Source organism: Clostridium sp. AUH-JLR23, from assembly GCF_964238065.1.
GTDB lineage: Bacteria > Bacillota_I > Bacilli_A > Erysipelotrichales > Coprobacillaceae > Allocoprobacillus > Allocoprobacillus merdigallinarum.
The window spans coordinates 1-57671 of the sequence record NZ_CAXSKY010000008.1 but is presented as its reverse complement, the minus strand read 5'-3'; the positions used below and the strand labels follow the sequence as shown (position 1 = coordinate 57671).

The 57671-nt window shown below is 31.7% G+C and carries 62 protein-coding genes, 1 tRNA gene, 1 pseudogene and 1 other annotated feature (1 of these 65 running past the window's edge); of the genes and pseudogenes, 48 read left to right on the top strand and 16 right to left on the bottom strand.

The genetic code is table 11. The annotated features are described in order from the left end of the window. On the bottom strand, positions 1-199 hold the 5' end (the start) of the coding sequence (locus ACESR5_RS05565) for a methyltransferase domain-containing protein (protein ID WP_087304493.1). Its footprint begins 611 nt before the window's first position; the window shows 199 of its 810 coding nt (coding positions 1-199); its start codon is at positions 197-199; its stop codon lies beyond the left edge, outside the window. Positions 200-360: 161 nt separating this feature from the next. On the opposite strand from ACESR5_RS05565, the gene ACESR5_RS05560 reads away from it, so the two are divergent. Next, entirely contained in the window at positions 361-1176 is an 816-nt protein-coding gene (locus ACESR5_RS05560; RefSeq protein ID WP_373154612.1) for a MurR/RpiR family transcriptional regulator, read from the top strand. A 28-nt stretch (positions 1177-1204) separates the two neighbouring features. Here the strand turns inward: ACESR5_RS05560 and ACESR5_RS05555 are convergent, their stop codons facing one another. Genes ACESR5_RS05555 through ACESR5_RS05545 form a run of 3 tightly spaced genes read right to left on the bottom strand, consistent with a single transcriptional unit; the run spans position 1205 to position 3649 of the window. Next, positions 1205-2236: a Gfo/Idh/MocA family oxidoreductase gene (locus tag ACESR5_RS05555; RefSeq protein WP_373154611.1), complete on the bottom strand. Its 1032-nt coding sequence runs from the start codon at positions 2234-2236 to the stop codon at positions 1205-1207. After that, positions 2223-3206 (bottom strand): Gfo/Idh/MocA family protein, encoded by a 984-nt coding sequence (locus ACESR5_RS05550; protein ID WP_373154609.1) that lies wholly within the window; start codon positions 3204-3206, stop codon positions 2223-2225. The genes ACESR5_RS05555 and ACESR5_RS05550 overlap by 14 nt, the downstream gene beginning before the upstream one ends. After that, on the bottom strand, positions 3203-3649 hold the full coding sequence (locus tag ACESR5_RS05545; protein ID WP_373154607.1) for a heme-binding protein: 447 nt from the start codon (positions 3647-3649) through the stop codon (positions 3203-3205). Before ACESR5_RS05545 ends, ACESR5_RS05550 begins: the two co-directional genes overlap by 4 nt. 199 nt (positions 3650-3848) lie before the next feature. On the opposite strand from ACESR5_RS05545, the gene ACESR5_RS05540 reads away from it, so the two are divergent. The 7 genes from ACESR5_RS05540 to ACESR5_RS05510 all read left to right on the top strand — a co-directional run bounded on the left by ACESR5_RS05540 (position 3849) and on the right by ACESR5_RS05510 (position 10202). After that, positions 3849-4121: a hypothetical protein gene (locus tag ACESR5_RS05540; RefSeq protein ID WP_087244150.1), complete on the top strand. Its 273-nt coding sequence runs from the start codon at positions 3849-3851 to the stop codon at positions 4119-4121. Then, entirely contained in the window at positions 4122-5231 is a 1110-nt protein-coding gene (locus tag ACESR5_RS05535; protein ID WP_373154605.1) for a tetratricopeptide repeat protein, read from the top strand. Further along, complete coding sequence (locus ACESR5_RS05530) at positions 5218-5958, top strand: TrmH family RNA methyltransferase (protein WP_087244152.1); 741 nt, start codon at positions 5218-5220, stop codon at positions 5956-5958. The genes ACESR5_RS05535 and ACESR5_RS05530 overlap by 14 nt, the downstream gene beginning before the upstream one ends. Further along, entirely contained in the window at positions 5951-7114 is a 1164-nt protein-coding gene (locus ACESR5_RS05525; protein WP_373154603.1) for a MalY/PatB family protein, read from the top strand. The genes ACESR5_RS05530 and ACESR5_RS05525 overlap by 8 nt, the downstream gene beginning before the upstream one ends. Before the next feature lie 82 nt (positions 7115-7196). Then, positions 7197-8063 (top strand): class II fructose-1,6-bisphosphate aldolase, encoded by an 867-nt coding sequence (gene fba / locus ACESR5_RS05520; protein ID WP_087245053.1) that lies wholly within the window; start codon positions 7197-7199, stop codon positions 8061-8063. Between the two features lie 245 nt (positions 8064-8308). Then, entirely contained in the window at positions 8309-9490 is a 1182-nt protein-coding gene (locus ACESR5_RS05515; protein ID WP_373154602.1) for a diguanylate cyclase domain-containing protein, read from the top strand. A 148-nt stretch (positions 9491-9638) separates the two neighbouring features. Beyond that, complete coding sequence (locus ACESR5_RS05510; protein ID WP_373154600.1) at positions 9639-10202, top strand: hypothetical protein; 564 nt, start codon at positions 9639-9641, stop codon at positions 10200-10202. 39 nt (positions 10203-10241) lie between these two features. Here ACESR5_RS05510 and trpS read toward each other — a convergent pair whose 3' ends face one another. Next, on the bottom strand, positions 10242-11231 hold the full coding sequence (trpS, locus tag ACESR5_RS05505) for a tryptophan--tRNA ligase (RefSeq protein WP_087245050.1): 990 nt from the start codon (positions 11229-11231) through the stop codon (positions 10242-10244). Between the two features lie 35 nt (positions 11232-11266). Further along, positions 11267-11466, bottom strand: a binding site (T-box leader). A 103-nt stretch (positions 11467-11569) separates the two neighbouring features. On the opposite strand from trpS, the gene spx reads away from it, so the two are divergent. From spx to ACESR5_RS05485, 4 genes are all read left to right on the top strand, one after another. Continuing rightward, positions 11570-12025: a transcriptional regulator Spx gene (gene spx / locus ACESR5_RS05500; protein ID WP_087245049.1), complete on the top strand. Its 456-nt coding sequence runs from the start codon at positions 11570-11572 to the stop codon at positions 12023-12025. Positions 12026-12148: 123 nt separating this feature from the next. Then, positions 12149-14416, top strand: a complete 2268-nt coding sequence (locus tag ACESR5_RS05495; protein WP_373154598.1) for an EAL domain-containing protein — start codon at positions 12149-12151, stop codon at positions 14414-14416. Positions 14417-14418: 2 nt separating this feature from the next. Further along, on the top strand, positions 14419-15372 hold the full coding sequence (locus ACESR5_RS05490) for a N(4)-(beta-N-acetylglucosaminyl)-L-asparaginase (protein WP_373154596.1): 954 nt from the start codon (positions 14419-14421) through the stop codon (positions 15370-15372). Positions 15373-15382: 10 nt separating this feature from the next. Next, on the top strand, positions 15383-16123 hold the full coding sequence (locus ACESR5_RS05485) for a copper homeostasis protein CutC (protein WP_373154595.1): 741 nt from the start codon (positions 15383-15385) through the stop codon (positions 16121-16123). Between the two features lie 6 nt (positions 16124-16129). Here ACESR5_RS05485 and ACESR5_RS05480 read toward each other — a convergent pair whose 3' ends face one another. Beyond that, the gene (locus ACESR5_RS05480; protein WP_087296785.1) at positions 16130-16702 is read right to left on the bottom strand and encodes a CYTH domain-containing protein; all 573 of its coding nucleotides are present in this window, start codon (positions 16700-16702) and stop codon (positions 16130-16132) included. 80 nt (positions 16703-16782) lie between these two features. On the opposite strand from ACESR5_RS05480, the gene ACESR5_RS05475 reads away from it, so the two are divergent. Together ACESR5_RS05475 and ACESR5_RS05470 are read left to right on the top strand one after the other, a co-directional pair. Beyond that, complete coding sequence (locus tag ACESR5_RS05475; protein ID WP_087245042.1) at positions 16783-17559, top strand: NAD kinase; 777 nt, start codon at positions 16783-16785, stop codon at positions 17557-17559. Further along, positions 17556-18377, top strand: a complete 822-nt coding sequence (locus ACESR5_RS05470) for an RluA family pseudouridine synthase (RefSeq protein ID WP_373154593.1) — start codon at positions 17556-17558, stop codon at positions 18375-18377. Before ACESR5_RS05475 ends, ACESR5_RS05470 begins: the two co-directional genes overlap by 4 nt. Here ACESR5_RS05470 and ACESR5_RS05465 read toward each other — a convergent pair. Then, positions 18371-19579, bottom strand: coding sequence for an FtsW/RodA/SpoVE family cell cycle protein (locus ACESR5_RS05465; protein ID WP_191492406.1), 1209 nt, complete (start codon positions 19577-19579; stop codon positions 18371-18373). The two genes, ACESR5_RS05470 and ACESR5_RS05465, sit on opposite strands and share 7 nt — an antisense overlap. Before the next feature lie 80 nt (positions 19580-19659). Between ACESR5_RS05465 and ACESR5_RS05460 the strand changes: the two genes are divergently transcribed. From ACESR5_RS05460 to ACESR5_RS05385, 16 genes are all read left to right on the top strand, one after another. After that, a complete protein-coding gene (locus ACESR5_RS05460) occupies positions 19660-20007 on the top strand; it encodes a PTS transporter subunit EIIB (protein WP_087245039.1) in 348 nt (115 codons plus the stop codon). A 215-nt stretch (positions 20008-20222) separates the two neighbouring features. Beyond that, positions 20223-22295: a formate C-acetyltransferase gene (gene pflB, locus ACESR5_RS05455; protein WP_373154591.1), complete on the top strand. Its 2073-nt coding sequence runs from the start codon at positions 20223-20225 to the stop codon at positions 22293-22295. Between the two features lie 17 nt (positions 22296-22312). Further along, complete coding sequence (locus ACESR5_RS05450) at positions 22313-22519, top strand: hypothetical protein (protein WP_087245037.1); 207 nt, start codon at positions 22313-22315, stop codon at positions 22517-22519. A 14-nt stretch (positions 22520-22533) separates the two neighbouring features. Continuing rightward, a complete protein-coding gene (gene grcA3, locus ACESR5_RS05445; RefSeq protein WP_087296781.1) occupies positions 22534-22776 on the top strand; it encodes an autonomous glycyl radical cofactor GrcA3 in 243 nt (80 codons plus the stop codon). Between the two features lie 221 nt (positions 22777-22997). Further along, complete coding sequence (locus tag ACESR5_RS05440; protein ID WP_373154589.1) at positions 22998-23558, top strand: chromate transporter; 561 nt, start codon at positions 22998-23000, stop codon at positions 23556-23558. After that, a complete protein-coding gene (locus tag ACESR5_RS05435; RefSeq protein WP_087304476.1) occupies positions 23555-24115 on the top strand; it encodes a chromate transporter in 561 nt (186 codons plus the stop codon). Before ACESR5_RS05440 ends, ACESR5_RS05435 begins: the two co-directional genes overlap by 4 nt. 109 nt (positions 24116-24224) lie before the next feature. Continuing rightward, complete coding sequence (locus ACESR5_RS05430; protein ID WP_373154587.1) at positions 24225-24401, top strand: hypothetical protein; 177 nt, start codon at positions 24225-24227, stop codon at positions 24399-24401. Positions 24402-24635: 234 nt separating this feature from the next. Then, positions 24636-24851, top strand: a complete 216-nt coding sequence (locus tag ACESR5_RS05425; RefSeq protein WP_087245033.1) for a hypothetical protein — start codon at positions 24636-24638, stop codon at positions 24849-24851. A 1-nt stretch (position 24852) separates the two neighbouring features. Next, positions 24853-25125: a hypothetical protein gene (locus ACESR5_RS05420; RefSeq protein WP_087245032.1), complete on the top strand. Its 273-nt coding sequence runs from the start codon at positions 24853-24855 to the stop codon at positions 25123-25125. A gap of 226 nt (positions 25126-25351) precedes the next feature. Further along, positions 25352-26098 carry a pyruvate formate-lyase-activating protein gene (pflA, locus tag ACESR5_RS05415; protein WP_191492403.1) on the top strand — a complete coding sequence of 249 codons (747 nt, stop codon included), beginning with the start codon at positions 25352-25354 and terminating at the stop codon, positions 26096-26098. 38 nt (positions 26099-26136) lie between these two features. Further along, positions 26137-27885 (top strand): DUF4037 domain-containing protein, encoded by a 1749-nt coding sequence (locus ACESR5_RS05410; protein WP_373154585.1) that lies wholly within the window; start codon positions 26137-26139, stop codon positions 27883-27885. A gap of 3 nt (positions 27886-27888) precedes the next feature. After that, complete coding sequence (locus ACESR5_RS05405; RefSeq protein WP_168080710.1) at positions 27889-28500, top strand: DUF4125 family protein; 612 nt, start codon at positions 27889-27891, stop codon at positions 28498-28500. A gap of 59 nt (positions 28501-28559) precedes the next feature. After that, entirely contained in the window at positions 28560-28859 is a 300-nt protein-coding gene (locus ACESR5_RS05400) for a PTS sugar transporter subunit IIB (RefSeq protein WP_087245029.1), read from the top strand. A gap of 52 nt (positions 28860-28911) precedes the next feature. After that, a complete protein-coding gene (locus tag ACESR5_RS05395) occupies positions 28912-30144 on the top strand; it encodes a metallophosphoesterase (RefSeq protein WP_373154583.1) in 1233 nt (410 codons plus the stop codon). A 57-nt stretch (positions 30145-30201) separates the two neighbouring features. Then, positions 30202-31083 (top strand): ROK family protein, encoded by an 882-nt coding sequence (locus ACESR5_RS05390; protein ID WP_087935503.1) that lies wholly within the window; start codon positions 30202-30204, stop codon positions 31081-31083. Positions 31084-31171: 88 nt separating this feature from the next. Beyond that, a complete protein-coding gene (locus tag ACESR5_RS05385) occupies positions 31172-31363 on the top strand; it encodes a PspC domain-containing protein (RefSeq protein ID WP_087304472.1) in 192 nt (63 codons plus the stop codon). A gap of 114 nt (positions 31364-31477) precedes the next feature. On the opposite strand, the gene ACESR5_RS05380 is transcribed toward ACESR5_RS05385, so the two are convergent. The 3 genes from ACESR5_RS05380 to pepT are packed head-to-tail and all read right to left on the bottom strand — an operon-like array spanning position 31478 to position 34148. Continuing rightward, positions 31478-31945 carry a hypothetical protein gene (locus ACESR5_RS05380; protein ID WP_373154582.1) on the bottom strand — a complete coding sequence of 156 codons (468 nt, stop codon included), beginning with the start codon at positions 31943-31945 and terminating at the stop codon, positions 31478-31480. Continuing rightward, positions 31942-32862, bottom strand: a complete 921-nt coding sequence (locus ACESR5_RS05375) for a diacylglycerol kinase family protein (RefSeq protein WP_373154580.1) — start codon at positions 32860-32862, stop codon at positions 31942-31944. The genes ACESR5_RS05380 and ACESR5_RS05375 overlap by 4 nt, the downstream gene beginning before the upstream one ends. 50 nt (positions 32863-32912) lie before the next feature. After that, positions 32913-34148 (bottom strand): peptidase T, encoded by a 1236-nt coding sequence (gene pepT / locus ACESR5_RS05370; protein ID WP_087245023.1) that lies wholly within the window; start codon positions 34146-34148, stop codon positions 32913-32915. A gap of 104 nt (positions 34149-34252) precedes the next feature. On the opposite strand from pepT, the gene ACESR5_RS05365 reads away from it, so the two are divergent. The 9 genes from ACESR5_RS05365 to ACESR5_RS05325 all read left to right on the top strand — a co-directional run bounded on the left by ACESR5_RS05365 (position 34253) and on the right by ACESR5_RS05325 (position 40236). Then, positions 34253-34840, top strand: coding sequence for a viroplasmin family protein (locus ACESR5_RS05365; protein WP_373154578.1), 588 nt, complete (start codon positions 34253-34255; stop codon positions 34838-34840). Beyond that, positions 34837-35751 (top strand): exonuclease domain-containing protein, encoded by a 915-nt coding sequence (locus ACESR5_RS05360; RefSeq protein ID WP_191492396.1) that lies wholly within the window; start codon positions 34837-34839, stop codon positions 35749-35751. The genes ACESR5_RS05365 and ACESR5_RS05360 overlap by 4 nt, the downstream gene beginning before the upstream one ends. Further along, a complete protein-coding gene (locus tag ACESR5_RS05355) occupies positions 35742-36323 on the top strand; it encodes a GNAT family N-acetyltransferase (protein ID WP_241147171.1) in 582 nt (193 codons plus the stop codon). Before ACESR5_RS05360 ends, ACESR5_RS05355 begins: the two co-directional genes overlap by 10 nt. Positions 36324-36338: 15 nt before the next feature. Continuing rightward, complete coding sequence (gene glf, locus ACESR5_RS05350; protein ID WP_373154576.1) at positions 36339-37475, top strand: UDP-galactopyranose mutase; 1137 nt, start codon at positions 36339-36341, stop codon at positions 37473-37475. A gap of 9 nt (positions 37476-37484) precedes the next feature. Beyond that, on the top strand, positions 37485-38501 hold the full coding sequence (locus tag ACESR5_RS05345) for a glycosyltransferase family 2 protein (protein WP_087296769.1): 1017 nt from the start codon (positions 37485-37487) through the stop codon (positions 38499-38501). Then, positions 38501-39142: a phosphatase PAP2 family protein gene (locus ACESR5_RS05340; protein WP_087305365.1), complete on the top strand. Its 642-nt coding sequence runs from the start codon at positions 38501-38503 to the stop codon at positions 39140-39142. The genes ACESR5_RS05345 and ACESR5_RS05340 overlap by 1 nt, the downstream gene beginning before the upstream one ends. A gap of 135 nt (positions 39143-39277) precedes the next feature. Further along, positions 39278-39814, top strand: coding sequence for a serine O-acetyltransferase EpsC (gene epsC / locus ACESR5_RS05335; RefSeq protein ID WP_289527334.1), 537 nt, complete (start codon positions 39278-39280; stop codon positions 39812-39814). Positions 39815-39931: 117 nt separating this feature from the next. Further along, positions 39932-40108, top strand: coding sequence for a hypothetical protein (locus ACESR5_RS05330; RefSeq protein WP_164483490.1), 177 nt, complete (start codon positions 39932-39934; stop codon positions 40106-40108). 51 nt (positions 40109-40159) lie between these two features. Then, a tRNA-Arg gene (locus tag ACESR5_RS05325) sits at positions 40160-40236 on the top strand. 149 nt (positions 40237-40385) lie between these two features. On the opposite strand, the pseudogene ACESR5_RS05320 reads toward ACESR5_RS05325, so the two are convergent. From ACESR5_RS05320 to ACESR5_RS05310, 3 genes and pseudogenes are all read right to left on the bottom strand, one after another. Continuing rightward, positions 40386-40949, bottom strand: a pseudogene (locus ACESR5_RS05320) (class I SAM-dependent methyltransferase); the annotation flags it as partial. Between the two features lie 520 nt (positions 40950-41469). After that, on the bottom strand, positions 41470-42018 hold the full coding sequence (locus tag ACESR5_RS05315) for a biotin transporter BioY (protein WP_373154574.1): 549 nt from the start codon (positions 42016-42018) through the stop codon (positions 41470-41472). A gap of 170 nt (positions 42019-42188) precedes the next feature. Beyond that, positions 42189-42869 (bottom strand): response regulator transcription factor, encoded by a 681-nt coding sequence (locus ACESR5_RS05310; protein WP_087243468.1) that lies wholly within the window; start codon positions 42867-42869, stop codon positions 42189-42191. Between the two features lie 187 nt (positions 42870-43056). Between ACESR5_RS05310 and ACESR5_RS05305 the strand changes: the two genes are divergently transcribed. From ACESR5_RS05305 to ACESR5_RS05295, 3 genes are all read left to right on the top strand, one after another. Next, a complete protein-coding gene (locus ACESR5_RS05305; protein ID WP_373154657.1) occupies positions 43057-45129 on the top strand; it encodes a glutamine synthetase III in 2073 nt (690 codons plus the stop codon). 122 nt (positions 45130-45251) lie between these two features. Continuing rightward, positions 45252-45713, top strand: a complete 462-nt coding sequence (locus ACESR5_RS05300) for a GNAT family N-acetyltransferase (protein ID WP_087243466.1) — start codon at positions 45252-45254, stop codon at positions 45711-45713. Positions 45714-45826: 113 nt separating this feature from the next. Beyond that, on the top strand, positions 45827-46474 hold the full coding sequence (locus tag ACESR5_RS05295) for a YitT family protein (RefSeq protein ID WP_373154572.1): 648 nt from the start codon (positions 45827-45829) through the stop codon (positions 46472-46474). On the opposite strand, the gene ACESR5_RS05290 is transcribed toward ACESR5_RS05295, so the two are convergent. Together ACESR5_RS05290 and ACESR5_RS05285 are read right to left on the bottom strand one after the other, a co-directional pair. Beyond that, the gene (locus tag ACESR5_RS05290) at positions 46461-46913 is read right to left on the bottom strand and encodes a VanZ family protein (RefSeq protein ID WP_373154570.1); all 453 of its coding nucleotides are present in this window, start codon (positions 46911-46913) and stop codon (positions 46461-46463) included. The two genes, ACESR5_RS05295 and ACESR5_RS05290, sit on opposite strands and share 14 nt — an antisense overlap. Before the next feature lie 49 nt (positions 46914-46962). Then, a complete protein-coding gene (locus tag ACESR5_RS05285) occupies positions 46963-48381 on the bottom strand; it encodes a glycoside hydrolase family 1 protein (protein ID WP_087298080.1) in 1419 nt (472 codons plus the stop codon). Between the two features lie 274 nt (positions 48382-48655). Between ACESR5_RS05285 and ACESR5_RS05280 the strand changes: the two genes are divergently transcribed. Next, complete coding sequence (locus tag ACESR5_RS05280) at positions 48656-49774, top strand: phosphotransferase enzyme family protein (protein WP_373154568.1); 1119 nt, start codon at positions 48656-48658, stop codon at positions 49772-49774. A gap of 41 nt (positions 49775-49815) precedes the next feature. Next, positions 49816-50187 carry a DUF2500 domain-containing protein gene (locus ACESR5_RS05275; RefSeq protein ID WP_087298078.1) on the top strand — a complete coding sequence of 124 codons (372 nt, stop codon included), beginning with the start codon at positions 49816-49818 and terminating at the stop codon, positions 50185-50187. A gap of 24 nt (positions 50188-50211) precedes the next feature. On the opposite strand, the gene ACESR5_RS05270 is transcribed toward ACESR5_RS05275, so the two are convergent. After that, entirely contained in the window at positions 50212-52077 is a 1866-nt protein-coding gene (locus tag ACESR5_RS05270) for an ABC-F family ATP-binding cassette domain-containing protein (protein ID WP_373154566.1), read from the bottom strand. 119 nt (positions 52078-52196) lie between these two features. Between ACESR5_RS05270 and ACESR5_RS05265 the strand changes: the two genes are divergently transcribed. The 4 genes from ACESR5_RS05265 to ACESR5_RS05250 all read left to right on the top strand — a co-directional run bounded on the left by ACESR5_RS05265 (position 52197) and on the right by ACESR5_RS05250 (position 57421). After that, positions 52197-54116 (top strand): aconitate hydratase, encoded by a 1920-nt coding sequence (locus ACESR5_RS05265; RefSeq protein ID WP_373154564.1) that lies wholly within the window; start codon positions 52197-52199, stop codon positions 54114-54116. Then, entirely contained in the window at positions 54116-55108 is a 993-nt protein-coding gene (locus tag ACESR5_RS05260; RefSeq protein WP_373154562.1) for an isocitrate/isopropylmalate dehydrogenase family protein, read from the top strand. The genes ACESR5_RS05265 and ACESR5_RS05260 overlap by 1 nt, the downstream gene beginning before the upstream one ends. A gap of 11 nt (positions 55109-55119) precedes the next feature. Further along, the gene (locus ACESR5_RS05255; protein WP_087243457.1) at positions 55120-55818 is read left to right on the top strand and encodes a GntR family transcriptional regulator; all 699 of its coding nucleotides are present in this window, start codon (positions 55120-55122) and stop codon (positions 55816-55818) included. A 208-nt stretch (positions 55819-56026) separates the two neighbouring features. After that, on the top strand, positions 56027-57421 hold the full coding sequence (locus ACESR5_RS05250; protein WP_087243456.1) for a 6-phospho-beta-glucosidase: 1395 nt from the start codon (positions 56027-56029) through the stop codon (positions 57419-57421). Positions 57422-57671: the final 250 nt, after the last annotated feature.

Genomic DNA, 57671 nt, shown 5'->3' with positions numbered 1-57671 from the left:
AGCCTTTATTTAAATGATGTTGACGACATAGAAGACTTTCTTTATTATCACCAGGATTATTTGTGGCTTTATCTGGATTTAATAAGAGATTGATATATTTTTGTTTCGCAATATCATAACAATGACCATTTTGACAACGATAACTTTTACCATCGAGAATAAGTGGTTCATGACATTTGGGACAAGCAAGATGATGCATAAACTTCCTCCTTTTTTGTGCATTATATCATGTTTATATATATTTGAAAATACAAAGCATCCTAAGAATGTATGCGAATGAATAAAACATGTTTATTATTTTGAAAGGACTTATCAAAAAGAAAAGAGGCATGTTATAATGGGAAAAAGGGAGTGAAGGCTATGAATATCATTGATTTGTTAGACAATGAAACTTTATTTACAAAAAATGAATTAGAGATTGTCCATTACATCAAAGAAAATCCACAGGCTGTCATCCTCATGACGATTAAAGAATTAGCACAGGTAACTTTTTCTTCGAATGCAAGTATTATTAGACTATGTAGAAAACTAGGCTATAAAGGCTTTCGTGATTTTAAAATAGACTTTATGCGTTATATGGAGTCTTTAAAATATGTCAGGCAGGATATTGATTTTTCATTTCCTTTTCAAAGTGATGAACCGACCTGGCAGATTATTAATAGCTTAGCGCGTGTTTATAAGGAAAGTATTGACTTGATTAATAGTCAGTTAGATATAGATGAATTAGAGAAAATTGTGGATTTACTTGATTGTAGTCAAAGAGTCTTTATTTATGCGACTGGAGATTCCAAGATTACTGCTATGGGTTTTACCAATAAACTCATCAAAATAGGAAAATTCTTTTATATCGCAACGGAAAATAAAGAAGAAGTTTCTTTTTCTAAGGCTGCTACACCTCAAGATGTGGCCTTATTTATCACTTATTCTAAGCAGGATGTTTATCGTGAATCGCTTAGAATATTATTATATAATCATGTGCCTATCATCACAATTACCTCTAATCATGATGATATTCTATTTAAATACAGTCGTTATCATATATTGATTCCTCATAAAGAAAAAAATGAAAAAATAGCTACATTTTATTCGCAGATATCTTTTCAATATGTTTTGAGTATTCTTTATTCCTTGTTGTATAAAAAGCAGAAAAAGTCTATAGACAATAGACAATCATAAAAAGAGATTTCACAATAGGAAATCTCTTTTATTTTAAATTTTGAACTCCTTTTTCTAACATTTCCATTTGTAAAAGAGTTTGTTCATGTGTAATGATTTGCGGTTTTCCATTGACTATACAATCATAGATACCATCATAAACTCTCGCATAATCACCATCAACACTAGGAACTTTTTCTTCGTGATATTGACCTTGATCATCTACATATGTTAATACACCATAATGTGCAGGAGTATCCTTTCCAAAATCTTCATGATCAGGCATATAGAATAATTTCAGATGTTCTTCCTGACGATCTTTTGTTTGTTTGACAAACATTCCTTTTTTTCCATAAACAATAAAACTTGGTCTTTCTTTGATTCTAAAATAACTTGATTTGACAGAAACTTTTAAAGTCCCATAATAAAGATCTAAATCAAAATAATCATTCATTCTTCCTTCACCAAGCAATTGTCTGACATCATAATGAACATGATCAGGTCGACCAAAATAAGAAATCACTTGATCTAAAGTATGACATCCATGACCATATAAGTAAGAATGGGCTGGATCAAAGTGATCAACATTTTCTGGAACTTCAGGACGATAATAATCAAAATGCATTTCTAATTCTAATAAATCACCTAATTTTCCACTTTCAATGACTTTTTGAACAGTTAAAAAATCACTGTCATAACGTCTATTTTGATATGCTGAACAATAAAGTCCTTTTCGATTCGCTAAATCAAAGATTTCTCTTGCCTGTTTTGAGTTTTCCATAAATGGTTTTTCTACTAAACAGTGCTTACCTGCTTCTAGTACCATTTTGGCATAATTGTAATGAAAATGATGTGTTGTACACACAACAATCATATCAATATCAGGATTTTGTAGTAATGCATTGACATCTTCACAATATTCTACACCATCAATGGTCTTCCATATATCATGACGAACGTGAATATCAAAAATCTTTTTAATCATAAATTTGTTTTGTCTTTGTAAAACAAATGGAATATGGTAACGATTGGCACTTTTCCCATTTCCAATATAACCTAATACTAATTTATTGTTGATCATTGTCAAAAATAACTCCTTCCTGTTGCCTACCTTTTTCCATAACTTGAGCAACCTGTAAACTTAATTCTATCATAGCTTGTGCTTTTTCAAAATCTTTTTCATTAATGATTCTGATAAATTCTTCAAATTCATAGTATAAACGATGCTGATCTTGAGGGAATTCATATTTTGTCTGCTGTCCTTTATTATCAATGAATGTATATTCAGTCATCTGATTCATAGGTTTATCAATCACAATAACGCCCTGATCTCCCTGAAGAGTTGAAGTAATAGGCGCTTTACAGTCTTTAGCTCCAATAGAAATCGCTTTTAAATGAGGATACTCTAAAACCATAATACCGCTTGTATCAATACCTTTTTCAATATTAGCAAAGTAATGCTGATTTACAGGCTGTCCCATTAATCCTATAATAGCATGTAAGTTATAAACATTTAAATCCATTAAAGCACCACCAGCTTTATGATAATCAAAAGCAGGTAAAATACGACCTTCTTTAAAAGCGTCATAACGTGATGAATATTGACTATAATTAAAGTTTAAGATTTTGATTTGTCCTAATTTGGATAAATGTGTTTTTAAAGATTGATAGGCTGGTAAATAATGGATATTCATAGCTTCTAAAATGATGACATGATGTTCATGACTTAAATCAATTAAATCTTGTAATTCATGCGCATTGGCACAAATAGGCTTTTCGATAATCACATGCTTTCCTTTTAATATCGCTTTTTTCGCAAAACCATAATGCAAATGATTAGGTAATGCTATATAGACTGTATCAATATCACTGTCTAATAATTGATCATAGTCATAAAAGATTTGATCTAAGTGATACTTTTGACATAATTCTTCAGCTTCTTGTTGAGTTTGTGTCGTTGCCAGTAAATATGTTTTTTCAATATCGAACTTTGAGTAAGTTGTCATTAAATCTTTGACAATCATTCCGGTTCCTAAAATTCCTAATTTCATGATTGTTCCTTCTTTCTTTTTAGTTTTTGTAGACAATGGACGATGATTTGATGATCTTGATCATGTTCTAATCCTGAAACAATACAACATCCTATTCTTTGATTTTGGACCATTAATGGAAAACCACCACCACATATCGCAAACTGGGAATCTTGGAGATAATGGTTATATTGATGCGTTTGTTCATTCTGAGCCCAGATATAAAATGAGGAATGTCCAAATGTTTCAACTGTTTTTTGTTTACGATTCAGCCATTCATCACCTGTTTTTCCATTCATCAGGTATTGAAAAACAATATCATGATGCAAAACAATACGGATACGAATGTTTTTGAGATGATCTTGTTTCACTTTTTCAACAAGCATCTGTCCTAAAATATAGGCATCTTCATGATCGAAAGACTGAAAAGATAAGTCCTTTTCTAATTGTAATAAATCATCCATATTTTCACCTCAATGAAATTATCTCATAAAATCTAAAAAAGGGAAATTATTTATAGAATTTTGAAAATAAAGTTCATGATTTATATGGATAATGAAAAAAAGTTGAACTTTTTTATCAAAATGATGAAAATCAAAAAAGGGCTTTATTTTTTTAAGAAATCAAGTAGAATAATGTTAAGAGTGATGAAAGGAGAAGTTTATGGGATTATTTAAAAAGAAAAAAACGGTCATTGATTATGATGCCATGTTTAAAGAACAATATAAGTCTATTAATCAAATCACACAACAGGCTCATAATGAATTGGATTATGTGATTAAAGAATCTTTATATGAAGTGATTGTAGAAAAATATAATGAATTGATTGATTTTATTGATCAGGGTGCTCATTTTGATAAAGCACATTTTGAAGCATTGAGAGACAATGCGAAAAAAGAATTACAATCAATTCATCAGATTAATCAAAGTGAATAAATGAATATTCAGATTATTGAAAAGGTTATAGATGTCTTTAATCGCTATGGAGATGGATTAAGGTTTCAGATTGAACGTTTTGAGGAAGTTTTAAATGATGAAGCACCAGATATGATGGATGAATGTTATTTGGTTGTTTTAGGAATGAAATTGGGTGTTTTTGAAGCTATTATATTTGATGAGGATTTTGAAATCTCTCGATATGTTCGCTATTTATGTGAATTTGCTTCATTAAGTGAGGAAGAAGCTTTATTTATGGTGAGTGTATTTTCTCAAGTGATTGATGAAATAGGTTATTATTTTGAAATACCTGATGTTGAAGAATTTTTAAAAACAGCTTATCAACAAAATAATGATTCACATCTCTATGTTCTGGCAAGAACTTATTTTTTAGGTTTTGGAATCAAACAGGATTATGAGAAAGCTTTTGAAATCTTTTCTTATTTATATCAGCGTGGATATCATGAATGTTGTTATTATATCGGTTATATGTATGAACATGGATATGGTGTTGAACAGGATGTTGCACAGGCATTCAATTACTACAAACAAAATGTTGACAGCTTATCAGCTTTAAGGTTGGGGCTGTTTTATATGTATGGACGCTATGTGACTCAAGATGATCAAAAAGCAATCCAGTATTTATCACAAAGTCAACAAAAAGAAGCATATCTTTATAAAGGAATTTTATTAGAAAAACAGAGAGAATATTCTGAAGCTTTTCAATCTTATTTATTAGGAGCAAAGCATTTTCAAAAAGAATGTATGTATAAGGTTGGACTGTTATTGAAGTTAGGTATAGGTGTGGATTTGGATTTAAAAGAAGCCATGCATTATTTTATATATGGATATTATCTGCTGCAGGAAGATTGTGCCTATGAACTGGCTATGATTTACTTTGATGGTATTGTTGTGGATAAAAATCAAAAGAAAGCATTAGATTATTTACATCAGTCAGCACGATTAAATAGTTATGATGCTTGCTTATTGTTAAGCCAATTATATGAACTTGGACGTTATGTAGAAAAGAATCATCGCTTTGCTTTGTCTTATTATCAGCAGGCACAAATCATCAGGAAGGAAAAAGAAGGAGAATATGAAATTATATAAAAAAGGAAATGATCAGTCTTATACTTTAGGTGTTTTTCCAACGATTGAACTGTTAAAACATAGACCACAGGATGTCGTCAGAGTGGTTGTTCATTCATCCATTCATCAAAATAGGGGATATCCTATGATTCAAGAGTTATGCCAACAATATCATATTCCGATTGATGTACATGATCGTACGATTGAAAAATTAAGTCCTAAAAATAATTGTTATGCGATTGGCGTTTTTAAAATCTATACATCCCCCTTACAACAGGCTCATCATGTTGTTTTGGAACATCCCATGGATATGGGAAATATGGGAACAATTATGCGTACAATGTTAGGATTTGGATATAAAAACTTAGCTATTATTAAACCAGCTGTTGATATTTTTGATCCTAAAGTCATTAGAGCATCAATGGGAGCCATCTTTCATTTGAATGTTGCTTACTATGACTCATTTGAAGAATATTATCATGCATTTTCTGATCATGAGTTCTATCCTTTTATGTTGAAAGGGGCTAAAAATATTCATCAGGTTCATTCTCATCAATGTCATAGTTTGGTTTTTGGTAATGAAAGTCATGGTTTGGATGATACATATTTAAATTATGGTCAAAGTGTTTTTATTCCTCATCATGAGGAAATTGATTCATTAAATTTGTCAATGGCATTAGGAATAGCATTATTTCATTTTTCAAAAGCAGAATTTGAAGGAAAAGAGGTATTAAGAGAAGATGTATGATTTTGATAAAGTGATTGAAAGAAAAGGAACAAACAGTGTGAAATATGATGGTGAAAAAATGCAAGATTCACATATGATTCCAATGTGGGTAGCAGATATGGACTTTGAAACTCTTCCAGAAGTCAAAGAAGCTTTGGTTAAGCGTGCAAGTCATGGCATTTTTGGATATGCTACACCAACTGAAAGTTATTATCAGTCTGTCATTAACTGGATGAAGACACGCCATCATTTTGATATTCAAAAAGAATGGATTGTGACAACTTCAGGTGTTGTAGGTGCTTTAAAATTAGCAGTAAGAGCCTATACACAAAAAGGTGATGCCATTATGGTAATGAAACCTGTTTATTATCCTTTTGATGCATCTATCCATTTAAATGAAAGAATGGTTGTAGAATGCCCACTTGTATTTCAAGATAATCATTATGAATGTGATTTTGAAGTGTTTGAAAAACAGATCGTTGATCATGATGTCAAGATGTTTATCTTATGTAATCCACATAATCCCATTGGTAAAGTCTGGACACGTGATGAATTGTATCAGATAGGTAAAATTTGTCAGAAACATCATGTTTATGTGATTAGTGATGAAATTCATATGGACTTTATTTATGAGGGAAATGAACATGTTCCTTTCTATAATGTAGATCCATCATTTGGGGAATTCAGCATTATCTGTACAGCGCCATCTAAAACATTTAACTTGGCGGCTCTACAGACATCTAATATTATTATTAAAAATGAAGATCTACGAGAAAAATTTCAAAAAGAAAAAAATGCTTCAGGTATGAGTGATCCTAATATTTTTGGATTAGAAGCCTGTGAAGCAGCTTATACATATGGAGCTCAGTGGGTTGATGAATTGGTAGATTATTTATCTGGAAATATAGCTTATATGAAAGAATTCTTTGCTGAAAGACTACCAGAAATTAAGGTGATTGATCCACAGGGATTGTATCTGGTCTGGGTAGATATGCGAAGCTTAGGTATGAATAAAGATGAATTAGAAACATTTATGTTGGAAAAAGCACATTTATGGCTGGATGAAGGTTATATTTTTGGAACAGGTGGAGAAGGATTTGAAAGATTTAATGTCGCTTGTCCACGTTCAACATTAAAACAAGCTTTAGAACAATTAGAAAAAGCAATAAAAGAATGATAAAAAAGAGAATATTTATGGAAATTTTCATAAAATCAGTGTATGATATATGTGTAAAAAAAATGTAAAGGAGATTTGAATTATGGGATTAGTTTCAGCTAAAGAAATGCTTGATAAAGCAAAAGCAGGTCACTATGCTGTTGGTCAATTTAATATCAACAACTTAGAATGGACTAAATCAATTTTATTAACTGCGGAAGAATTAAAAGCACCAGTTATTTTAGGAGTTTCTGAAGGAGCTGCTAAATACATGACTGGATATAAAACAGTTTCTGCAATGGTGAAAGCAATGGTTGAATCTTTAAATATTACTGTACCAGTTGCTTTACACTTAGATCATGGTAGTTATGAAGGAGCTAAAGCTGCATTAGAAGCTGGTTTCTCTTCAATTATGTTTGATGGTTCTCATTATGGAATCGAAGAAAACATTGAAAAAACAAAAGAAATCGTAGCTTTATGTCATTCAAAAGGTGTATCAGTTGAAGCAGAAGTTGGTTCAATTGGTGGAGAAGAAGACGGAGTTATCGGTAAAGGTGAAGTTGCAGACCCTAAAGAATGTAAAATGATTGCTGATTTAGGTGTAGATTTCTTAGCAGCAGGTATTGGAAACATTCATGGTAAATATCCTGCTAACTGGGAAGGTTTAGATTTTGATGCATTAGATGCTATTCAACAAGAAACAGGAACTTTACCATTAGTATTACATGGTGGTACAGGAATTCCTGCTGATATGATTAAAAAAGCTATCACATTAGGAGTTTCTAAAATCAACGTTAATACTGAATGTCAATTATATTTCCAAGAAGCTACTCGTAAATATATTGAAGCTGGTAAAGATTTAGAAGGTAAAGGATTCGATCCTCGTAAATTATTAGCTCCAGGTGCTGAAGCTATTAAAACTTGTGTTAAAGAAAAAATGGAATTATTCGGATGCATTGGTAAAGCTTAATTTCATGTGAAGCAAAGTCAACTCATTGAGTTGGCTTTTTTCTGTATAAAAATACATATTCATTCATCTTTGATTATATGTAAAAAGAACATTTCATAGAAAAAATAACAAAAAAAGACATCAACTTTGTCAAATGTGTAAGCGCTTTTTTGAATTGTGTTATTATATTCTAAAATTCTTGTCAAATTTAAAGAAAACTATTAAAATAAAAATGAAAACACAGATTATATAGGGAGCGGGGTTATATGTCAATGAACGATTATGTTAATATAACAATGTTTCGTAAATTTTCGTTTTCATATCATAATTGTACAATTGATAGTGACACGATGAAATCTGAAAAACTTGTGAAATTATTTGCTTATCTCCTATCTCATTATCAGCGAACAGTGCCTTCTAATGAACTGATTGAAATGTTATGGTATTTAGATGATGTTGATAATCCTATAGGAGCATTAAAAAATTTAATATATAGATTAAGAGCCTTATTAAAAAAAGAGTTTGGATTTACAGATTTTATTATAACTGGAAAAGGATCGTATGCGATTAATCCGGCATATCATTTAAGAATAGATACAGTTGAATTTGAAAAGTATGAAAAATATTTAAGAGATTCTTCAAAACCAGAATATTTTGAAAAGTTTCTTAATGAATATACAGGGAAGTATTTGGTAGAAATTAAAGAAGATCATAATACTTTATCTAAACGTGTTTATTATCATTCACTTTATATGGATAAGGTTGTTGAGTATGCAAAGCTGTTGGAAGATAAGCAGGATTATGAGAAGATGGAAATAATAGCTAAGCGTGCTATTGAGATTGATAATTTAGAAGAGTCTATTTATGAAATCTGGATTCGTTCTTTATATTTTCAACAGCAGTATAAAAAAGCAAAAGAGATATATAAAGCAACAACTGATTTATTGTATCAGACTTTAGGTGTTAAGCCATCTGAGTCAATGCTGAAATTATATGAGATGATTAAAAAAGAAAGTCATGATGAAGATTTAGATATTATGGAAATTCAACAGGAGCTTTCACGTGATGAAGCTTATGGTGCTTTTCTTTGTGAGTATGGAACATTTAGAGAAATATATACTATGCAATCAAGAATGATGGGAAGATTAGGAATTTGTTCTCAGTTATGTTTAGTTACTATTCTTGATCATTCACAGATTGAGGATCAACATTCCCAAAAAGCTATTGAAAGAATGATGACGAAAGTTCAGGATGCTTTACTCAGTGGACTTCGTATTGGTGATGTTGTATGCAGGTTAAATGTGAATCAGTTTGTTGTTCTTTTGCCTGCATGTCATAATGACGATGCCAAAAGTGTTATGAGTAGAGTTTTACGTAAAATAAAATATTCATTGAATCATACAACATTAACGATTGATTTCATGGTTGGAGAAATCATACCAAAGTAATAAAGCGTGACAAATAAATGAAACAACATATATTGACATACCCATTTTAGACTTACTGCAACAGTGAGTCTTTTTCTTTTTATGATGATTATAGAATGGTCTTTTTAGGTATAATAAACATATGATACATTACAGGGGGTTGAATATTTTGTTAGTGAATTTTGTTTATGATGATGAAGAATTATTAGAACCATATGAGTGGCAGGATGATGATTCTTATGAAGAAATAGAAAATGCACCTCTTTATCATGTTTCAACAAAACAGTTACATGATTTTTTATATGCGAAATTTTATCAATTCAGAGGAACAGATGGTATTTTTATTGTTGGTGATGGTCATTATTGCTTTGTTGTGGATATTAAAAATCATACGATTGTACGTAGAGGAACTTTTTCATGGCAACAAAGACAACAGATTAATGACATATTAAAACAAGAACCGATGACTTTTTTTCAATATCAGATCAAAGATGAAGCTTATGATAAAGAATTTGGTTTAACAAGAAATGAGCGTTTAAAGAAAATGTGTCTAGAAGAAGTTATTGATGAGATTTTTGTGGTCCGTTATGATGTCTTCTTGGAAATATGCCAACAATTTCATATTGAGGGAGAAAATCCCAGTGAAAAATATTTAGCTTTAAAACATAAGATTGAAAAAGGATATACATCCTTGCATGAATTATTGTATAAAGAATTGGTTCAAAAAGGTTAAAAAGCAAACTTCATATTCCTAAGAAGTTTGCTTTCTGTCTTATTTCTTTTTAATTGTAATTCCAATTTTTCTTTCCACTTTGGCTAGTTTCTTTCTTGCGATGATGCGTGCTTTCTTGGCACCTTCTTCTAAAATATCATCTAAATAAGAACCGCTCATAATTTCATGATAACGATTTTGTATCTTCTCAAGTTCTTCTCCTAAAACTTCAGCTAAATCATTTTTAAATTCTCCATATCCTTTACCATTATATTGTTTTTCAAGATCTTCAATAGGACGATTTGCTAATATTGAATAAATTTCTAACAAGTTAGAAATACCTGGTTTATTTTCAGGATCATAATGAATATGACCATCGCTATCCGTCACGGCAGATTTGATTTTCTTTTTAGAAATATTGATATCGTCTAAGATATAAATAGTTCCTTTTCCTAGTTCATCGGATTTGGACATCTTCTTTGTAGGATTTTGTAAATCCATGATACGTCCACCCACTTTAGTCACTAATGGTTCTGGAAGTTTGAAAGTTTCGCTATAACGTGAATTAAATCTTTCAGCAATATCACGACATAATTCTACGTGTTGTTTCTGATCTTCACCAACCGGTACAAAATCAGGATCATACATTAAAATATCAGCATTCATTAATGAAGGATAATTAAATATACCAGCACCAATGACTTCATTTTTGGCTTTCTTATCTTTGTATTGTGTCATACGTGAAAGTTCTCCCATAGACACCATACATCCTAAATACCAACCAAGTTGAGCATGTTCTAAAACATCTGACTGTAAAAATAAAGTGACTTTTTCAGGATCTAATCCAGCAGCAATATACAATGCAATTAAATCTTTCGTATTTTTACGTAAATCTGCAGGCTTTTGATAAATAGTCATAGAATGAAGATTAGCAATAAAAATAAACATTTCATATTCATCCTGATAAGAAACAAAAGGTTTGATAGCTCCAATATAATTACCTAAAGTCACACGACCAGTTGGTTTAATTCCACTTAACATTCTTTTCATCATAACGACCTCCTTTAAAATAAAAAACGTCCTTAAAAAAGGACGTATAAATACGCGGTACCACCTTTATTCATATCATCGATATGCACTCTTGTCTTAACGCGACTCACGAAAAATGACTCATGCCATTTTTAGCTCCAGAATCCCAATTCATTATCGTTCATGGCTTGTTTGCATCACCCACAAGCTTTCTTAACATGAATAGATAACTACTCCATTCTTTCATTGCTGTAAAGTCATTATAGAACGACAAAGATGTAAAATCAATAGAATCATAAAAAATAATTTCATAATTGTTGAAAATGATGTATAATGAGTAAACAAGAGGAGATGATGTAATGATTAGAATTTATACAGCACCAAGTTGTGCTTCATGTAGAAAAGTCAAAGCATGGCTGAAAGAACATCAGATTCCTTATGTTGAAAAAAATATTTTTTCTACATTATTACGTGAAACTGAGTTAAAAGAACTTTTAGAAAGAAGTGAAAATGGAACAGATGACATTATTTCTAAAAGGTCAAAGATTATTAAAGAAAATAAAATAGATTTAGATGATATGTCTATTAATGAATTAATTCATTTTATTCAAGAAAATCCATCTATTTTAAAAAGACCTATTATTATTGATGAAAGACGTTTTCAGGTCGGTTATAATGCTGAAGAAATTCGTGCTTTTATTCCTCGTGAATTGCGTCGTTTACAAGAATGTAATAATAGTGACTTCTGTCCACAATTTACTGATATTAAGGAACAATATTATCAGGATCACAAATGTGATGATGGTTGCGAATAAAAGATAATGAGTCGTTTCTATGCTGAGATAGAAGCGATTTTTATTTTGTGAGAGAATGTTTTATAGTTGTCAAGAAAGTGATATAATATCATGGAGAAATGAGAAATAATGGAGGAAAAAATGATGATAAAAGGGGAACTTGAGAAAAAAATGAAAAAGATGATCATAATTTCTTCTGTTATTGTAGTACTGCTTTTGACTATGAGTATTTTTTTGCGTATTTATTTAAATCATATTGTCAGAAATAATATGATTGACCAAGTTGATAATACTGTTGATAAATACATTCATATAATACAAAAACAAATAGATAATGATTTTCAATTTTTAGATTCTTTTGCTAGTGTTTTACAGATGGAAAATATAACAAACAATCAAGAATTTCCACAGGTTTTAGAAGAAACTAATGAACAAAATGATTTTATAACGATGATGTATTTTGATTTGAATGAAAGGGGAGTTGTTGCCAATTTAAATCAAGAGGTATTGGTCAATAAGCCTTTGACAGATTTTCAAGAAGAAATTCAAAGTGTTGTTTATGATGCTTTAGCTGATCAACGTACTGTATCTGATATTTTTCAAAGTCAATTAACTCATGAAATGATTTATGCTTATGGAATCCCAGTTTATCAAAACAAACAGATTGTGGGAGCTTTAATCGCCACACAAACAGTAGAATTGCTGATGGATGCTGGGCAAGGAAGTGGTATTTTAGGTGGGGATACATATGCTTATCTTGTTGATGAATCTGGTCAAGTTTTAGTCAACTCTCAATATGATATTTTTCATCAGACTTCAATATTTCAACAACCTTTTTTGCAAAAACAAGATTATCAGCAAATGAAAGAACATTTAAAAGATCATCAAGATATAACATTTTCATTTGAATATGAAAATGCACAATATCATGCTCTATTAAAACCCATTGGATTAAAAGATTGGAATCTTTTATGTGTTAATATGTTGGAAAATTCTCACTTGTTTGCTGATAGGAATATGAGAATGGTAGGTTTGATATTTTTAAGTATCATATTGTTAGTTGTAGGATTATTGATTTATGGATATCGTATTATTTTAAAAAACAATCGTGAGTTACAGAAAGTCGCTTATTTTGATTATTTAACAGGAGCGTATAATTTTTCTTATTTTATGACTTTGGGTGAACGATACTTTATGGATAATAAATGTTGTAGTGTGGCTGTTTTAAATATTCATCAATTTAAGTTTTTTAATGAAATTTTTGGACATGATTTGGGAGATCAGTTGTTATGTCATGAAAAGAAAGTGATTGAAAACAATCTACATGATGGAGAATTTTTTTGCCGAGATACAGCAGATCAATTTTATGTTTTTCTATGTGAAACAGAGGAATCCGTTTTATTGACACGCCTTAATCAAATGATGGAAGAGATTATTGAATATATGGATTTATTACACACAAATTATCATTTGAAGATTCATTGTGGTGTGGCGATATCAAGTGAAGAGCTGATTGTGGATAATTGTTTTGAAGATTTAATGGTCAGAGTTATGTTTGCTTTAGCAAAATCAAAGGAAACGCTACTTTCTAATATTTGGTTTTATGATATTGAATTACATAAACAGGAAATAATGGATAATTATATTGAAAGTCATATGGAACAGGCTTTAAAAGATGGAGAATTTCAATTATATTTGCAGCCAAAAGTTGATATGGAAACGGGTCAATTACAAAGTAGTGAAGCTTTAGTTCGTTGGATCACACAAGATAACCAGCAATTGTATCCTAATCAATTTATTCCTATTTTTGAAAAAAGTGGCTTTTGTATGAAATTAGATATGTATATATTTGAACAGGCGTGTCTACAAATTAGAAAATGGATGGATCAAGGTATAGAGCCTATCGGTATTTCTGTCAATCAATCTAAATTATTGTTCTATGAATCTGATTATGTCGAACGATTAAATGCGATTGTTCAAAAGTATCAAGTACCAGCTCATTTGCTGACTTTAGAAATATTAGAAGATTTGGTCATTAATAATGTAGATGCAGTCAATGAAAAGATAGAACAGCTACATCAAATAGGATTTAAAGTTTCAATGGATGATTTTGGAAGTGGTTATTCATCTTTAAATATTTTAGGAAAGATCGATATTGATGAATTAAAGATAGACAGAATATTTTTACAAGAAATATTAGATGGAAAAAATAAGAAAGCTCAAATTATTTTGGAAGAAATTATTAAATTGACAAAAATTTTATCTATTTCTACAGTTGTTGAAGGAATAGAAACAAAAGAATATCATGATTTTGTAAAGTCACTTGGTTGTCATTATGGACAGGGTTATTATTATGATAAACCTATAAGTCAACAAGAATTTGAAATACGATATATGAAAGAAAGGAGATAAACATGTGGGGGATTATTGCAACTTGGCGTATGGCTAAGGAAGGGATTGAAAAAGCTGAAAAAATATTAGATAGTCAAGGTGATGCTGGTGACGCTATTGAAATGGCTATTAAAGAAGTGGAAGATTTTCCTTATTATAAGTCAGTGGGATATGGTGGATTACCTAATGAAGCCATGGAAGTAGAATTAGATGCAGCATACATGAATGGAGATACTTTAAGTGTTGGAGCAGTGGCTTCTCTTCAAGATTTTGCAAATCCTATATCAATTGCCAGACGTTTATCGCATGAAACAGTCAATTGCATGCTGGTTGGTCAAGGGGCTGAAAGTTTTGCCAGTCAGGAAGGTTTTGAAAGAAAGAATATGCTTACGGATCGTGCTAAGATTCATTATAAAAATCGCATCAAAGAAGAGCAATCAAAACTCCAGCCATATGCTGGTCATGATACAGTTGGGATGGTGTGTTTAGATGATTCTGGTAAGATGACAGCAGCGACATCAACGAGTGGATTGTTTATGAAGAAAAAGGGGCGAGTTGGCGATTCACCTATTATAGGTTCAGGTTTTTATGTGGATTCACAAATCGGAGGAGCTTCAGCGACAGGCTTAGGTGAAGATTTAATGAAGGGATGTATTTCTTATGAAATCGTCAGACTCATGGCACAGGGAATGCATCCACAAAAAGCTTGTGAAAAAGCTGTTTTTGAACTTGAACAAAAGTTAATCAAAAGACGAGGGCATGCAGGGGATTTATCTGTTGTGGCTATGAATAAGGATGGAGAATTTGGTGTAGCTACTAATATTGAAGCATTTTCTTTTGTCGTTTGTTTACCACATTTAAAACCAACTGTTTATCTGGTACAAAGAGAAGGAAATCATTGTACCTATCAACCTGCCAGTCAACAATGGCTTGATGAATATATGCAAACACGCATGGCCCCATTGAAAGAAAAGTAGAGGAGATTGTATGAAACCAATAGTAGAAATTTGTTGTGGGAGTTATAGTGATGCTTTAGCGGCATGGAAGGCTGGAGCAACACGCATTGAATTGAATAGTGCTTTATCATTAGGAGGTCTAACACCTTCATTGGCCACACTGAAAATGACAAAGCAAAATACAGGTTTAAAAGTCATAACAATGATTCGCCCTAGGGGTGCTGGTTTTTGTTATGATGAAGAAGAATATGAAGTGATGAAACAGGATGCAAAGATCATGTTAGAAAATGGAGCAGATGGCTTGGCATTTGGATTTTTAGATGCATCAGGACATATTGATGAAAAACGTACCCAGGAATTTGTTGAAATCATCCATGCCTATCATAAGGAAGCTGTTTTTCATCGTGCTTTTGATTGTGTAGATGATCCTTTTCAGGCTATTGAAATATTAATTCAATTAGGTGTTGATCGTCTTTTAACAAGTGGTTTAAAAGCAAAAGCGATAGATGCTCTTGAACTTTTAGAAAAGCTTCAACAGCGTTATGGACAAGATATAGAAATCTTAGTAGGTAGTGGTGTGAATGCTTCAAATGTTTTAGAAATCTTACAGAAAACAAAAGTGCAACAGGTACATAGTTCTTGTAAAGATTGGGTTGAAGATGCTTCAACGATAGCCAAAGATGTTTCTTTTGCTTATGCACCTGCTCCTCATGAAAAAGATTATGAAATCGTCAGTCAAAAATTAGTTGAAAACATACTTCAGCAATTATAAAAACAGTCACTTATGACTGTTTTTATATGCTTCAAAAGCACGTGCAACTTTACTTGGACAATTGTGTTGATAGTGTAAATGATAAGGCTCAATGATTTTTAAAAATTGTGAGAATCCTTGGGTTTCATCATTGACTTCAAATTCTAGTTCATAATCATGTTGATCTAAATAAGTATTTTCATCTAAAGATAAAACACCTTCAGGTAATTGAATATCATAGCGATGGGTTGTTAATGAAAAGGGATGTTGTAATTCATTGATCTTAATGCCATCATTTTCTAAAATATCCGTGATTTCGTTTTTTAAACGATATTGCAAAAATAAATTTTTTTCTGTTTCTGTTAAAGACAGATTGGTTTCTAAACGATGATTTTGATAAGGTCTTTTTAAAGTGAGTTCGTACTGATTGTTTTTGGTACGAATACGTAACATATATTTTTTTTGAGATAAAATAGGATGAGTGAAATAATCGTTGATTTGGATATAATCTTTTGTTATTTTATTTTGATAATCATGAAGAATTTGATGGAAGATATCTTGAGTTAAAAGAATTTTATATTCTATTTCTAATTGTTGCATTGAAATCACCTCACCTTATTTTATCTTGTATTGCATTCTATTGCAATTTTTATATAATATAAATCATAGGTGGTGAAGTTATGAAAACATATGCAATTGTATGTAAACAAGATCAGGAATCTATCACACTCAGTGAAAAATTAAAAGAACAGTTAAATACGTTTTTAACATATAATGAAAAAGAACCAGATATCGTGATTAGCGTAGGTGGCGATGGAACAATGCTTTATAGTGTGCATAAATATATAGATGCGATTGATCGTGTTGCTTTCATTGGAATTCATACAGGAACGCTGGGATTTTTAACTGATTATCAGCGTGATGAATATCTACAGCTTGTTTTGGATATTCAAAATGGACAACATCGTATTTATGAACGTCATTTGTTGGAAGTGTCTTGCTTAGAAGGAACATATTTTGCTTTAAATGAAGTGAGAATTGAAAATAATCGTCGTTCTCAGGTTATGGATGTTTATATTAATGATGAATATTTTGAAACTTTTAGGGGAAATGGTCTATGTGTATCAACCCCAGTAGGATCAACAGCCTATAATAAATCTTTAGGAGGCGCTGTTATTAATACTTGTACAGGATTGATGCAGTTAAGTGAAATTGCAGGTATTCACCATAATGCTTATCGCTCACTAGGCTCTTCTTTGATTCTTGATCAATCGCATACAATTCGTTTTCAGTCACAAAGTTATCAGGGGGCTATTCTTGGCGTTGATCATCTGGTTATTGATTTAAAAGATAAGGATTGTATCTGTGTCAAAATGTCTTCCAAAAAAGCACGTTTTTTACAATATAGAAATGTGTCTTTTACACAGCGTTTAAAAAGGGCATATCTGAATTCATGAAACAATATTGGATTATAGATGAACCTTGTGTTATTGGTGAGTTTCTTTTACGTCATGGAATCAGTCAAAAAGCAATCAAAGCTATTAAAATGAAGGGAGAAATTCTGGTAGATGGAAAACATCAGACAGTTCGATATCTATTGCAGGTTGGGGAAACCTTAACCATTATTTATCCACCAGAAGACAATCATATGGTACCAGTTGAAATACCATTAAAGATTGTCTATGAAGATGATTATTTATTGGTTGTTGATAAGCCTAAGGGATTGCCTTCGATTCCAACTCATCAGCATCCCTATTATACTTTAGCGAATGCTTTAACTTTTTATTATCAGCAAATTCATTTGAATTCAACTATTCATCTTGTTAATCGTTTAGATAAAGATACCAGCGGATTAATGATTGTTGCAAAATATCGTTATATTCATGATAAAATCATGAAAGATCTCCAGCATATTGATAGACGTTATCGTGCTCATGTTAAAGGGATAGTCAAAGCGGGTGGAACCATTCGTTTGCCTATTTATAAAGAAGAATTCCAAATGAAACGTATAATTGATAAACGTGGGAAAGAATCTTGTACGCACTATACTGTCAAAGCTATAAAACATGATAGAACCCTATTAGAAATGAAACTTGAAACAGGAAGAACACATCAGATTAGAGTTCATATGGCTGCTATTAATCATCCTTTGATTGGTGATAGTCTATATGGTGATGGTCAGGGCAATTTTGATTTAGATAGTTATATGGTTGGATTTGTACATCCAGTTACAAAACAAAAGATTGTTATAACAAAAAAACAGGTCTGTTATTGAATCACAGATCTGTTTTTCATAATATTATTTTGAGTGTTGATATCAATAAATAATGCAACTGCAATCATGTAAGATAAAAGTGAAGACCCACCATAAGAAATAAATGGCAATGTAATACCTGTAATAGGTAATAGACCTAAAATCATACCCATATTCCATATCTGCTGAAACAACAGCATGCCAATGATACCAATGGTCATGAACTTATCTTGCTGATTGGTAGAATCAAGACCAATCTTTAAAATGATGATATCAAAAGCAACAATAGCCCCAACGGTAATCAAACCACCAACAAAACCATAATTTGTTAAAATAACAGCAAAGATAAAATCAGTCTGCGCTTCTGGGAAGACTTTAATGACAGATTGGAAACCATGTCCAAACCATCCGGCACTTCCATAAGAAAGTAAAGAATTAAACAATTGATATCCTTCTTTGTTGTATGTGCCTTCAGGATCAAGCCATCCATAAAAACGATCAACTTGATGGGAACTTAAAAACTTTTCAAAAATCTCAGGTTGATAAACAAAGAGATAGGCTCCTATTAACAATATAATACCAATCAAGCCAAAACCAAAAATGAACCATTGCTTTCTAAGACCACTGGAAAAAATAACAAAAGCAGCACCAACTAATAAAATTAAAACAACACCCGTATCATTTTGAAGTAAAACAAGTAAAGCAGGGGGAATGACGACTTTCATACATTTCCAGATATATTTGATTTCTGTTTCTGTCGTATGAATGAGATAATAATCATTGTGTTCTTTTGTGATTCTCGCTAAGGCGATAACGATAGCAATTTTCATGAATTCTGATGGTTGTATACTTAAAAAAGGAAAGTTAAACCATGAGGTTGCACCCCCAGCCGTATTGACCAGAGGAATAATATGATGACCAGGCCATAATCTTGTATAAATAAAATGCTCGATAGCCAAAATAATTAAGAGAACCATCAATATCCAATAGATAATCCAGATTTTATCATAAATCTGATCTTTCCCTATTTTATATATAATAAAAACCATAACTGCAGAAATTATATAAAAAGCGCCTTGTTTTAACCATAATGTTTCAGGATTTCCAACTTTATTAGAAATCATAGGCGTAGCACTTAAAATAGCAAAACAGCTAATCAATGCCAGAATACAAATGATACAAATCAATGGTTGTTCACGACAGAGTTTTTTGATTTGTTCCATGACATTGCTCCTTTCTTTTTTTATCTTCTTATAGTATACTATAAAAAAGAAATACTTCAATTAAAAAAGGATGTGAAAATATGGATGTTGAATATATTTTTGTTGTGATTGCGATTATTTTGGCTTTGATTTTACTTTATTTTGGATTTATTCATTTTATTAAGAATAAACGTTTAGATCAGGAAATGAAATCAACATTACCGATTGAAGAATTATTACAAGCCCTTGGTGGGAAAAACAATATTAAAGAAGTACGCAGCAGTGCTTCTAAAGTTACAGTTGTATTGGATAATCAACAGCTTGTCGATATTGAAAAAATCAGATCTTTAGGAGCAAGTGGAATTGTTGAAGGAAAAGACAGTTTATCAATGATTTTTGGGAGACAGTCAGAAAATATAGAAGCTGATATGAAGAGATATATAGGATAACCTGTATATCTTTTTTTTGTAAAGATTTTGTAAAAAAATCAATTTTTGAAGCATATAAATAGCATTAAAAAAAAGAATCTGTTATATTGAAGTTGTCAAGTTCCAGCGACTCATTTTATGGCAGAAAATTGCGAAAAAAAACAAGTTATTTTATTGTTTCAATAGTATATTAGTGCTATAATGAATGAGAAATAAACAAACAGGGGGTTTAGAAAATGACATTTAAAGAAAAATGGAATGATGCTTGGGATGGTTTCCAAGCAGGGAAATGGAACAAGGAAGTGAATTTAAGAGATTTCATTCAATTAAACTACACACCATATGATGGTGATGATTCTTTCTTGGCTGGTCCTACTCAAAACACAAAAGATTTATGGGCACAAGTTATGGATTTAACTAAGCAAGAAAGAGAAGCTGGTGGAGTTTTAGATATGGATACAAAAGTTGTATCAACATTAACTTCACATGATGCTGGTTATTTAGACAGATCTAAAGAAAAAATTGTTGGTGTTCAAACTGATAAACCTTTCAAAAGATCTTTACAACCATTTGGTGGTATCCGTATTGCGGAACAAGCTTGTGAAACAAATGGATATAAAGTAGATCCAGAAGTTTCTTATATTTTCAGAGAATATAGAAAAACACATAACCAAGGTGTATTTGATGTTTATACACCAGAAATCAGAGCTTGTCGTTCAGCACATATTATCACTGGTTTACCAGATGGATATGGTCGTGGACGTATTATTGGTGACTATCGTAGAGTTGCTTTATATGGTGTAGATAAATTAATTGAAGATAAGAAAAATCAATTTGCGACAACTGAAAAGAGAATGACTTCTAAAGTTATTCAATTACGTGAAGAATTAAGTGAACAAATTAGAGCTTTAGGTGAATTGAAAGAAATGGCTGCAAAATATGGTTTTGATATTTCTAAACCAGCAACAAACTGCCAAGAAGCTATTCAATGGTTATACTTTGGATATTTAGGTGCAGTTAAAGAACAAAATGGTGCAGCAATGTCTTTAGGACGTACTTCTACATTTATTGATATTTATGTAGAAAGAGATTTAAAGAAAGGATTATTCACTGAAGAACAAATCCAAGAATTTATTGATCATTTCATTATGAAATTAAGAATTGTTAAATTCGCAAGAACTCCAGAATATAACTCAATTTTCGCAGGAGATCCAACTTGGGTAACTGAATCAATCGGTGGTGTTGGTGTTGACGGACGTCATATGGTTACTAAGACTTCATTTAGATATTTACATACATTATCTAACTTAGGAACTGCACCAGAACCAAATATGACAGTTTTATGGTCAACTCGTTTACCAGAAAACTTCAAAGCATTCTGTGCAAAAACTTCAATTGAAACTTCATCAATTCAATATGAAAACGATGACTTAATGAGAGTAACTCATGGTGACGACTATGCAATTGCATGTTGTGTATCTTCAATGAGAGTTGGAAAAGAAATGCAATTCTTTGGTGCACGTGCTAACTTAGCTAAATGTTTATTATACGCTATCAACGGTGGTGTAGATGAAAAAACTAAGAAACAAGTTGGACCAAAATATAGACCAGTTGAAGGTGATTACTTAGATTACGAAGATGTTAAAGCTAAATTTGTAGATATGATGTCTTGGTTAGCTGGTGTCTATGTTAATGCGTTAAATATCATTCATTATATGCATGATAAATATGCTTATGAAAGAATTCAAATGGCTTTACATGATAGAGAAGTAAGACGTTATTTCGCAACAGGTATTGCTGGTTTATCAGTTGTTGCTGACTCTTTATCAGCTATTAAATATGCTAAAGTTAAATGTATTAGAGATGAAGATGGCGTTGTTGTTGATTACGAAGTAGAAGGAGATTTCCCTAAATATGGTAACGATGATGACAGAGTTGATGAAATTGCAACTTGGTTAGTTGAAACTTTCATGGCAATGGTACGTTCTCATCATACTTATAGAAATTCTTATCCTACAACTTCAATCTTAACAATTACTTCTAACGTTGTATATGGTAAAGCTACAGGTAATACTCCTGATGGTAGAAAAGCTGGTCAACCATTTGCTCCAGGTGCTAACCCAATGCATGGTAGAGATTCTCATGGTGCTATTTCTTCATTATCATCAGTTGCTAAATTACCATTCAAAGATGCACAAGATGGTATTTCAAATACATTTACTGTCATCCCTGGTGCTTTAGGAAAAGACGACCAAGTTTTCGCTGGTGACTTAGATATCGAATCAATTAAAAACGGAAATCTTGATTAATAGAAAGAAGTGAAAACATGGCCACTCAAAAAGAAATTGATGAACTAGTCAAAATGTTAGATGGTCGCATGAGCTCTGGTTCAGGACATGTTAATGTTAAAGTGAATGAAGATGCTCATATTGAAATGGAAGAAGTCACTGTTGTGTCAAAGATGGATTGTGATAGTGGTGATACTGCTTGTAAAATTCCAAATTTACCAATGGATGACGATGATGAATTTTAAAGGAGGAGAAAATCATGGCTGCAAGTGAACAACAAGTTGAAAATTTAGTTGGAATGTTAGATGCATATGCTTCAAAAGGAGGACATCATTTAAATGTTAATGTTTTAAACAGAGATACATTAATTGATGCTCAAAAACATCCTGAAAAATATCCACAATTAACTATTCGTGTTTCTGGATATGCTGTTAACTTTGTTAAATTAACAAAAGAACAACAAGATGATGTTATTTCTCGTACATTCCACGAAGCAATGTAATGAGGATGAAAAAGGTGCTGAGTTAAGCACCTTTTTTGATGTTATAAAAGAACGAATGAGACTTATTTTTAGTGGGATTTTTGAATTGTCTCAATAAAACAAAAGTTATATATCATTAATGAGAGAGTCGTTTATCGTAATTAGCTGATTCTTATATATACAAAATATAGAAAATCAAACTGATCGTTTGCTTTAATGAAGTTCAAGAAAGAAGTGATGGGATGAAAAATAATAAATTAATACAATTATTTGTATCTACACTTTATTTAAGTGCCTTTACTTTTGGTGGAGGATATGTCATTGTGACATTGATGAAAAAGAAGTTTGTGGATACACTTCATTGGATTGATCAAGATGAAATGTTAGATTTAGTGGCTATAGCACAATCATCACCAGGGGCTATTGCGGTGAATGGAGCCATTGTTGTTGGATATAAAATAGCAGGTATACCAGGATTACTGGTTTCTATATTAGGAACAGTTATTCCTCCCTTTATCATTATATCTGCCATTTCTGTGTTTTATGAAATATTTCAATCGAATATTTATGTTAAATTGGTATTAGATGGAATGCAGGCAGGTGTAGGTGCAGTGATTTGTTCTGTTGTTTATGATATGTCAAAAGATGTTATCAAAACAAGGAACTGGATGAACAATGCTATTATGATGATTGCATTTGTTGTCACATGTTTCTTTAATGTCAATGTGATTTATGTGATATTGATTTGTATTGCTATAGGGATTGTCAGAACGTTTTATCATAAAGGAAGTGATCATGTATGATTTTGCTGGAACTTTTTTTGAGCTTTTTACAGGTGGGATTGTTTAGTTTTGGTGGTGGATATGCAGCCTTGCCATTGATTCAAAATCAGGTGGTGACATTACATCATTGGTTATCACTGAGTGAGTTTACTGATTTGGTCACAATTTCTCAAATGACACCTGGTCCTATTGCGATTAATTCTGCTACATTTGTTGGTCAAAAAATTGCTGGTATATGGGGAGCTATATTTGCAACCATTGGATGTATACTCCCATCATGCATCATTGTTTCTTTGTTAGCTTATTTCTATTTAAAATATAGAAAATTATCTATGTTACAAGGTATATTAGAAACGTTAAGACCAGCTGTTGTTGCGATGATTGCAACTGCTGGTGTGTCTATATTAGTCAGTGCTTTTTTTGGAGAAAATACAGTCCATACTTTATCATCTATGCGCATTGATATGATGATTATATTTGCAATTGGAATGATTTTATTACAGTATAAAAAGATGGATCCTATATATGTGATGATATTATGTGGTATGATGAAACTGATTGAATATTTGATATTGTAAAGAAAATTTTATCTTTAAGTGGACTAAAAAATGTTTTGAAGTCTTCCTTATGAAAAGGAAATGATTGATTATGAAACAATGAGGAATTTAATAGGTGGTATGATTACTTATGTTTCATATGTATGGTTTTAAAGATTATAAGTTTGAAATAATTGTTGATAATGAGTTTTTACTAAAAAGATTTTCTATCACATTTAATGTATTAGATTGGGAAAGTAATGCATTCCAAAATCCTTTAGTTGGCTCTGCCATTATCGTAAAATATGATAGCGAAGATAATACCTAAGTATTAACAAGGCTAGAAATCTTATATGTCATGATATTCTGTGTTGATCGTTTCGAAAATAATTTCTTTGTTTTATTAGATAACCAACATATTGATAGAATCAATGAGATGCTATCTATTCTGTTTGGAAATAATGGGTAGGTCATTTGACCTACCCTTATAAATATAATATATGGATAAGAATGTTTTAAATTTGGTATATAAATGGTATAATTAAAAAAAGGAGTGATTGTAATGGATTTAAATCAAAAAATAGATATAAAAGATTTTCCAAGTTTAAATGACGTTTGCATAGTTCCAAAGAATATTTTAAATGAATTAATCGATTATTATAAATCTAATGAATATATAAAAAAGCATGTAAAAGAGGCAGAAGAAATTGTATTAGATAAGAGAAAAAGTTATACTCATGAAGAAATGATTGCTATATTAAAAAAAGAAGGATTATAGTATGTATAATATCAAATATAATGAAAGTATATTTATATTTGCTCAGGAAAATCATATAGTTATATCTGATATATTGGAACATATAAAAGACAATATCGAAAAATTTCCATATATGTATCCACTATATAATCGTCATGGAGTTAGTAATAAAAATTGTAGAGTTGTAAAAATACCAAATAGAAATTTAGAAATACTATATATTATTTTTGAAGATAATAAGATTGTTGTTATTGAAGATATTGCTTATTTAAACTCATCAGTAAAATTGAAATAATATTTAATCCTATTTAATAGAATTAAATATTATTTTTTTAACTGATAATGATGAGTATATTATTTACATGTTTAAAAGTAGTTATATTATCATTGTTTAAGTTAACAAATTTTATTCTACGCTTACGATAATGTTACATTTTGTTACTTTTTGTTTGAAAAATAAAACATATGAAATGATATTTTATAGAAAATATGTTAAAATAATAAAGAAAGTTGGTGAGATAATGAAAGGATATATTCATTCTTTAGAAAGTTGTGGAACTGTTGATGGTCCTGGAATCCGTTTTGTAGTCTTTTTTCAAGGTTGTCCAATGCGTTGTTTATACTGTCATAACCCTGATACATGGAAACCAAATACGGGAACACAGATGACAGTTGATGAAATTCTCAAAGAATTTAATACAAAGAAAGAGTTTTATAAAAATGGAGGAATCACTTGTACAGGTGGAGAGCCAATGATGCAATTAGATTTCTTGATAGAATTATTTGAAAGATGTCGTGAAGAAAATATTCACACATGTCTAGATACGTCAGGGATTACTTTTCATGAAAATCCTGAATATTTAAAGAAATTAGATCGTTTGTTAGCTTCAACAAATTTAATTATGTTAGATATTAAACATATTGATCCTGAAGAACACAAAAAGTTAACTGCACAACCTAATGATATGATATTAAAATTTGCTAAATATGTAGATGATAAGGGTATTGATTTATGGATTAGACATGTTGTTGTGCCAACAATTACACAAAATGATGAATATTTATATCGTTTAGGTCAATTTATCGCAACCCTTAAACATGTCAAAGCTCTAGATGTTTTACCATATCATACTATGGGTGTTGCTAAATATAAGAACTTAGGTATTGATTATCCATTGGAAGGTATTCCACCATTAGATAAAAAAGACGCCGTCACAGCAAGAGAAGTTGTTTTAAAAGGTATGAAAGATGCACTCAATCATAAATAGACACCCATGTGTCTATTTATTTTTAAAGGAGAATATTCATGACTATACAGGAATTACAGAAACAATTAGATGAAATGTATGCCAATAATGAATTGGATGAAGCTTATGCTTTTTTAGTTGAACAAGTCAATCTTGCTGTTCAAAGACAGGATAATGCAACAATTTTGTTTTTGCTTAATGAAATGATAGGTTACTTTCGTGTTACTTCACAGTTTCAATCTGGGAATCAGATTGCTTTACAGATATTTAAAATTCTTGACATGTGTGGACTTGAAGAAACGATTGATGGTGCTACATCATATATCAATATAGCCACTTTTTATCGTGTACAGGGAAAATATCAGGAAGCTTTATCGCTTTATCAAAAGACAGAAAAGATTTATCATCATGAATTAGAACCACAGGATGAACTTTATAGTGCTTTTTATAATAATTTAAGCCTGTTATATCAGGAAATGGGTGATTATCAGCAAGCTATTGACATGCAAAAGAAAGCATTGGCGATAGTTGAACAACTGGATGATTATAGAATTGAAGAAGCTATTACTTATACAAATCTTTCACAAATGTATTTAAGTATCAATCAAAATGATAAAGCTCAAAAATGTTTACATCAGGCGATCTCTCTTTTTCAACAATATGGACCTCATGATCCACACTACTTTGCTTCATTAGCGACGCTAGCACAAAGCCATTATATGCAAAAAGATTATGTAAAAGCTTTAGATATTTATCATCGTGTCTTACATTTCATAGAGAGTGTCTATGGACAAAATAAAGATTATCAGACAATTCAAAAGAATATCGACAGAATTCAAAAAGAAACGGAGACAATCAAAGGTTTAGATTTGTGTGAAGCTTTTTATCAACAATATGGCAGAAACATGATAGAAGAAGAGTTTTCAGAAATTAAACCATATATGGCGGTTGGATTATTGGGAATGGGATCAGATTGTCTGGGCTATGATGATGAGATTTCTCATGACCATGATTTTGGACCTGGTTTTTGTATTTTGCTTCCTCATGATATTTATCAGCAGTATCATAAACAGATACAGGCCAGTTATCAAAAGCTACCACAAGAATTCATGGGTATTCAAAGATTAACCTCAGCTCATGGAAATGGAAGAGTCGGTGTTTTTGAAACTGAAAGCTTTTTTAAACAGTTTTTAAGACAAATACCACAAACTTTAGATGATTGGTTATATGCTGATGAAAATGCTCTTTTAGCTTGTACAAATGGACGTATTTTTGAGGACAATTATGGTCAAGTGACTCAAATCAGACAATATTTAAGTTATTATCCAGAAGATATCCGTATTAAAAAAATAGCCCGTTGTTTAGCTAAAATGGCACAATCTGGTCAATATAATTATGCCAGATGTATGCAAAGAGAAGATGAAGTTGCTGCGACGCTGGCATTGAATGAGTTTATAGATCAGACATTATCTCTTCTCTATTTACTGAATAAAAAATATAAGCCTTATTATAAATGGAGTTATTATGGATTAAAAGATTGTACATGTTTACAGGCAGTCACACCACTGCTTTTACAATTGGTTCAATTGCCATCTCAAAAGCAACATTGGCCTCAAAAGAACAATATTATTAATACTGATGATCAAAAAGTTGTGTTGATTGAAAAAATATGTCAGTTAGTCATTGGTGAACTTCATCGACAAGGCTTATCGACAAGTGATGATGATTTTTTAGACAATCACACAATGGAAGTCATGTCACATATTCAAGATGATTGTATACGCATGAAACATGTTATGGAGGGATAGAAAATGGTTGATGAAATTGTACAATTAGAATGGGATTTTTTTCAACAGGTTCATCATATTGATGGCCGTGCCAGTTGTCAGGATGATTTTGAAACATTTTATCTACAAAGAAAAAGTCAGTTTGAAGCTTTTTATCAAAATGTTCAAAAAGCTTGTCTACAAGATTTAAAACTAGCTCAACAAATAGGGAGAAATCCAGTCATGGAAAAATATGCCTATATGATGGAAAGTACGGATCCAGAATATTTTGATACGATTCGAGATCAGTTACCTGCTGTTGATCAACAAAAGAAAGACTTTATTAATGCTTTATGTGATATTGAAGTATCAATGCGTGAAGATATGAATGATCAATATCCTTATTTATTATCTCAAGCCCGTTTCACTCATTCTTTGGAAGATGAAAAAGATGATACCTCATTTGAAACTTATTTAAGAGGTGAATTAATGACTTATAGTGATGAAACATTATATTTATATGGTCAAATGGTTTTGGATATGGTTCAAAAGAATGAAAATTTAATTGAAAAAATATTAATGAATACAGTGAAAGCTTATGGCTATGCCTCTTTAGAAGATGCAAATAAATTTATAATGGATAGTGAAAAGAAATAGAAGTCAATATCAAAATGTGATAAAATAATAGTAGGGAACTAAAAAGGAGGAATATAATCATGAAAATCTTATTGTGTTGTTTGGCTGGTGTAACATCTACTTTGTTTGCTTCAAAATTAAAAGATGCTGCTTCAAGAAAGAGAGTTGACGCAACAGTTTGGTCTGCTTCAGAACATGCAGTAGAATATTCAAGTAATCTTGCTGATGTTATTCTTGTAGAACCTCAATTAAAAGGATCATATGAAAAAATCAAAGCAGACAACCCTGATAAACCAGTCATTTTAATTAGCGATGATGATTTTAAGAATTTCAATGCACAAAAGATTTTTGATATGGCATATGATGCTTGTCAAAAATAATAGGAATAATCAAGAATGAATAGCTTAGCTATCCATTCTTTTTAGATGTGTTATGAAAAAGATTATTTATTGTCTTATTTTTTGTCTTTGTCTGATGGGATGTCAATCAAAAACATTAAGTGAAAAAGAAGATTTAAAAATCATTGTCGCAAGTGATATACATTATTTTTTAAAGGATTATTATCAGGATTGTGAATGGTTTGAAGATTCCATGTTATATGGTGATGGCAAGATGGTCACTTATGGCGATGAGATTGTGGATGCTTTTGTACAGGCGGTTATCCAGGAAAAGCCTGATCTTGTTGTTTTGACAGGTGATTTAAGCTTTAATGGGGAAAAAGGCAGTCATCAGAAATTGGCTCAAAAACTAGAACAATTAAGAGAAAAGAATATTCAGGTTGCTGTTATACCAGGAAATCATGATATTGATAATATCTATACAAAAGGTTATGGTCAAGATGATTATTTTGATGTGGATAATATTAATGCTAAGGATTTTCAGGATATTTATCAAAATCTAGGTTATCATCTGGCAACTTCGAAACATGATGAATCTTTGAGTTATCGTATTGATTTGAATCCTGATTTTGCCTTGTTGATGATGGATTCGAATGCACATGAACAAACAGAAATGACGTTAGGAGCAAGTGGATTTTTTACAGATTCAACTATGCAATGGTTAGAAAAGCAGCTTCAGGATATTCAAAAAGATGGCAAAACGCCACTCGTTGCGATGCATCATAATTTAGCGATTCACAATGAATTGTTAAATAATGGATATACCATTAATGATCATGAGAAGATTGCAAAACTGTTTTCTCAATATCATGTTCCATTTGTATTAAGTGGACATATACATTGTCAAAATATTAAAACGATTCAGGGAATCTATGATATTGCGTCTTCATCATTATTGGATGCTCCACTTCAATATGGCATTATTGAATTGAATCAGGATCAAATGAACTATCATACCCAGTCATTATCAATTTCAGTCAATGCAGATGAGTATTTTGATACAGTTTCTGCAAATAAATTCGGTAAATCTTTACAGGGAATATCAGATACTCAAAAAAGAACAGCAATTCAAGATGTATTGGTGAAAGCCAATCGTTACTATTTTACTGGTAACATCAATCAATATGTAGATGAACTTCGCTCTAGCGATGGTTATCAATATTTACAAAATGAAGATTTAAGTTTTTATCAACAGTATTTAGAAAGTATGTTAAAGGAAACAGAGTCTTCACAGTCATTACAATTATCACTTACAATGAAGAAATAACTTTTGACTAGAAACAAGTTGTGATAAAATAAAAGAAGATAATAAGGAGGAAGAAAAATGAGATTAGGTGCAATTGAAGCCGGTGGAACAAAGTTTGTTGTTGCGATTGGAGATGAAAATGGAAATGTTTTAGAAAGAGATTCTTTTCCAACAACAACACCACAAGAAACAGTTGAAAATATTTTTAAATTTTTTGATGGAAAGGACATTGAAGCTTTAGGATTAGGATGTTTTGGACCTATTGATCCTGACTTAAAGAGTCCAACATATGGATATATTACAACAACACCTAAACCAGGATGGACAAACTATAATATTGTAGGAGCTTTACAGGAACATTACCCTAATTTGCCAATTGGTTTTGATACAGATGTGAATGGTGCAGCACTTGGTGAAGCATACTTTGGTGCAGCCAAAGGATTAGATAGTGCTTTATATTTAACAATTGGAACAGGAATTGGTGGAGGAGCCATTGTGGAAGGAAACCTTGTTCATGGTTTACTACATCCAGAAATGGGACACATGATTCTAGAACAAAGAGAAGACGATACTTATAAAGGAAAATGTCCATATCATGGAACTTGCTTTGAAGGTTTAGCAGCAGGACCAGCCATTGAAGAAAGATGGGGAATAAAGGGAAGTGAATTACCTGAAGATCACCCTGCATGGGATTTAGAAGCATGGTATATTGCTCAGGCATTAGCGATTTATGTTTTAACAATTTCACCAAAGAAGATTATTTTAGGTGGAGGAGTTATGCATCAAAAACAATTATTCCCAATGATTCATAAATATCTTCAAGAAAGATTAAATGGTTATGTTCAAAAAGATGAAATTACAACAGATGCTATTCAGGATTATGTTGTATATCCAGGATTAGGAGATAATGCAGGTGTTTGTGGTGCATTAGCACTTGCAAAAATGGCTAACGAAAGATAAGGGAGTTCATCCCTTTTTCTTGTTTTTAAGACTTGACAGCATATTTTTCCAGTTATAAAGTATAGAATAAGAAAATGGAGGAAATCAAATGAGTAAAAAATTATATAGATCAAAACGCGATGTCATGGTATGTGGTGTCTGTGGTGGAATTGCTGAATATTTTGACATTGATCCTACAATTGTCAGATTAATTGCAGTTGCGCTTATTTTAAGTTGGGGTACAGGTCTATTTGCTTATTTAATAGGTGCTGTTATTATCCCTAAAAATCCATATCAATAATAGGATTGATTTCACTTTTAACAATAAGGTATTCTATCTTATTGTTTTTTATTTGATAAAAAAAGATATCCTCAAGGATATCTATAAAAATAATATATCAGATTTGTTTTGACTTTATGATTTTTTATGAAAAGAAAACTGTGTGGGAATACATTTTCCACGAGGGTTATCCAGATGATATTGTTGTGCCCATTTTTTAAAATGACGATCTAAATATTTGGTACGTGCATAGTTATCTGGCATATCTGTATATAATTGAAGAATATGCAAAGGATCATTGATTGGAATAGGAAAAGATGAAACTGTCTTGAAAAATGAAAGAAGGGTATCATGATTCATGATTTGAAAAGCATATTCTTCTTTGGGTGTGATGATATTGATATCCACATAGTAATTCATATAGATGCTTAAAATGTTTAACATTTGCATCATAGAGCACATGGAAATATTGATTTCCTGGATATCCTGAAATGCAATGGAATAGTCTTGAAAATATATGTGACTATGATCCCAAAGTAATAATTCATAAGCACTTTTGATATCATCGTCTTGAGTGAGTTGTACCTGATAACGTGTTGTCATAATGATTCTCCTTGATAATTGAAATGATGTGGAATGATGACACATAAGGATTGTTTTTTAACACTGACATGAATTGGAAAGGTTGTTCCTTTTTCTCCATCAACATCGTATATAATATCCTTATCACATTCAATAGTTAATTCTTTAGCTTGTACATAAGTAATAAAAGGACTCTTTTCATGACTGTTTAATTTATAATCTTTAAATAAAGAAATTAAATCTGTAGTAGAACAATTTTTAATAATTAATAAATCTAATTGACCATCTTGAACATTCGCATGAGGTGTAATGTCTTTAAAGCCACCTACCTGTGAAGTGTTTGTAATAATAAACAGTTTGGCATCTTCTTCAAAAGTTTGATCATCAGCAGTGATTTTTAAATGCAATGAAGTGTGCAGTTGGGTAGGTAATTGTCTTATACCACTGATATAATAAGCTAAAGGACCAAATCTTTCTTTATCAGCTTTTGAAACTTGAAAACTAATATCACTAAACATGCCTCCAGCAATCACATTTGCAAAATAATGTTCATTCACTTTTCCAATATCTACTTTCATTGTCTGAAAATCTTCAATCATTTGAATAAAATCATCAGTATCATGAGGTAAATGTAAATGGTTGGCAAAGTCATTCACTGTTCCTCCTGGTAATATCGCAAGAGGAGTCTGTAAATGGTTTTCAATAAAACCATTAATGATTTCATTGACTGTGCCATCACCACCAACACTGACCACAAAATCATAATCATCATCTTTTAATTTTAAACAATATTGATAAGCATCATCTTTCTTTTCCGTATAGAAGACATCAATTGTAGAAACCAGCGTTTTTAAAATCATTTGACCAATGATCTGATCCAGTTTTTTTTGAATTGTCTTTGTGCCGGCACTGGGGTTAATGATAAATAAACATTTCATAATGAACACTCCTTATTTTTATTTTACCATTAATCAAAAAGAAGATAAACCTAAAATGGAATATCTTCTTTCGCATAGACATTATTACGGATTAGTCTTAATAAAAGTTCAACACCTTTTTTCATCATATGAATAGAAACAAATTCATAAGGACCATGACAATAGAAGCCACCTGTTCCAAGGTTAGGACAAGGAAGTCCTGAAAATGAAAGACGGGCACCATCTGTTCCACCACGAATAGGTGTAATACGAGGCTGTAAGCCAATATCCTGCATAGCAATTTCAACCTGTTCTACAATATGAGGATGATCTTTGATAACATCTTTCATATTGAGATATTGTTCATGCATCGTGATATGAATAGCTTCATAGCCATAAAAACTATTCAAATAAGCTTGGATACGCGAAAAATCATTAAGCTGTTGTTTCAGTTTTAAATAATCATGGTTACGTACAATATATTCTAATCGTGTCTGTTCACAATTTCCCTGCATATGTGTTAAATGATGGAATCCTTCATATCCTTCAGTGAATTGAGGTTTTTGCCCAGATGGCAACATGTGATGAAATTCCATAGCCACTTCCTGTGAATTCACCATTTTGTCTTTGGCACTGCCAGGGTGAATGCTTTTTCCAATGATTTCAACAAGTACCTGATAGGCATTGAAGTTTTCAAAGTGAAATTCATTAATATCGCCACCATCAATTGTATAGGCATAGTCAGCCTGAAAAATATCAAGATCAAAATGTTCAGTGCCACGTCCGACTTCTTCATCAGGAGTAAAGGCAATCATAATATCATTATGTTTAAATTCAGGATGTTTATACATATATTCCGCCATACTCATAATAATCGCAATTCCAGCTTTATCATCACCACCTAAAAGTGTTGTTCCATCAGTTGTAATCAGATCATGTCCAATCACTTTATTTAAATCAGGGAATTCTCTTGGGGATAATAAACGGTCATTTTGAAAAGGAATGTCTTGTCCTTTGTAATGACGAATGATTTGGGGATGAATGTGTTCACCACTGGCATCAGGGGAAGTATCCATATGGGCAATAAAGCCTATAACATCACCTTGATGATCATTGTTAGATGGAATCTTTCCATAAACAACACCATATTCACTCATTTCTACATCAACCAATCCTAAAATACGCATTTCTTCTATTAAAAATTGAGCAAATTCTTTTTGATTGGCAGAAGAAGGTGAAGTGGTTGAATATGGATCAGATTGTGTTGGGAAACTGACATATTTTAAAAATCTGTTTTCTATTTTCATTTTTCATAACCTTCTCTCTTTATCATGATTATATCATAGGAATCATATTTTTTACTAGCCAAATGTCATGAATATGATTATAATAGGGAGCGGAGGTTAAAAAGATGGCAAAATATTATGCAGTGAAAAAAGGAAGAAAAACTGGTATTTTTTCGACATGGGAAGAATGTCAGTCAATGGTGAATGGTTTCAAGGGAGCAGTATATAAATCATTTCCTACATTCAATGAAGCTCAGGCGTATTTAGATGAACAGCCTCAATCTTTTGATGGTTATGGACTGATTGCATATGTAGATGGCAGTTATAATCAAAAGACAAAAGAATATGGTTATGGCTGTATTTTAATTGAAGGCCAAAAAGTGATTTTGAAAGTCAATGGTAAAGGCAGCCATCCTGATTATGTCAGTATGCGTAATGTGGCTGGTGAAATTGCGGGTGCACATCAGGCAATCTGTTATGCGATTGAACATTGCTATTCTATGATTTGTATCTATTATGATTATGAAGGTATAGAAAAATGGGCCAATCATCAATGGCAGGCCAATCGCCCTGGAACAAAGGCTTATCAGTCATTTATTGATGCCAGTCGTCAAAAGATTGATATTCGCTTTATAAAAGTTTTGGCACATAGTGGGGACTTCTATAATGAGATGGCCGATCAGTTGGCTAAAAAAGCAGTAGGTATAGCATGAGTGAAAAAATAACTGTTTTTGATATTGAAGTTTTAAATCAGGATCCCGCGAGTTTATGTGCCATTGGTATTGTAGAAATTCAAAATCAAGAAGTCATTTCAACATATTATGCCTTAGTGAAACCTAAAAATTTAAGTTTTGATAGCTATCGCTATAAAATACATCAAATTAGACCTCAATCATTGTATAAAGAAAAAACATTTGGAGAAGTATGGAAAGACATTCATCATTATTTTGAAAATACGATTGTTGTTTCTCATGATATTCAAGGTGATATGATGAATTTAAGGGCAGCCTTGAAACAAAACCATATTCCATATCCACGACTACTTATGTCCTGTACAAATGTTTTGGCACATCTTGTTTATCCAAATCTTCAAAAATATAATCTTAAAGATCTATCTCAAATGAATGGTTTTGCATTTCAGGCTCATCATGCTTTAGAAGATGCGAAAGCTTGTGCTTATCTGTTGATTCAAATGATGGAACGTGAAGATGTAGACAGTTTATATGCTTTGCATCAGAAGTATCATTTAGAATTTGGGGAGATGAAGGAAAACTATTATCGAAATATTATGTCAGCTGAATCAGCAACGCAATTATTAGAAATGAATCAAAAAGAAGATGCTTTGTTGTATCATCAATCAATCTGTTTTACTGGTAAATTATCTATGCCTCGAGAATTATTGGAAGAAAAAACAAAAGAAGTCTGTGCCTTATCAACCAATCAGGTCAGTACCCAAACCAATTATCTGGTTATTGGTGGTAAAGGTTATCATAAAGTACGTTTTAGCAAAGACAATAAAAAAGTTCAGAAAGCTTTACAGTTAATGAAACAGGGACAAGATTTAAGAATTATTCATGAAAAAGAATATTTAAAGCTTTTAGAGGGGAGAAAAGAATGTCTATAAATATAAGAGTGGCTAAAAAAGAAGATGCTCGTGCTATTTTAGATATTTATGCTCCTTATGTTCTATCGACCAATATTACTTTTGAATATGATGTTCCTTCTTTAGAAGATATGACAAATCGTATTTGTCAAACTTTAGATTCATATCCTTATTTAGTTGCAGAAGTTCAAGGTCAGATTGTTGGTTATGCTTATGCCTCTTCTTTTCATAGTCGAGCTGCTTATCAATGGGGGAGTGAATTATCTATTTATTTAGATCAGCATTATCATGGACAGGCGATTGGAAAAAAACTTTATCAGGTTTTATTGGCACTGTTAAAGTGCATGCATATTCAAAATGTCTATGCCTGTATTACTCATCCCAATGTCAAAAGTGAAAGATTTCATGAATCATTACAGTTTCAGTATGTGGGATGTTTTCATCGTGCGGGATATAAAGCCAAACAATGGCATGATGTCATCTGGATGGAAAAAGCTATTGGAGATCCTCGTCATGTAGAATCTTTTATTCCTTTTTCGAAGCTATCCCTTCAACAAATTGAATCATGTCTAGGTTTATGTTATGATAAATAAAATGAGGTGAAAAAAATGGATACATTAATTATCGGAAGTGGTTTTGCTGGAAGTGTTGTGGCGAGAGTTTTAGCCCAGCGTGGTGAAAAAGTCAAGATTATTGAAAAAAGAGATCATATAGGTGGAAACTGTTATGATGAATATGATGAATATGGTGTTCTGGTTCATAGATATGGACCTCATATCTTTCATACAAATAATAAAGAAGTTTATGATTTTTTATCACGTTTTACAAAATGGTATGATTACCGTCATGAAGTTGTTGGAAATGTTTATGGAAAGATTATTCCAATTCCATTTAATTTGAATACATTAATGATTGTTTTTGGTCAAGAAAAAGGTGAACGTCTTAAAAAGGAATTGATTGATGCTTATGGTGAAAATGCAAGAGTTCCTATTTTAGAATTACAGAAGAATCCATCACAGGGAATTCAGGAAGTGGCTCAATATGTTTATGAAAATATATTTTTAAAGTATACAATGAAACAATGGAATCAAAAACCTGAAGAAGTTGATCAAAGCGTCACTGCCAGAGTACCGGTTTTGATTTCTAATGATAATCGTTATTTTCAAGATCAATATCAGGGAATGCCATTAGAAGGATATACAAAGTTATTTGAAAATATGTTGAATCATGAAAACATAGAAATTGAATTAAATAAGGATGCCAAGGAAGATTTATCTTTTGATATGCAAACACATCAGGTTTATTATCAGGGACAATTGTGGCAGGGAAAAATTATTTTTACAGGTGCTATTGATGATTTCTTTGATCATTGTTTAGGAAGATTGCCATATCGTTCATTACGCTTTGAGTATGAACATTATCCTGAAGATCACTATCAAAGTCATGGTGTTGTCAATTATACCGTCAGTGAAGATTTTACACGTATTACAGAATTTAAATATTTAACAGGTCAAGAGATTTCTGGAACAACTATTGTTAAAGAATATCCAGAAATATATCGTAATGAAACTCAAGTTCCTTATTATGCTATTTTATCTCCAGAAAACTTAATGATGTATCAAAAATATGTGGATTATGTCAAACCATTTTCTCACTTTTACTTGTTAGGGCGTTTAGCACAATATAAATATTATAATATTGATGGCATTGTAGAAGAAGCTTTAAAACTTGTTAAAACATTGTAGGAGGATGTTATGAAATATTTAAGTATTGCGATTCCATGTTATAACTCACAAGATTATATGGATAAAGCGATTGAATCATGTTTAATTTTAAAAGATGATGTAGAAATTATTATTGTTGATGATGGTTCTAAAGATAGAACAGCCCAGATTGGTGATGACTATGCCTCTTTATATCCTGATACAATCAAATGTATACATCAGGAAAATGGGGGACATGGTCAAGCTGTAAATACAGGTTTAAAAAATGCAACAGGACTTTATTTTAAAGTTTTAGATAGTGATGATTGGTTTGACCAGTCTTCACTTGTTAAAGTGATAGAAACAATTAAACAGTTACATCAAAAAGATCAAGATGTCGATATGTTCATTGCAAATTATGTATATGAAAAACCAAGTGCCAATAAATCTAGTGTGATTAAATATACAAATGCATTGCCACAAAATAGAACATTCAGATGGTATGATTTAAAACATTTTTACCCACAACAGAATTTATTAATGCATAGTGTTATTTATCGTACACAGTTATTAAGAAATTGTAATTTACAATTGCCAAAACATACATTTTATGTTGATAATTTATTTGTTTATCAGCCATTACCTTATGTCAATACACTGTATTATTTAAATGTTGATTTATATCGTTACTATATTGGTAGGGAAGATCAGTCTGTTAATGAAAAAGTGATGATTTCACGTATTGATCAACAGATTAAAGTCAATAAGATGATGATTGATTGTTGTGATGTGATGAAATTAAAGAGTCGTAAACTGAGAAACTATATGGTGAAATATTTAACGATGATTACAACTGTATCAACAGTTTTACTGATTAAATCAGGAACACCTGAACATTTACAAAAGAAAAATGAATTATGGCAGTATTTAAAAAATAAAAATCCTGAACTTTATAAAGCTGTTAAACATACATTTTTAGGTTCTATGATGGAAATGGATGGACATGTTGGTAAGAAAATGATTACAACAGGATATGCTATTTCTAGAAAGCTGTTTGGATTTAATTAATGAAGAATTTGTTATATCGTTATCGTCATGCATGGGTATTTACATATTTTATTCTTTATTTACCATGGTATTTTGGATTACAGTTAAGGGATATTTCTTTTCATGATGTTTATACAAGTATAGATGCATGTATACCTTTTGTTTCATGGTTTATTTATCCTTATATTTACTGGTTCCTTTTTGTAGCAGGGACAATTGCCTATTTGTTTTTTACACATCGTCGTGATTTTTATAAATGTGTTGCATTTTTGTTTATAGGAATGACCATTTGTTTGATTATTTTTACAATATATCCAACAAGTTTTGATCATCGTCCTGTGATTGAACAGAATTCTTTATCTATGAATCTTGTTCAGTTTATTTATCATGCTGATAAGAGTCAAAATGTATTTCCTAGTATTCATGTCTATAATTCTATTGGATGTGCATTGGCTTTGATATTGTGTCCAGATTTTAAACAATCTAAAGGTATAAAAATATTTGCATCTGTTTCAGCTATTATGATTACTTTATCAACGATGTTTATTAAACAGCATTCTATATTGGATGCTGTGGCAGCAATATTATTGGCTATTATTTTATATATTCTGATTTATAAAAAAGATATTTTTCAGATAGAAAAACGTGTTTCTCTCAAGTAGAGAAACTTTTTTTTAATATGATAAAAGTCAATACAAATAGATTAAATTCACATATGATAATATAAAAATGATAATATGATTTGTGTATAGGGGTATTTTATGGTTAAATATAAAGAAAAAGAGAAGGTGAAGAATATGGAAAAAACATTAATTGATAGAATATTAGAAATGGATCCAGCAGCACGACATCCTTTGAATGTCATTGTGAACTATCCTGGATTACATGCTATGTTTTTATATCGTATTTATCATTTTTTATGGAAATGTCACTTCAAGCTCATTGCACGTCTATTGAGTCAAATTGCGCGTTTTTTAACAGGGATTGAAATTCATCCTGGAGCAACTATTGGAAAACGTTTCTTTATTGATCATGGAATGGGAGTCGTTATTGGTGAAACAACAATCATTGGAGATGATTGTACTTTATATCAGGGTGTGACATTAGGGGGAGTTGGAACTGGTGAACATAAAGTCAAAAGACATCCGACTTTAAAAAATAATGTCATGGTATCAGCTGGGGCCAAAGTCATTGGGGATGTCACGATTGGTGATAATAGCATTATTGGGGCTTCTTCAGTAGTATTAAAAGATGTGCCAGCTAATTGTACAGTTATTGGTATTCCTGGCAGAATTGTAAAGGAAAATGGTGAAAGAGTAGATAAAGCATTATAAACTATGATGCTATATGATAACTTATAGTATTGTTTTTGTATGAGATGAATTCATTTATTTATATTTTATTCATAAAAAACCTCCTGCTTCATAAAAATGAAATAGGAGGTTTTATTGATGTCTATTGAGATACAGGCAGCTTTATATTATTATGATTTGGGTTTGTTAAAGAGAGAAAATCATTTATATTGTTTAGTAGATTTAAAAACAGGTGAGTGGTATGAAAAAATGACGATTTATTATATTGAAATATTGCTGAAAAGATGGAATCAGTATCGAATGTCTATTCAATGATTGAATTCAAGTATATAACATGTTAGAATAAAGCATGTTAAAAGTTGAAATGTCCACGTAGCACAGCTGGATAATGCAACTGCCTCCTAAGCAGTAGATCGGGTGTTCGAATCACCTCGTGGACGCCAATACTACTTATTTACAGGGAGATTTCCCTGTTTTTATATAGATAACTGCTTGCAATTATAAAAAATATATTTAAATAAATCAGTCCTCTCATCAGATATTTATTCCTGAATAGAGGACTCATTTTTTAGTTAGACTAACTCAAATTTATTTATATATCCATTTTTTTATATTCTGCAAAGAAAAACAATGGCAAATCTTTGTTTTTAGATTTCCCGTCATAGGTAATCGGTTCTTCTACATGAACAAGGATTAATCCAACATCACAAGCAACATTTAAATAGTATGATAAAGGACGATGGAAATGTGCAGTTTTCCCCCAGAATTCATTAGTCAATTCATAGACACTAATATATTTTTCAAGGAATTTAGCATACGCATAACCATCCTTATTTTTAAGCCAACAACCATCATAAAAGGCTGGATGGACAATTGAGTAATAGAAAATACCGCCAGGTTTTAATAATCGTTTACACTCACGAAATACCAATTCAATATCATCAATATCCATGAGCACCTGATTACAAAAAATCATATCAAAGCTTTCATCTGAAAAATTGAGTTTCTTTGTCATATCAACCATTCGAAAATCACAACTTGGATAACGTTGGCTTGCTAATGCCAGCATAGCTTTTGAAGCATCAACTCCAATGATATTAGCACCAATACTTTTAAAGTAATTTGTATAAAAGCCATATCCACAACCAAAATCTAATACTTTTTTGGTTTTTTAAATTATAAAACCTTTTCTAAACAACAGCTTTGTTGCTAGCTACATATTCTGATTGTTCTTGATCTTCTGTATACTTTTGGGCTGCATCATTCCATTGGGCAATAATATCACGCATGAGATTTCCCCCCCCTTTTTTTCGTTTTATTTATCATTATTCTTAGCTATCATTATATACTTTCATCTATTTCGATTCAATAAAACGACGAGATTGCAATAAACATTTATGAATAGCTCAACACAAAATGAGTGTTCTATGCTTGAGTTTGTGGTGATAGATTATTCACTTGTATCATTACTTTGCTATGCTATTGAATTTGACGATAAATGAGTTTATATGACTAACAACAGATATGAAGATGAAGATAAAGACAAATATAAGATTCTTTTCGAATTAAAAATGAGTTAAAGATAAAATATTTTATTGTTTAATAAAGGTTTATATGTATTGAAATATTTGTATGATTATGATGAAACAATCTGAAAAGGTTGTTTTTGTTTATGATCATCTTTTCTTTAACCTGTTTATAAGAAAAAGAGCAACGCCAATTTTTATTAAGTCAGGCATAATAAAGGGGATGACACACAATCCTAAAACGGTAGATAATCCAATGACACCTGAATGTTGGGTATAGATCATCATAAACCAAGCAGTACCAAAAGCATAACATACAATCAAACCTGCTATCATAGAAAAAGCTAGGACGATTTGATTTCTACCCATGATTGTCTCTATTCCCCACATCAATAATGCTGATAATAAAAAGCCCATAATATAACCACCTGTTGTACCTAGAAGAACACTTACGCCACCAGTCAATCCAGCAAATACAGGAATTCCAATAGCCCCAAGAAGGATATATGTCAAAACTGTCAATGTTCCTCTTTTACCACCTAAAAGACCAACTGTCGTAAAGACACCCATTGTTTGTAGAGTAAACGGAATACTGGCAGGAATGGAAATCCATGAACAAATAGAAATCATGGCAGTGAAAACACTCATATAGACAATATCTCTGGTTTTATTTGAATCAGTATCTTTTATATATTCCATTGTTTATACACCTCTTTCTAGTGAAGACAGTAGTCATCATAACAGATGTTTCTTCTATTGTAAACTATAAAATGTATTTTGGTTTACAATAAAATGTATAGTACTAGTTATTTGTAGAAAAAAAGAACTTTATGATTTGACTCAATAAAGTTCTTTTCTGTATGTATTTTTTAAAATGCCATTTTATAGCTATCTTTACCAAAACGCTTGATATATTCCTGATCATTATTAGCCAGTCTTAATTTCATCATGACATTACCAATCAAAGCTGGAATGGATGTACCATCTTCATATATTGAAGAACCCCAAACCTGTTCAAATAAATAAGAAATACTAAAAGGCTGATAAGGATGGGCAATGAGAATAGATAATAACTTATATTCATTTTTTGTTAGTGTTAAAGCTTTTCCATTACATGAACATGTTTTGGCAGTTGTATCCATCACAATATCTTTAAAACGATATATACGTCTAGGTTTTAATATCCCATTTTTATAAACTGATTGAATTTTAATATCTAAATCTTTTAAAGCAAAAGGTTCAGTTAAGTAGTCATCTGCTCCAGCATTTAATAATGATTCTAAATAATCAGGAGCTAATGCATCACTTAAAACAATCGTAATGGGTTGACCCCTTAATTTAATTTGTACTAGAAAATCTCTTATTTGAATGCGTGGAAAATTATCTTCAATGATGACACAATCATAAGTATGATTTTCAAAATAATTTTCTAAATCTTTATATGTGATGACTTGTTGACAGATATAATCTTTAGATTCCAGATAGTCTTTGATTTGATTATTGAAATCTTTTTGACTATGAATAATAAGAGCTGTAAATTGTCCAAACATAAAAATTCACCTCTTTATAAGTATAATATGAAATGTAAAAAATACAATAGAATATATTCAAAATATTTTTATTTCATTATATGAAAATGTACGTTATTTAGCTATGACATGATAGATTTTATGTAGACATTGTGAAAATAAATTGATACAATGGTGGAAAAAGAAATGGGGGATGTATTGAATGGATATGAATAAGTTACTTGAAAACTATGGATGTTTGACTTTTAGTGATGATATCATGAGAGAACGTATTCCAAAATCAACTTATAAAGCTTTTCATGAAGCTTTAGATAAAGGTGAACCTTTAGCTAAGGAAACAGCAACAGTTATTGCGAATGCTATGAAAATATGGGCAGTAGAAAATGGGGCCACTCACTTTACACACTGGTTTATGCCAATGACGGGATTAACTGCTGAAAAACATGATGCTTTTTTAGAACCTGATGGTAATAAAGCTATCTTAGAATTTAGTGGTAAAACATTAAGAAAAGGGGAACCTGATGCGTCTTCTTTTCCATCTGGGGGATTACGTGCAACTTTTGAAGCACGCGGTTATACGGCCTGGGATTGTACTTCACCAGCTTTTGTGAAAGATGGAAGCTTATATATACCAACACTATTTTGTTCATATACAGGTGAAGCTTTAGATAAAAAGACACCTTTATTAAAATCCGTTGATGCTTTGACAAAAGCTTCATGTCGTTTATTACCAATGCTTGGTATGGAAGGTATCACTCATGTCAGTGCTTCTGTAGGAAGTGAACAGGAATATTTCTTAGTAGCAGATGAATATTATCAAAAGCGTATGGATTTAAAATTAACAGGTAGAACGCTTTTTGGTGCTATGGCACCTAAAGGTCAGGAATTGGAAGATCATTATTTTGGAAGCTTAAAGCGTAAAGTTGCTGCTTTTATGAAAGAACTTGATCAGGAATTATGGAAATATGGTATTCCTTCTAAAACAAAACATAATGAAGTGGCTCCTGCGCAACATGAAGTGGCTTGTGTTTATCGTAATGTTAATATTACAACAGACAATAATCATTTATTAATGTTATTGATGCAGGATATTGCGAAAAAACATGGATTAAGATGTTTGTTGCATGAAAAACCATTTGATGGTGTGAATGGATCAGGAAAACATAATAACTGGTCAGTTGTCACAAATACCGGTGTTAATTTATTTAATCCAGGACAGAACCCAAGTGAAAATTTACCTTTCTTAGCTGCTTTAGCATGTACAATTAAAGCTGTTGATGAATATGCAGATTTATTGCGTATGACAACTGCCACTGCTGGTAATGATCATCGTTTAGGAGCTAATGAAGCACCACCAGCTATCATTTCTATCTTTTTAGGTGAAGATTTAGATAAAATCATTCATGCGATTATTGAGGGAGCAGAATTAGAAAATATTGATAAAGCAAGATTCCAGACAGGTGTTTCTGTTGTTCCTGATTTTTCTAAAGATAATACTGATCGTAACCGTACATCACCATTTGCTTTTACAGGTAATAAGTTTGAATTTAGAGCTGTTGGTTCATCACAATCTATTGCAGGTCCTAATACAATCTTAAATTCTATTTTAGCTTATGAAATGGAAGAAATGGCAGATGAAATAGAAAGTGGTAAAGAACCTATGGAAGTCATTAAAGAATTCCTATCTCAACATCAAAGAATTATCTTTAATGGAGATGGATATTCTAAAGAGTGGGAAGAAGAAGCAAAAAGAAGAGGACTTCCAAATCGTAAAAATACAGTTGAAGCTATGGAATGCTTATTAGATGAAAAGAATGTTAAAATGTTTAAACGTTTAGGTATTTATAGTGAAATTGAACTTCAGGCACGTTATGAAATCTTACTTGAAAATTATAATAAAACGATTCAAGTTGAAGCTTTAACAGCATTAAAAATGGCAAGAAATGAAATTTATCCTGCCGCATTAGCTTATTTAGATCAAATGACAAAAACATCTTTGCATATGCAAGAATTAGGTGTCAATATTGATTATCTGGTGGATGATGTCAAATCATTATCATCATTGTTATCACAAATGAAAAATCAAATGATGATTTTAGAAAAACATATTGATAGAGCACAACATCTTGAAGCTGATATTTTAGAAATTGCAAAAATATGGCGTGATGATGTATTATCAACAATGACGATATTACGTCAGATTGCTGATCAGATTGAAAATTGTGTAGATGAAAAATATTGGCCTATGCCAACATATATGGATTTGTTATTTGGTATATAAACTGGTATCTTTTGATACTGGTTTTTTTATTTGACAGGTAACTTTTGGGGTTCGCATACGAAAATGTTTCTTATTTGTCAAGAGTGTGATATAATGGAAATAGTTTTGAAGGGGTGGTGTAGATGAAAACGAGGTTATATAGGCAAAGTGATTTAGATTCTATTTTAGAGTTATTTTATCATAATATTCATACTGTTTGTGTTCATGATTATACATTAGAACAGCTAGATGCCTGGGCACCTGCAAATCCAGATGTTTATCGTTGGCAGGTTTCTTTGAATAGAAATCATACTTTGGTTGTAGAAAAAGATTCACAAATTATTGGATTTGGTGATGTTGGTGAAACAGGATATTTAGATAGACTTTATGTACATCCTGATTATCTACATCAAGGTATTGCTTCATTGCTTGTTGAACAATTGGAAAAATATGCCAAAGCCAAAGGAATATCTTTTATGAATACAGCTGCTTCTGTGACATCAAGACCTTTCTTTGAAAAACAGGGGTATAATGTTTTAGAAGAACAGATTGTGGAAAGACGTGGCGTGAGATTGAGAAGATATTTAATGGAAAAGAAGCTTTAGCTGTTGAGGAAGAAAAGAGATTTTCTTCTTTTTATTTTGAAGTTTCATAATTTGAAATTTAAAAGACAAAAATAAATATTTCGATATAATCATGATGATTGTGGAGGGAAATCATGAATAGAAATGTAAAGAGATATATCATTATTATATTAGGGTTTATTATAACTGGGACAGGTTCAGCTTTAACTTTAAAAGCTGGTATTGGCGTTGGAGCCTGGGATGCTTTAGCCAAATCAACATCAGATTTGACCGGGATAGAGGTTGGAACAGCGGGTATTCTTTTCAATAGCAGTTGTGTACTGGGACAAATTCTTATTTTAAGAAAACAATTTCGTGTACGCCAGTTGCTTCAGATTCCTTTTAGTATTTTACTAGGTACGGTTATTAATTTTATGGTTTACCATATTTTAACTTTCCCATTTGATTCTTTTGGTGGCGGAATCGTTTTATATTTATGTGCCAGTACTTTAGCGGCATTTGGTGTGTCTATTGTCATGTTGTTGGATGAAGTAACGTTTGCTTTAGAAGGCTTCTGTATGGCATTGACAAAGCTTTTACCTTTTAAGTTTTCTACGATCAGACAAGCTGTTGATGTGATATCTATCTTGGTGATTATAGGGTTGACTTTATCAGCCCATATTTCCTGGTCTATTGGTGTAGGAACAATTCTAGGAATGTTAACATTTGGACCAACATTAGGTATTTTTATGAAATTATTTAAACCTATATTAAAAAGACATCAGTTGCTTAATTATGAATAAAACTCAAATCTATTTCAGACTTGAGTTTTTTTTTTTTCCAATAATTATAAAAATAATAAATCACAATGGCAATCAGGGCACCACATGTATCAATAAGAACATCTATGAATTGGCCAGCTCTGCCACCTATAAATAACTGATGGAATTCATCAGTGCAGGCATATAGAAAAGCACATATAAGTGAATAGACGATAATCTTTTTCAATGGATATTGATTCTTATAGAATCCATAAATAAAAGTCAAAGTTAAAACAGCATATTCGCTCATATGAGCAGCTTTTCTGACAATCAATTCTGTTATAGGAATATGTAAGTAAGTTTGAATCCATAAAACAATTTGTGAACTTAGTCCAGATGATTCATTTCCTGTTTGTTGTGAAAACATAAAAATGATGATCATTAAGATGAAGGATGGTATAAAATATTTGATTTTCTTCATAAAAACACCTCTTGGTTATTATAAAAGAACTTGTCTTTTTCGACAAGTTCTAATCTGTTAAATCTTCACCGTTAGAAGCAATGACTTTCTTATACCAATAGAAAGAATCTTTGCGATATCTCTTCAGTGTTCTTAATTCAAATTCATCTCTATCTACATAAATGAAGCCATAACGTTTTTTCATTCCTTCATGAGTAGAAATTAAGTCAATAGCAGACCAAGGATTATATCCTAGCATTTCACATCCATCACTAATCGCAAGTCTGATCTGTTCAATATGTTTTCTTAAATATTCAATACGATATGCATCATGGACTTTTCCATCTTCTGTTAATGTATCATAAGCTCCTAAACCATTTTCAGTGACTAATAATGGTAAACGATATCTTGAATACATTTCACGAATTGTTGCTCTAAATCCCATAGGGTCAATTTCCCAACCGAATTCAGTTGTTGGAAGATAAGGGTTTTTAAATCCTTTAAACATACCTGTTTCCCCACGTGCTGTTTGTTGGTCAGCTGCAGAGTCACATTCTACAGTACCATCTTCCCACTCACAAGTTGCTGTATTGTAGTAGTTGAATCCAATGAAATCTGGATGCCCATTTTTCAATGCTTCTGCGTCACCTTCACCAAAATCAGGTGTTGCATCATGTTCTTCTAACCAAGCCCAAACAAGATTATTGTAAACACCATAAACAGCCATATCTAAATATAACCAGTTTCTAACGGCATTATAGTTTTGAGCAGCTAAAACATCTTCTGGTTTACAGCTAGCTGGATAAACAAGTGAAATGTTTGGTGCAGGTCCAATTTTAGCATCTGGTAACATTTCATGACATAATGCCATGGCTTTTGCCTGAGCTACTAACATATGGTGGTTTTGTTGATAGATTTCTTTTAATTCATTTGTACATCCTTCAGGTATAGTCAATGTTCCAATCACAGGACCAACAAGTGTTAACATATTTTGTTCATTGATTGTTAACCAGTATTTGACTCTATCACCGAAGTTTTCAAACATCACTTTCGCAAAATTCACAAACCAGTCAATTGATTCTCTATTTGACCAGCTACCTCTTTGATCCAATGCAGCAGGCATATCAAAGTGGAACATTGTGACGATAGGTTCAATGTTGTATTTGAGACATTCGTTAATTAAGTTGTTGTAGAATTCAATACCTTTAGGATTGACTTCACCAGTTCCTTGAGGCAAGATTCTTGTCCATGCAATAGAAAAACGATAAGACTTGAATCCCATTTCAGCCATTAAGGCAATATCTTCTTTATAATGATGATAATGGTCAGCACAAACAGTCAAATCAGAAGTTCCTTCAGGCACTTTTTTAACATCCTGACAAGATGGTCCTTTTCCATCTTCTAAATTTGCACCTTCAACCTGATAGGCAGAAGTACTTGCACCCCAAAGAAAATCTTTAGGAAATGGTTTTAATGTTTTGTGTATCATAATTTCTCCTCCTCATACAAGCGTTATTATATCGAAAAGTTTTTTGAAATAAGAAATTTTCCAGAAGATGAAAAAAATTTTTATAAAATGAAAACTATTTGAAGAAGATGTATTGAAAATTGATGATTTATCATGAATAATAGAGAAAGATGTGAAAATAATCAGATAAATTGAAAATGGGATGTTCAAAACAATATTTGATAAGAGGATAGAAATCATTTTCGATTTTAGACAGTAATGATTCATGATTATATGGGAAATAGGAGGGAAAATAATGAATCAAGACAAAATTATCAATGAAATTATTCCACATTTTTTATGTGAAGGGAAATTATTAAAAATCATTCCTTTTGGCAATGGTCATATTAATGATACATATCGTTTATATTATCAGCTTGAAGATGGTCAGACACAATCTATGATTTTACAGAGAATGAATACATATGTGTTTCAAAGTCCTGACAAGTTAATGGAAAATGTTTTAAATGTCACTTCATTTTTAAAGAACAAAACAATTCAAAATGGAGGAGAACCTGAAAGAGAAACACTCACTGTGATTTTAACTGATCAGGATTTACCTTATTATCAGGATCATGACAATCATGTCTGGCGTATGTATGCCTTTATTGAAAATACAATGAGTTATGATTTGGTTGAAGATGAGAATATTTTTTATCAGAGTGCTTTAGCATTTGGAAAGTTTCAAAATTTGTTAGCTGATTATCCTGCTGATACGCTCTATGAAACAATTCCAGATTTTCATGATACAAGAAAGAGATATGATGCTTTTATAAAAGCAATGCAAGAAGATTGTATGCAAAGGGCTCAAGGTGTATCAAAAGAGATTGCGTTTGTTATTGAACATGAACATTATGTAGATCGCTTTAATGAAGCATTACAAAAAGGAGAAGTTCCTTTAAGAGTGACACATAATGATACCAAATTAAATAATATATTATTTGATTGTGATCAGCATCAGGCTGTATGTATTGTGGATTTGGATACAGTGATGCCTGGACTTGTGATGAATGATTTTGGAGATGCTATTCGTTTTGGCGCAAGTACAGCTTTAGAAGATGAAAAAGATTTATCTCAGGTTGCATGTGACATGCATTTATTTGAAGTTTATACAAAAGGTTTTATTGAAGGAACACAAGGAAAACTTACACCTCAGGAAGTAGAATTGCTGCCTTTAGGTGCTTTAATGATGACATTAGAATGTGGTATTCGTTTTTTAACTGATTATCTACAAGGTGATGTTTATTTTAAAACTGATTATCCTGAACATAATTTGGTTCGTTGTCGTACACAATTTCAATTAGTCAGTGATATGGAAAAGAAATGGGATCAGATGACAGCTATTGTGCATCAATATGCCTACGTTCACCAATAATACACTTCTTTATGGGATAATGATTGTAAGGAGGGAAGACAATGGTTGGTTTTGAGATGGGATTGGAAACAGGTGGTTATGATATGATGTTTACATTGGTTGCGTTATTGATTTTGGGCATGATTTTTGTGATTATCATCAGAGGGATTCAACAATGGCATCATAACAATCAATCACCTAGGCTTACAGTGAATGCTAAGGTTGTTTCTAAACGTACCAACGTCTCTTTTCATCATCATGGTCATGATCATGGCGTGACATCATCAACAACTTATTATGTGACTTTTGAAGTGAAAAGTGGAGATCGTTTAGAATTTGTAGTGAACGGACGTGAATATGGTTTTCTGGTGGAAGGTGATTATGGAGAGCTTACTTTCCAGGGAACACGCTATATAGAATTTATAAGAACATAAAAAAAGGGTTAAAGTTCATTGACTTTAATCCTTTTGCATATTTTCCCATTGTTCAAGAAGCTGATCAAGTTGTGTATGACCATCATCAATCTTTTGAACGACTTCATTATATTTTTTATAATCATTGAGTACGTCTTCTTCCTGTAATTGAAAATTCCATTCTTTGATTTGATTTTCTAGTGTGGAAATTTCTTTTTCAATTTTTTTGATTTGATTTTGATGTTTACGTTGTAAAGACTGTGCTTTTTTATTTTCAATATAAGATGTATTATTTTTTTCTTTGGTTTCTTTTACTTTTATTTTGTGATCCATATATTGAGAATAATTACCACTATAAATATGACTGCCATGAGCATCCATTTCTACAACTTTTGTAGCAAGTTTATTAATAAAATAACGATCATGACTAATAAAGAGAATTGTTCCTTCAAATGAAAGTAAAGCATCTTCTAAGACTTCTTTAGATTCAATGTCTAAATGATTGGTTGGTTCATCTAAGATCAGGAAATTACAGCGTGATAATAATAATTTCATTAAGACAACACGACCACGTTCTCCACCTGATAAGACATCAATTGTTTTAAAAACGTCATCACCCTTAAATTGAAAAGAAGCACAGGCATTTCTAATCTGTGTGTTATTCATTTGTGGGTATGTATCACTGATTTCCTGAAAAATCGTTTTATTGAAAGATAGTGATGTGTGTTCCTGATCATAATATCCAATCATGACTTTGCTGCCTAATTTGATTTTACCAGCCGTTGGGACATAATCATTTAAAATCAGATGAAACAATGTTGTTTTCCCAATACCATTTGGACCAATTAAAGCAACACGTTCTTGTTTTTTGACTTCAAAATTGATGTGTTCAAAAAGTGGTTTATCAAATGCCATAGCTAAATCTTTCACTTTAAGTACATCATATCCTGATTCTACCAATGGTTGAAATTGGATACGTATCGCTTGTGGCAGGGCATCTGGTTTTTCAACTTTTTCCATCTTAGCTAAAGCTTTTTCTTTGCTTTCTGCACGTTTGACTTGTTTTTCACGATTAAATGATTTTAATAAATCAATACTTTCCTGCATACGTTTGATTTCTTTTTGATTATCAATATAATGTTTTAATTCTACTTCACGATTATGTTTTTTAATAATCGCATATTCCTGATATGAACATTTATAAGTTGTAGCTTTGCCATGTTCAATTTCAACAATCTGATTAGAAATCTGATCAATGAAATAACGGTCATGGGAAACCATAATAATCGCATGAGGATAATTTTTTAAATAGTTTTCCAGCCATTCAATGGATTCAACATCTAAATGATTGGTAGGTTCATCCAATAATAAAAGATCTGGTTTTAATAAAAGAAGTCTACCTAAAGCAATACGTGTTTTCTGTCCACCAGACAAAATAGAAATAGGCATTTCCCACATAGATTCATCAAAACCTAAACCTTTTAAAACACCTTTGATTTGACTTTGATAGCTATAACCATCATTATGTTCAAATTCATATGTTAAGCGTTCATATTCATCCATGATAGCATCTAATTGTTGACTCGTTGACATCTGCTGTTCAAGTTCACGAAGACGTTTTTCTGTTTCAATAAGAGGCTGAAAGACATCTTCGAGAGCTTGATAAATAGAAAATTCTGGATTTAATGTATTATGTTGAGATAAATAGCCTATTTTGGTGTTTTTAGGCATAAAGATTTCACCACTGTCATAGCTTTCCTCACCACAGATGATTCTAAGCAGTGTGGTTTTTCCTGCCCCATTGACACCAATAATAGCCAGTTTATCATGATTTTCAATTTTAAAAGTAATATCTTTAAGCAAGTCTGTTCCTTGGAATGACTTTTTTAAAGATGAACAAGCTAATATCATTTTGATCACCTCGTTCATTGTAACATACATCATTGAAAAGATAAACTGTAAAAGTTATAGTTGATTGTTTAAACATAACCTTGTATAATTGTATACAATAAGTGAAGGGGTGGTTAAAAATGAATTTAGCATATAAGGTTTTACAGGCACATTTGAAAGAGGGAGAATTAATTCCTGGAACTCCAATCTGTATTGGAATTGATCAGACATTGACGCAAGATTCTACTGGCACAATGGCTTATTTACAGTTAGAAGCTATGGATACAGGGAAAGTTGCAGTTGAAAAGGCAGTAGCTTATATTGATCACAATATGTTACAGACGGGGTTTGAAAATATGGATGATCATGAGTTTATTCGCAGTGTTGCGAAAAAACATGGGATTACTTTTTCAAAACCGGGGAATGGTGTTTGTCATCAGTTACAGTTAGAAAACTTTTCAAAACCAGGGAAAACACTGGTTGGAAGTGATTCACATACACCAACATGTGGTGCTATGGGAATGATTGCGATTGGTGCAGGGGGATTGGATGTTGCGGTTGCGATGGCAACAGGAAAATATTATTTACAATGTCCAAGTGTGATTCAGGTTCATCTGACAGGTAAAAAAGCACCTTGGGTGAGTGCTAAAGATATCATTTTAAAAATTTTACAGTTATTAAGCGTAAAAGGTGGCGTGAATAAGATTGTAGAGTATACAGGTGAAGGAATCGCTTCTTTATCATTAACAGATCGTGCCACAATCTGTAATATGGGAGCTGAACTTGGTGCAACAACATCTATTTTTCCAACCGATGCAAGAACTTTAGAATATTTAAAACAACAGGGTAGAGAAGCTGATTATGTGGAAATGAAAGCTGATGAAGATGCCCAATATGATGAACGCTTAGATATTGATATGTCTACACTTGAACCAATGGTAGCTAAACCTCATAGCCCAGATGCTGTGGTGAGTGTTAAGGAACTGGAAGGTATGCATATCAATCAGGTTGTCATTGGGTCATGTACGAATTCATCATTTGCTGATATGATGCGTGCGGCCAAAATTTTAAAAGGTAGAAAAGTGGCAGATCATGTTTCATTGGTTATTGCGCCAGGATCTTCAAGTATTTTAGCTATGTTATCACAAAATGGAGCTTTGGCAGATATGATTCATGCAGGAGCCAGAATTCTTGAATGTGGTTGTGGTCCTTGTATTGGTATGGGGCAGGCACCTCTTTCTCAAGGGATTTCTTTAAGAACAATCAATCGTAACTTTAAAGGACGTTCTGGAACAAATGATGCTGGTGTTTATCTGGTTTCACCAGAAATTGCTGCCTTGTCTGCTGTTAAAGGATATCTATCATGTGAATTTGAAGAAGATATGTATTTAGATGAAGTTCCATCAACACCATTTATTAAAAATGAAAACTTCTTTATCAATGAATATGATCCAGATACAAAAGTCTATATGGGACCTAATATTAAACCAGTTCCTCGTGGTGAAAAACTATCAGCTGATATTCAAGGAAAAGTTGTGTTAAAAGTAGGAGATAATATTTCAACTGATCATATTGTTCCTTCAGATTCAAAATTATTACCATTCCGTTCTAATGTTCCACATTTAGCCAAATTTGCTTTTTCAAAAGTGGATGATCAGTTCTATACAAGAGCTAAGGAAAATCATGGTGGATTCATTGTTGGTGGTGATAACTATGGACAAGGATCTTCAAGAGAACATGCGGCTTTGGTACCGAATTATTTAAAGATTAGAGCTATTTTTGCTTTATCATTTGCAAGAATTCATCGTTCTAATTTGATTAATAATGGTATTTTACCGATTGTGATTGATCAAAAAGGTTATGATTTCTTTAATGAAGAAGATGACTATATTTTATTAAATGTCAAAGAATCTGTAGAAAATGATCAGCCGATTATAGTTCAAAATCAACGTACAAAAGAGACTTTATCAACGCAGTTGACTTTAGCACCAAGAGAAAAAACAATGATTTTACAAGGTGGATTATTGAATGCGATTAAAGAATTAGGAGGGGATTTTTAATGAAAGCTGTATTAATTCCAGGTGATGGGATTGGACCAGAAATTGCCAAAAGTGTTGAAGCTTTAACAACAGCCATGAATTTGGATATAGAATGGGTGAAATATCGTGCGGGGGCTGAATATGCCAAAGAAACTGGAGATGTTTTTGAACCTGGACTTGTCGAAGCCATTGAACAATATAAATGGGCATTGAAAGGCCCAACAGCAACACCTATTGGAACAGGATTTAGAAGTGTCAATGTGGCATTAAGACAAAAGTTTTCGACTTATGCCAATGTTAGACCGATCCGTTCATTCAAGGGAATCAATTCTAGATATGATGATATAGATTTGGTCATCATTCGTGAAAATACAGAAGATTTATATAAGGGGATTGAATATAAACTGAATGAAAACATAGCCAATGGTGTCAAATTGATTACCAGAGAAGCCAGTGAAAAAATTTGTCGTTATGCCTTTGAATATGCGAAAATCAATAGTCGTCATAAAGTGACAGCTATTCATAAAGCCAACATCATGAAATATACAGATGGACTTTTCCTGGAAGCTTTTAGAGATGTTGCCAAGTGTTATCCTGATATTGAAGCGCAGGAAGTCATTGTAGATAATATGTGTATGCAACTGGTTTTAAGACCTGAAACTTTTGATGTTCTGGTTGCACCTAATTTATATGGTGATATTGTTTCTGATTTATGTGCTGGATTAGTTGGTGGATTAGGTTTTGCGCCTAGTGGTAATATTGGAGATGAATATCGTATTTATGAAGCTGTTCATGGCAGTGCCCCAGATATTGCAGGTCAAAATATCGCCAATCCAAGTGCATTATTATTAGCTTTTGCGTTGATGTTGGAAGATTTGGGAAAGATCGAAGCGGCAAATGCTTTAAGAATGGCATTATCAAAAGTTGTTGAAAAACAGGAAACTGTTACACCTGATATTGGTGGACATGCTTCCACTACTGAATTTGTAGACGCCATTATAAAAGAATTATAGGAGGGAAACATATGCCGTCACATAGTTTATTTGAACATGTAACACATGGCTCTTTGGGAAATAAAATATTTGATATTTTAAGAGATCGCATTTTAAATGAAGAATATGAACATGGGCAAAAATTAAATGAATTGGCTTTAGCTAATGAATTAAAAATCAGTCGTACACCTATTAGAGAAGCTTTAAAACAATTAGAGTTAGAAGGATTGGTTGAAAGTATTCCTAATAAAGGTGTTTATGTCAAGGGATTTTCACCACGAGATATTGATGATATGTTTGAAATTCGTTGTGCTTTAGAAGGCTTAGCGATTCAACTGGCTATTGATCGAATGGATGAAGAACATTTAGCTAAAATTAAAGATGTGTTTGAATTGATGGAATTTTATACTGCCAAAAAAGATCAGGAAAAAATTAATGATTTGAATATTTTGTATCATGAAACCATTTATCAGGCAACACAATCTCAATATTTTGAACAGCTGTTAAAAGATGTGCATTATTATGTTTCTGTCACAAGTCGTCATTCTATTACCCAGCCTGAAAGATTGGAAACAGCTATTCAGGAACATCGTGCTATTTTAAATTCTATTGTGGCTGGTGATAAAGAATTAGCAAAAGATACGATTCAAAAACATATTAGAAAGACACAAACGCTTGTTCGTGCTTATTATGCGAATAAGAAAAAGAAAAATAATAAAGTGAATGATTGAGTCTGAAAATTCTTTTTCATGTCATATAAATCATCTCATAAAACATTTGTGAAGATACGATGATAAGTATCTTCTTTTTTTAATAAAATAAGCATGAAAAGACTGATGAATGATATAGGGAAAGAAACTCTTTTCAATAAATGAAAATAATAAGCAAAATAAATGATTTGATATTATACTTATCATTAAGGATAAAGGAGGATTGATTATGGAAAAGAAACCTGTAAAAATTGTAACAATTGGTGGAGGAAGTAGCTATACTCCAGAATTGATGGAAGGATTTATCAAGAGATATGATGAACTTCCTATTAGAGAAATTTGGCTAGTTGATATCGAAGATGGAAAAGAAAAATTAGAAATTGTTGGTGCTATGGCTCAACGTATGTGGGATGCATCTCCTTATGATGTGAAAGTGCATTTGACTTTGGATCGTAGAGAAGCATTAAAAGATGCAGACTTTGTCACAACTCAATTTAGAGTAGGTTTATTGAATGCACGTGTCAAAGATGAAAGAATTCCATTTTCATATGGTATGTTAGGTCAGGAAACAAATGGAGCTGGAGGAATCTTTAAAGCCTTCAGAACAATTCCTGTGATCTTAAGCATTGTCGAAGACATGAAAGAATTATGTCCAGATGCATGGTTGATTAACTTTACAAATCCAAGTGGAATGGTCACAGAAGCTGTCATGAAATATGGAAAATGGGATAAAGTGATTGGATTATGTAATGTTCCAGTAGGTGCAATGATGGCTGAACCTGAAACAATTGGAAAAACATTAGATCAGTTAACATATAAGTTTGCAGGATTGAATCATTTCCACTGGCATAAAGTTTATGATGAACATGGAAATGAAGTGACTCAACAAATCATTGATGCAATGTATGAAGGAAAAGATGGAGGAATTCCTGCGAATATTCATGACATTCCTTTCTTTAAAGAACAGCTTGATACAATGCAAATGATTCCTTGTGGATATCATAGATATTACTATCGCCAAGAAGAAATGTTGAAACATGGTCTTGAAGAATACAGTACAATTGGAACAAGAGCACAACAGGTCAAACAGACAGAAGAAGAATTGTTTGAATTGTATAAAAATCCTGAATTGGATCATAAACCAGAACAGCTTGCTAAACGAGGCGGAGCACATTACAGTGATGCAGCATGTGAAACAATCGCATCTATCTATGCGAATAAGAATACACATATCGTTGTCACAACAAGAAATAATGGAGCTGTCCCAGATTTACCACCAGAAGCAGCAGTAGAAGTCTCAGCATATATTGGAGCAACAGGCGCAAAAGCGATAGCATTTGGACCATTCCAGCCAGCAGAAAGAGGATGGCTACAATGCATGAAGAACATGGAATGGTGTGTAGAGGAAGCCGCAGTCACAGGAGATTATGGAAAAGCATTACAGGCATTTATCCTTAATCCACAGATTCCATCAGGAGCTACAGCAAAGAGAGTATTAGATGAATTATTATTAGCACATAAAAAATACTTACCACAGTTTGCTTCTAAGATTGCCCAGCTTGAAGCAGAAGGTGTTACAATCAAAGATGATGTCGCAAGAGAATTAACTGAAAAAGGTTTATAATAAGATTAAAAAGGCTATAAAGAATGAAAAGTTCTTTATAGTTTTTTTATGGATAAATATTTGTTTTAAAATGAGTTTATGTCATAGTATTTACTATAAGCAAATATTATGATATATTTGTCTTAGAAAGATATGTTTTTTAACTTTTTTATCCTGAAAAAAAGAAAAATGTTAAAATAATGCGTATATAGATAAGTGAAGGGTTCCTGATTATCATTCTTTAAATATCCAAGAGATTGAAACTATAAAA

Excerpts from the sequence above, each read along its gene's own strand:
- ACESR5_RS05560 (WP_373154612.1), top strand. The coding sequence starts at position 361 with ATGAATATCATTGATTTGTTAGACAATGAAACTTTATTTACAAAAAAT.
- ACESR5_RS05555 (WP_373154611.1), bottom strand. The coding sequence starts at position 2,236 with ATGATCAACAATAAATTAGTATTAGGTTATATTGGAAATGGGAAAAGT.
- ACESR5_RS05550 (WP_373154609.1), bottom strand. The coding sequence starts at position 3,206 with ATGAAATTAGGAATTTTAGGAACCGGAATGATTGTCAAAGATTTAATG.
- ACESR5_RS05545 (WP_373154607.1), bottom strand. The coding sequence starts at position 3,649 with ATGGATGATTTATTACAATTAGAAAAGGACTTATCTTTTCAGTCTTTC.
- ACESR5_RS05540 (WP_087244150.1), top strand. The coding sequence starts at position 3,849 with ATGGGATTATTTAAAAAGAAAAAAACGGTCATTGATTATGATGCCATG.
- ACESR5_RS05535 (WP_373154605.1), top strand. The coding sequence starts at position 4,122 with ATGAATATTCAGATTATTGAAAAGGTTATAGATGTCTTTAATCGCTAT.
- ACESR5_RS05530 (WP_087244152.1), top strand. The coding sequence starts at position 5,218 with ATGAAATTATATAAAAAAGGAAATGATCAGTCTTATACTTTAGGTGTT.
- ACESR5_RS05525 (WP_373154603.1), top strand. The coding sequence starts at position 5,951 with ATGTATGATTTTGATAAAGTGATTGAAAGAAAAGGAACAAACAGTGTG.
- fba (WP_087245053.1), top strand. The coding sequence starts at position 7,197 with ATGGGATTAGTTTCAGCTAAAGAAATGCTTGATAAAGCAAAAGCAGGT.
- ACESR5_RS05515 (WP_373154602.1), top strand. The coding sequence starts at position 8,309 with ATGTCAATGAACGATTATGTTAATATAACAATGTTTCGTAAATTTTCG.
- trpS (WP_087245050.1), bottom strand. The coding sequence starts at position 11,231 with ATGAAAAGAATGTTAAGTGGAATTAAACCAACTGGTCGTGTGACTTTA.
- spx (WP_087245049.1), top strand. The coding sequence starts at position 11,570 with ATGATTAGAATTTATACAGCACCAAGTTGTGCTTCATGTAGAAAAGTC.
- ACESR5_RS05495 (WP_373154598.1), top strand. The coding sequence starts at position 12,149 with ATGATAAAAGGGGAACTTGAGAAAAAAATGAAAAAGATGATCATAATT.
- ACESR5_RS05490 (WP_373154596.1), top strand. The coding sequence starts at position 14,419 with ATGTGGGGGATTATTGCAACTTGGCGTATGGCTAAGGAAGGGATTGAA.
- ACESR5_RS05485 (WP_373154595.1), top strand. The coding sequence starts at position 15,383 with ATGAAACCAATAGTAGAAATTTGTTGTGGGAGTTATAGTGATGCTTTA.
- ACESR5_RS05480 (WP_087296785.1), bottom strand. The coding sequence starts at position 16,702 with ATGCAACAATTAGAAATAGAATATAAAATTCTTTTAACTCAAGATATC.
- ACESR5_RS05475 (WP_087245042.1), top strand. The coding sequence starts at position 16,783 with ATGAAAACATATGCAATTGTATGTAAACAAGATCAGGAATCTATCACA.
- ACESR5_RS05470 (WP_373154593.1), top strand. The coding sequence starts at position 17,556 with ATGAAACAATATTGGATTATAGATGAACCTTGTGTTATTGGTGAGTTT.
- ACESR5_RS05465 (WP_191492406.1), bottom strand. The coding sequence starts at position 19,579 with ATGGAACAAATCAAAAAACTCTGTCGTGAACAACCATTGATTTGTATC.
- ACESR5_RS05460 (WP_087245039.1), top strand. The coding sequence starts at position 19,660 with ATGGATGTTGAATATATTTTTGTTGTGATTGCGATTATTTTGGCTTTG.
- pflB (WP_373154591.1), top strand. The coding sequence starts at position 20,223 with ATGACATTTAAAGAAAAATGGAATGATGCTTGGGATGGTTTCCAAGCA.
- ACESR5_RS05450 (WP_087245037.1), top strand. The coding sequence starts at position 22,313 with ATGGCCACTCAAAAAGAAATTGATGAACTAGTCAAAATGTTAGATGGT.
- grcA3 (WP_087296781.1), top strand. The coding sequence starts at position 22,534 with ATGGCTGCAAGTGAACAACAAGTTGAAAATTTAGTTGGAATGTTAGAT.
- ACESR5_RS05440 (WP_373154589.1), top strand. The coding sequence starts at position 22,998 with ATGAAAAATAATAAATTAATACAATTATTTGTATCTACACTTTATTTA.
- ACESR5_RS05435 (WP_087304476.1), top strand. The coding sequence starts at position 23,555 with ATGATTTTGCTGGAACTTTTTTTGAGCTTTTTACAGGTGGGATTGTTT.
- ACESR5_RS05430 (WP_373154587.1), top strand. The coding sequence starts at position 24,225 with ATGTTTCATATGTATGGTTTTAAAGATTATAAGTTTGAAATAATTGTT.
- ACESR5_RS05425 (WP_087245033.1), top strand. The coding sequence starts at position 24,636 with ATGGATTTAAATCAAAAAATAGATATAAAAGATTTTCCAAGTTTAAAT.
- ACESR5_RS05420 (WP_087245032.1), top strand. The coding sequence starts at position 24,853 with ATGTATAATATCAAATATAATGAAAGTATATTTATATTTGCTCAGGAA.
- pflA (WP_191492403.1), top strand. The coding sequence starts at position 25,352 with ATGAAAGGATATATTCATTCTTTAGAAAGTTGTGGAACTGTTGATGGT.
- ACESR5_RS05410 (WP_373154585.1), top strand. The coding sequence starts at position 26,137 with ATGACTATACAGGAATTACAGAAACAATTAGATGAAATGTATGCCAAT.
- ACESR5_RS05405 (WP_168080710.1), top strand. The coding sequence starts at position 27,889 with ATGGTTGATGAAATTGTACAATTAGAATGGGATTTTTTTCAACAGGTT.
- ACESR5_RS05400 (WP_087245029.1), top strand. The coding sequence starts at position 28,560 with ATGAAAATCTTATTGTGTTGTTTGGCTGGTGTAACATCTACTTTGTTT.
- ACESR5_RS05395 (WP_373154583.1), top strand. The coding sequence starts at position 28,912 with ATGAAAAAGATTATTTATTGTCTTATTTTTTGTCTTTGTCTGATGGGA.
- ACESR5_RS05390 (WP_087935503.1), top strand. The coding sequence starts at position 30,202 with ATGAGATTAGGTGCAATTGAAGCCGGTGGAACAAAGTTTGTTGTTGCG.
- ACESR5_RS05385 (WP_087304472.1), top strand. The coding sequence starts at position 31,172 with ATGAGTAAAAAATTATATAGATCAAAACGCGATGTCATGGTATGTGGT.
- ACESR5_RS05380 (WP_373154582.1), bottom strand. The coding sequence starts at position 31,945 with ATGACAACACGTTATCAGGTACAACTCACTCAAGACGATGATATCAAA.
- ACESR5_RS05375 (WP_373154580.1), bottom strand. The coding sequence starts at position 32,862 with ATGAAATGTTTATTTATCATTAACCCCAGTGCCGGCACAAAGACAATT.
- pepT (WP_087245023.1), bottom strand. The coding sequence starts at position 34,148 with ATGAAAATAGAAAACAGATTTTTAAAATATGTCAGTTTCCCAACACAA.
- ACESR5_RS05365 (WP_373154578.1), top strand. The coding sequence starts at position 34,253 with ATGGCAAAATATTATGCAGTGAAAAAAGGAAGAAAAACTGGTATTTTT.
- ACESR5_RS05360 (WP_191492396.1), top strand. The coding sequence starts at position 34,837 with ATGAGTGAAAAAATAACTGTTTTTGATATTGAAGTTTTAAATCAGGAT.
- ACESR5_RS05355 (WP_241147171.1), top strand. The coding sequence starts at position 35,742 with ATGTCTATAAATATAAGAGTGGCTAAAAAAGAAGATGCTCGTGCTATT.
- glf (WP_373154576.1), top strand. The coding sequence starts at position 36,339 with ATGGATACATTAATTATCGGAAGTGGTTTTGCTGGAAGTGTTGTGGCG.
- ACESR5_RS05345 (WP_087296769.1), top strand. The coding sequence starts at position 37,485 with ATGAAATATTTAAGTATTGCGATTCCATGTTATAACTCACAAGATTAT.
- ACESR5_RS05340 (WP_087305365.1), top strand. The coding sequence starts at position 38,501 with ATGAAGAATTTGTTATATCGTTATCGTCATGCATGGGTATTTACATAT.
- epsC (WP_289527334.1), top strand. The coding sequence starts at position 39,278 with ATGGAAAAAACATTAATTGATAGAATATTAGAAATGGATCCAGCAGCA.
- ACESR5_RS05330 (WP_164483490.1), top strand. The coding sequence starts at position 39,932 with ATGTCTATTGAGATACAGGCAGCTTTATATTATTATGATTTGGGTTTG.
- ACESR5_RS05315 (WP_373154574.1), bottom strand. The coding sequence starts at position 42,018 with ATGGAATATATAAAAGATACTGATTCAAATAAAACCAGAGATATTGTC.
- ACESR5_RS05310 (WP_087243468.1), bottom strand. The coding sequence starts at position 42,869 with ATGTTTGGACAATTTACAGCTCTTATTATTCATAGTCAAAAAGATTTC.
- ACESR5_RS05305 (WP_373154657.1), top strand. The coding sequence starts at position 43,057 with ATGAATAAGTTACTTGAAAACTATGGATGTTTGACTTTTAGTGATGAT.
- ACESR5_RS05300 (WP_087243466.1), top strand. The coding sequence starts at position 45,252 with ATGAAAACGAGGTTATATAGGCAAAGTGATTTAGATTCTATTTTAGAG.
- ACESR5_RS05295 (WP_373154572.1), top strand. The coding sequence starts at position 45,827 with ATGAATAGAAATGTAAAGAGATATATCATTATTATATTAGGGTTTATT.
- ACESR5_RS05290 (WP_373154570.1), bottom strand. The coding sequence starts at position 46,913 with ATGAAGAAAATCAAATATTTTATACCATCCTTCATCTTAATGATCATC.
- ACESR5_RS05285 (WP_087298080.1), bottom strand. The coding sequence starts at position 48,381 with ATGATACACAAAACATTAAAACCATTTCCTAAAGATTTTCTTTGGGGT.
- ACESR5_RS05280 (WP_373154568.1), top strand. The coding sequence starts at position 48,656 with ATGAATCAAGACAAAATTATCAATGAAATTATTCCACATTTTTTATGT.
- ACESR5_RS05275 (WP_087298078.1), top strand. The coding sequence starts at position 49,816 with ATGGTTGGTTTTGAGATGGGATTGGAAACAGGTGGTTATGATATGATG.
- ACESR5_RS05270 (WP_373154566.1), bottom strand. The coding sequence starts at position 52,077 with ATGATATTAGCTTGTTCATCTTTAAAAAAGTCATTCCAAGGAACAGAC.
- ACESR5_RS05265 (WP_373154564.1), top strand. The coding sequence starts at position 52,197 with ATGAATTTAGCATATAAGGTTTTACAGGCACATTTGAAAGAGGGAGAA.
- ACESR5_RS05260 (WP_373154562.1), top strand. The coding sequence starts at position 54,116 with ATGAAAGCTGTATTAATTCCAGGTGATGGGATTGGACCAGAAATTGCC.
- ACESR5_RS05255 (WP_087243457.1), top strand. The coding sequence starts at position 55,120 with ATGCCGTCACATAGTTTATTTGAACATGTAACACATGGCTCTTTGGGA.
- ACESR5_RS05250 (WP_087243456.1), top strand. The coding sequence starts at position 56,027 with ATGGAAAAGAAACCTGTAAAAATTGTAACAATTGGTGGAGGAAGTAGC.